Raw genomic sequence first — 57,671 nt, 5'->3', positions numbered from 1 at the left:
TGGCCGGACCGCTGGCGAGCCTGCTGCTGTCCGCGGTGCTGGCGTTCACCGTGTCGATCCTGGTCCCGGCGGGCCAGGACAGCGTGAACTGGGCGATCTCCTCGATGGCCTTCCTGGCCTTCGCCAACATGACCAGCGCGGCGGTCAACCTGCTGCCGCTGCCCGGCCTGGACGGCTACCACGTCCTGGCCGCCTTCCGCGGCACGCGCTGGACCGCGTTCGTGGCGGCCAACGGCCTCTTCTGCTCGATCGCCGTGTTCGCCGTGCTCTGGCTGCCGGTGGTCCGGGACCTCTTCGACGACCTGTTCTACGCGTTGTTCGAGCTGCTCCTGCCCAACCCGGCCATCACCGGGATGATGTTCCACGGCGAGCTGCTGTTGCAGTTCTGGGGCTGAGCGGGCTCAGTCTCCGACGGAGCGGGGCGGATCGGCGGGAGCGTCGATCCGCCCCGCTCCGTTCTCTCCGGTGGTGGGCGCGGGCGGCCACTGGAAGGGCGCCGCGCTGCGCACCACACCGAGGGCCAACGCCACCATCGAGCCGAACAGGAAGACGTAGTTGACGATCGCGTCGGGGAAGATGATGTCCCCGCCGGGCAGATAGCCGATCATTCCCATCAGGGACAGCGCGAAGCCCGCCGAGAATCCCAGTGCCCCGGACTGACGGCGGCTCCCCCAGCCGGCCAGCCGGGTCAGCGCGTACAGCGCCACCAGCAGGAGCAGGACCCCCGCGACGGCCTTGACCTGGGCCAGGCCGCCCAGGGGCCACTCACGGGCGAACCAGGACACCCCGAAGCCGGACAGGACGCCGGTGGCCGCCCCTGTCGCCATCAGGACCAGGAACGACAGCACGGTCACCGTCGGGGACACGAACGAGGGCACGGGACGGCGGCCCTGGGGCTGTGGGGTGGAAACAGGTGTGCTCACGGAAACCGAGGGTAGGCGCTCGGCGGACCGTGGCCGGCCCGAAGCTCACAGACCGGCGAAGAGGTCGGTCTCGTAGCCGTCGGGGCCGGGCTTGGGGGGAGTCCCCATCAGCAGGGTGAAGTACTCGACCGCGTCGATCTCCTGGGCGATGTCGTTGGAGAGGGCGAAGCGCTCCCCCTCGACGGTGATCTGGGTGGCGTGCGCGCGCATCGCCAGGGCCTTGGCCGCCCAGTGGTCGGTGGCGTCGATCCGGGTGGTGACGATCGAGTCCGGGGTGCCTCGGGCGATGTCGGAGACCCGACTCGGCGGGGTGAAGGGCCCCGCCTCCTCGTTGAGGCGGGCGATGGAGGCCTCGATCCGGGAGACCGGCTGCGCGATCGCGTAGAGCCTCTCCACCTTCCAAGGGGCGCCGGGGAGGGTGCGCTCGCCGGCCTTCGCGCAGGCGCGGCGGGTGACCCGGTGGGCCTGGATGTGGTCGGGGTGCCCATAGCCGCCGTGCTCGTCGTAGCTCACGAGCACGTGGGGACGGACCTCACGGATGATCTCGGCGAGCAGGGCGGCCGGCTCTTCGACGTCCACGCCCCAGAAGGCCTTGGGGTGACGGTTCGTGGGGCCGCCCATCATCCCGGAGTCTCGGTAGTGCCCGGGGCCGCCGAGGAAACGGTGGTCCCGCACCCCCAGGGCCCCGCAGGCCTTGTCCAGCTCCCCGATCCGGTACTCGCCGAGTCGGTCATCACGGTCGGAGGTCAGGTGGGCCAGTTCCGGCGGAATGACCTCCCCCTCCTCGCCCAGGGTGCAGGTCACCAGGGTGACCCCGACCCCCTCGGCCGCGTACTTCGCCAGCGTGGCACCGGTGACGATGCTCTCGTCGTCCGGGTGCGCGTGCACCATCATCAGTCGCCTGTCCATCACCCAGCGAACAATACCCCCCGGACCAGGCCTTCCCTGAACAAAGGCCTGAATTCGACCGGTCCGCTCCCCGGGCGTCGAAGCCGCCGCAGCGCCCCGTCCAGGTGATGGGACACAATCGGCCTATGAGCTTTCCTCGTCAACAGGCCCGGACCCAGCGCTTCACGATCGGGGTCCCCCGCAACTTCCAGATCTCCCCGGACGGGGAGAGCGTCACCTTCCTGCGCGGCCGGAACGGCACCGACACGGCGACCTGCCTGTGGCGGTACACCCCGGAGAACGGCGCGGTGACCGTGCTCGCCGACCCCCGAGAGCTCGGCGCGGACGACGAGAACCTCCCCCCGGAGGAGCGCGCCCGCCGTGAGCGGATGCGCGAGCACGGCGGCGGCATCGTCTCCTACACCGTCGACGACGCCTTCACCCGCGCCGTGTTCACCCTGTCCGGTCGCGTGTTCTACGTCGACCTGGTCGGCGACGACACCGCTCCGCGCGAGCTTCCGGTGGCCACCCCGGCCGTGGACCCGAGGATCGACCCGGCCGGCGACCGGGTGGCCTACGTGCACCAGGGCGCGGTCCGGGTCATCGACATCACCGACAACGGCGACGAGGACCGGGACCGGATCCTCGTGGAGCCGGACGGCGAGCACGTCACCTGGGGTCTGGCCGACCTGGTCTCCGCGGAGGAGATGGGCCGGGTCCGCGGCTTCTGGTGGTCGCCCGACGGCGCCTCCCTCGCGGTGAGCCGCGTCGACGAGTCCGAGGTGAACCGCTGGTTCGTCGGAGACCCGAACCGCCCCGATCGGGAACCGCAGCCGCTGCGCTATCCGGCGGCGGGCACCGCCAACCCGGACGTGCGGCTGGCGGTCGTCTCCGTCCCCTCCCCCACCGCCTACCGGGCCGACGGCCGCCCCACCCCCGCCCCGATCGAGTGGGACCGGGAGGCGCTGCCCTACCTGCCCACCGTGGGTTGGACGACCGGCCCCGACGGGAACCCCACCCTGATCTTCACCGCCCAGAGCCGCGACCAGCGGACCCTCACCCTGTTCAGCTCCGACCCCGCCACCGGACTGGTCTCGGCGGTGCGCACCGAGAGCGACGAGGTATGGGTGGAGCTCATGCCGGGTGTTCCGGACTTCACCGCCTCGGGAGCCCCGGTGTGGATCGCCCGTGAGGAGGGCACCGGCGCCCGTCGCGTGTACGTGGGCGAGAACGCCGTGAGCGCCGCCGACGTGTACCTGCGGGGCGTGGTGGACGTGGACGGCGACCGGGTACTGTTCTCCGGCTCGCCCGAGGGCCGCCCCGGCGACCTGGCGCTGTGGCTGGCCGACACCCGCGAGGGCACCTGCCTTCCGGTGGAGGTACCGGGCGGCGGCGAGGGCGGTCTGCTCTCCGGGCGCCTGCGCGGCGACACCCTGGTGCTCCAGCACCGTTCCCTGGACTTCACCGGGGTGCGCACCCACGTGATCCGCGGCGCGAGCACCGAGACCCGCCGCACGCACGGTGAGATCGAGAGCCTCGCCGAGACCCCCGAACTGCCCGAGCCCCGGGTCGAGACCTGGTTCGCCGGCGAACGTCGCGTCCCCACCTCGCTGCTCCTGCCGTCCTGGTGGAAGGAGGGCGAGGGATCCCTGCCGGTGCTGATGGCCCCCTACGGCGGCCCCCACGCCCAGCGGGTGCTCAACGCGCGCGGCGCCTACCTGACGGCCCAGTGGTTCGCCGAGCAGGGCTTCGCCGTCCTCATCGCGGACGGACGCGGCACCCCGGGCGTGAGCGTGGAGTGGGAGCAGGAGGTCCACCACGACCTGGCCGGCCCGGTGCTGGACGACCAGGTGGCCGCCCTGGAGGACGCGCTCGGCCGGTTCGACTTCCTGGACGCGACCCGAGTGGGCATCCACGGCTGGTCGTTCGGCGGCTACTTGTCCGCGTTGGCGGTCCTGCGCCGCCCGGACGTGTTCCACGCGGCGGTGGCGGGCGCCCCGGTCATCGACTGGGCGCTGTACGACACGCACTACACCGAACGCTACCTGGGCACGCCTCAGGAGCAGAAGGAGGTGTACGAGCGTCTGTCGCTGGTCTCGGACGCCGCAGAACTGCGACGTCCGCTGATGCTCGTCCACGGGCTCATCGACGACAACGTCGTGTTCGCGCACACCCAGCGCATGTCGGAGGCCCTTCTCGCCGCCGGCCGTCCGCACACCGTGCTGCCGCTCGCCGGCGTGACGCACAGCCCCGCCGACCCGGTGACCGCGGAGAACCTGCTGCTGCTCCAGGTCGACTTCCTCAAGGAGAACCTGAAGGGCGCCTAGCGCGCACGGGCCCCGGTGCCGTAACGGCGCCGGGGCCCGTCATCTCCGAAGAGGCGGGGGCGCCGCCTGAAGATCACGAAGGTTCGTCCCGGATCTCGTCCGCGGTGGGGACGTAGAGGTCGATCGGTTGATCGAAACCGGCGAACTCGACGCGATACCCGTGTTCGACGGGTCTCCCGGTGTCCGGGTCCGTTCCTCCCGGCGAGACGTTCTGATCGAAGTACAACGGATACCCGGCCTCATCGACCCAGAACTCCAGTGTGGCCTCCACGTCCCCGTAATCCAGGTAATCCTCTTCGATATAGGTGCCCGTATATCGATGCCCCGGCCGCTCCAACACTTGGCCATAGGCGAAGAACTCGTCGGGGAGAAACTCCGTCGGGGTCGTACCGGTGCCCTCGTAGATCAGATCGACCGGTTCCAGATAGGCGAACACCACGTCGAGAAGCTCCTCCCAAAGCTCTCGGGGGTGCTCCGGCGCGCTGGTCCCGTACCCGTCCGACCGGTAGTACTCGCGCTCCGGCGCTTCACCGGGGTCGAAGGACGTGTTGGAAAAGTACACGACATCGTCCAGACCCTCCCCCAGAGCCATGCTCCCGCCGGTGATCATGTAGTTGTTCACGAGGATCGCGGGGACCGGCCCCCCTGTCTGAACGTAGTAGCCGGCGGGTCTGTCACCGAGACCACTCGCGTATACGAAGTCGTAGGTGGTGAAGCTGTCGGCCTCCAACGCCAGAGTGAAGGCCTCGGCGACCACGGCCGTACCGTCCTCCGGGTCCACGTCGATGGCGAGGCCGGCCTCCTCGGGCTCCTCGGCGGCCGCCTCCTCGGCCGGAGCGTCGTTCCCGAGATACCAGACCCCTCCCGCCGCCAACCCGCCGACCAGCGTCAACGTCCCCAGAGCGGCGACGAGGCCCTTGGTCCCGCCCAGGACTCCGAGCAGCCCACCGCCACCGGTCGCGCCCGCGCCGAGCGACCCTCCGCCGGCCGCGGCGCCACCGGCCTTGCCCACGGCTCCTCCCGCCACACCCGCGGCGGACACCCCCGTGGTCGCTCCGGTGCCCGCGCCGGCGCCCAGGGTCCCCGCCCCGGCCACGCCCAGACCCGCCGCGGAGACGGTTCCCAGCGCGGCGGCCCAACGGGCCGGGTCGTGACCGGCCGAGTCCACGCCGTGCCAGTAGTCGGCCAGCATCCCGCGCAGCGCCCGCTGCGTACGGGCGCGGTCGGAGTCCGGCCCGGCCTGAACGTTCGACTCCATCGTGGCGGGCGGCAGCAGAGCGGTCAGGAGGTCGAACGCGGTGGGCCGTTCGGCGGGGAGCACCGACAGCGCCCGCTCCACCAGGGACAGCAGCTCCTCGGGGACCCCTTCGACGTCGTGGTCGCCCGCCTGGACCCGTGCGGCCAACTCCGCCGCGTCCCCTTTCCCGAAGGGGGCGCGGCCGGTGGCGGCCAAGGCCACCAGCCCGCCCCAGGCGAACACGTCCGCCGCCGGATCGGCGACGGCGCCGGTGTAGCGTTCGGGCGCGGACCAGCCCGGGGTCCCGTAGGAGGCCGAGGCGTCCCGCTCCGGGTCGGTGCCGACCTCGACCGCGATACCGAAGTCCACGATCTTGGGCCCGTCCGGGGCCAGGATGACGTTGCCCGGCTTGATGTCGCGATGCGCGATCCCCGCCGAGTGCAGGGTGGCCAGCCCTTCGGCCACGCCCAAGGCGAACGTGCGCAGCATGTCACCGGTCAAAGGGCCGAACTCGCGCACGTGGCGACGCAGATCCCGGCCGGGCACGTAGTCGAAGGCCAGCCACGGCACCGGCGCCGTCGGGTCCGCGCCGTGCACTCGGGCGGTGCTGACCCCGTCGGCGCGGCGCAGCATCTCGACCTCTCGTGCGAACGCCTCCCGATGTCCGGGCCGATCCGCGTACTTCGCGTGGACGGTCTTGAGCGCGACGCAGAGGCCACCGGGGTCCAGCGCCGCGTACACCACGCCCATCCCTCCCGCCCCGATCCGACCCAAGAGCCGGTAGGGGCCGATCAGACGGGGGTCGGTCTCGGAGAGCGGTTCGAGGCCGGGCGGCAGGCCCGGGTTCTCGGTGGGGGATGTGCTCATCGTTTCCCTTCACGATGACGGGGGTGTTCCGAGCTCAGGGTCCGAGCTCCGACTCCTCGGGGACGTGGATCTCGCGGGGCTCGTGGAAGATGTAGTCCCGCTCCTGGTCGAAGGTCGTGTCCGGATGCGCTGGGTTCTCCGGATAGATCACACCGGACGCCTCGATGCGCAGCGGGTGGCCCTGGTCGTCGATCCACAGGTCGAAGTCCACGACGGTCTCGCGGGCCTCCGGCCTCTCGGTCGGGTCGACGTAGGTGCCGCTGTAGTGGTGGCCTTCGGTCGCCTCGAACACCAGACCGTCGCTGATGGTGTCCTCGAAGCTCGTTTCGTGGGGGACCGGACTCAGACCCAGGTACTCGATCTCCGCGCCCGGCTCCAGGATCCATTCGAGCGGCCACTGAGCCTCCTCCCACAGCTCCGTCCCCGTGGCGGACCCTCCTTCGCTCCGGTGATAGTCGATGTTCCCGGTGTCGCCCGTCGCGGGGTCGATGATGCCTTCGACCTCCTCCGCCAGGTCGGTGCCGAAGCGCAGACTCACCGAGGCCCCCATCGGGTGGTAGTTCATGTTCCGGACCGCCCGGACCGGCTCCTCGGTGTACTCCAGGACGGCGACCGACGGACTTCCCCCCTCGTCGATCCTGAAGTGCTCCCGGTACAGGAGGTCCGAGGCCCCTCGAACCAGTTCGAGCGCCTCGGCGACCACGGCCGCGCCGTCCGTGGGATCGCTTTCGACGGCGAGGGTGGTCCCCTCCTCGGCCTCTCCGGTCCCCTCGGATCCTCCGTCCGAGGCCGCGTCCTCCTCTCCTCGTGTGTCCTGTGATCCGGAGCCGGTCGGGCTCAGGGCGCCGAGCGGACCGCCGGAGTCGTCTCCGCTCCACAGCAGGCCGCCCACCAGCGCGCCCACCAGCACGACCGAGGCCGCGCCCACCACCACCGGTGTGCGCGACCGGCGGACCCGACGCGGTTCGGGGGCGCTCACCCCGGTCCACGAGCCGGCCAGAAGGTCGGAGACCGCTCGCCCCAGGTCACCTCCGGATCCGGGCGTGAGCTCCTCCAGCAGCCGGAGCGCGGTGGGCCGTTCTCCGGGTTCCCTCCGCGACGCCTCGCCGATGAGCGAGGCCAGGGGGTCGGAGACGGCGCCCGTAGCGGGATCGTCCGTCATCATTCCGGAGGGTTCCGCGCCGGTGGCCGCGTAGCGCATCAGGAGTCCCCAGGCGAAGACGTCGGCGGATCCGTCGACGGCCCCCTGTTCCGGGGCCGCCCAACGCCCGTCGCCGAGCGGGCGGCCGGTGGCGGAGGAGATCCCCGGATCCACGATCTTCGGGCCCCGTGGGGACAGGACGACCCTGGACGGGTCCAGGGCGAGGTGGAGGCCGCCGAGGGCGTGCCAGGCGGCCAGGGCCTCCGCCGTCCCCGCGGCCAGCGCGGTGAGCGTCTCTCCCCGCAGCGGACCGTGTTCGGTGACGTGTTCTCCCAGGGTCCGCCCGGGAACGTACTCGGTGGCCAGCCAGGGCTCGGCGGCCTGGAGGTCGGCGTCCCGGTACCCGGCCAGGCACAGGGCCCGAGCGCGGGAGAGTCGACCGGCCTCGGCGGCCAGACGGGCCCGCACGTCGGGGCCGTCGGCGACCTCGGCGGGGAGGAGTCGGACCGAGGCGAGGGCGCCGTCGGCGGCCTCCGCCAGCAGGGTCGCGCCCGCCGCGTCACGACGGATCACGCCGAGCGTCCGGTAGGGGCCGACCCTCTCGGGGTCCTTCCTCCCGAGCCCCACGACTCCGGGGGGCAGGTGACCGCGATCGACGCGGGCGGTGGGTGTGGGCGACGTCATGGATCGTCCTGTTCCGTTAGGGGTGAAGGAGGTACGGGTTCTCGATCGCGGTGGGGTCAGAAACCGGGCGAGGGCCGATCGGGCAGGATCTCCGCCTCGTCGGGAACGTAGATCTCGCGGGCCTCGCCGAAGTCGAAGTCGCGGACCTCGGTCATGGCCACGTCCGGATGGTCGGGGTTGTCGGGGACCCAGAGCGTGGAGCCGGCGAAGCGCAGCGGGTAGCCCTCGTCGTCGATCCACAGATCGAAGCTCATGGACTCGCCGTCGGAGTGTTCCAGGCCGGTCCGCTGGGTGACGGTCCCGCTGTAGTGGTGTCCGTCGGTCTCCTCGAAGCCCTCCAGCCACCGGCTGACGCCACCGTCGACGAACTCCTGTTCGTGGGGGACCCGGCTTCGCCCCTGATACTCGATCTCCGCGTCCGGTTCCAGGATCCACGCCAGACCCCAGCCCAGCTCCTCCATGGGGTCCCACTCGCCGGTGGGGTTCCCCTCCTGCCGGTAATAGTCGGGGTCCTCCTCCGATTCGAGTTGGGCCATGGGGACCAGCCCGAACACCTGGTTCTCCAGATCGTCGCCGTAGCGGAGGTTGAGTCCGATCCCGGCCAGGTCGTAGGTCCGCTTCTGGAAGACGCGCACCGGATCCCCGCTGTACTCGACGACGGAGGCCACCGGATGGCCTCGTTCCTGGTCGGCGTGGGAGTCTGACCGGTACAGGAGGTCCGGCGCCCCCTCCATCAGCTCGATCGCCTCGGCGACCACCGCCGTACCGTCCTCGGGGACGCTCTGGACCAGCGGGGCCCCATTCTCCACCGTGCCGGAATCCCCTCCCGAACCGTTCCCGCCATCGTCTTCGTCGGCACCGCTCCCCCAGGGCAGGCCGTCGGTCGAGGAGGAGCCCTCTCCTCCGACGCGATCGACCACGAGCAGACCGCCGATCAGCGCGACCACCAGCGCGGCGGCCCCGGCGGACAGGAGCAGGACACGGCGTGGACCGCGCACCCGGCGGGTCCCCGGATCGCTCACCTCGGTCCATTCGGTGGCCAGCAGTTCGGGCACGATCTCCGTGGGACGCGCGTCCGTCCCCGACTCCCCCGCACCGTCGGGCGGTGGCGCCCCGGCCGGCATGATCCGGGTCGCCGACCAGCCACGGGTCAGCTCCATCAGGGCCTCATCGGCACGAGGGCGACCGCCCGGGTCCTTGGAGAGCGAGCGGCCCACCAGGGACATCAGGTGCTCGGGCACCCCGTCCAGGTCGGGCTCCTCGTACCTGCTGCGATGGATGACCCCGTCCACGGCGCCCTTGCCGAACGGGTCCCTCCCGGTCGCGGCGAGGGCCACCAGACCGCCCCAGGCGAACATGTCGGAGTAACCGGTCGCGTCGGCCCCCTCGTACTGCTCGGGAGAGACCCAGCCCGGTGTCCCGTGCAGGCCGCCGGTGGCGGTGAGCACGGTACCGTCGGCGGCTCGGGCGATCCCGAAGTCCAGCACCTTCGGGCCGTCCGGGGCCAGGATCACGTTGCCCGGTTTCAGGTCACGATGCACCACGCCGGCGGTGTGGATCGCGGTCAGCGCCTCGGCCAGGCCGACCGCGAACGCGGTGAGCATGCCCCCGGTCAACGGACCGTTCCGCTTCACGTGCTGCCGCAGGGTCAGACCCGGGACGTACTCGGTGGCCATCCACGGGGCGGCGGCCTCGGTATCGGCGCCGAGGAAGGCCGGGGCGCAGGTGGCGCGGACCCGGGAGACCAGGCCGACCTCACGGGCGAAGCGGGCCCGGAACTCGGGATCGGCCGCGAACTGTGCGTGGACCACCTTGACCGCGGCGGCCGAACCGGCGTCGGTGACACCGGCGTAGACCGCGCCCATGCCGCCCGCGCCGATCCGCCCGACCACCCGGTAGTCGCCGAGCCGTTCGGGGTCGCCTCGCCCGGGCGGGTCCACACCGGGCGGCAGGCGGTCGTGCGAGAAGGGGGCGTTGGGGGGCATCTGCGTTTCCTGTCGAGGTCGGGGATATCGAGGTGGGGCGGGGTCAGCCGTTCGAGAGAAGGTCCTTGTTGGGGCCGTAGACACAACCGTTCGTCGGCGAGCCCCCCGAGAGGGTCGCGTCGAAGGGGGTGGGCTCCTCCGGATCGGGGACGCCGTAGGATTCGCTCATTCCGGCGCCGCGCCAGAGGTAGCAGAGCCCTCCCGGGTACCCGACCTCCGGCCGGGTACCGCCGTGGGCCACTTCGCCGGGGACGTAGTAGACGGCGAAGACGTCGTCCCTCTCCGAGGCGTTGCCGCCGGTCACGAAGACGAGTGAGAACTCGGCGGTCGGTTCCTCCGGGGAGAGGACGGCCAGGGTTCCGCCGCTGTTCGCCGGCACGGTCGTCAGATGCGTGTCCTCGGGTTCGATCCGTTCGACCATCGCGAAGTCGTTGCTGTGGATCCGGAGTTCCCCGAAGTCCAGGAGGTACTCGGCCGTGACGGTGATGGTCGGGCTCATGTTGTACGACCAGGTGTGCTCGCTCATGTCGAGCCGGACCTGGTCCAGAGCATCCCCGCCCCCGTCCGACCCGATCGTGCGGACGAGCGTGTCACCGGCGTTCTCGTCCGGGGCCACGGTCACGATCCCGTTCTCGTACAGGTCGCGGTACTCCTCGGGGACGTCGGCGGGTATCGATCCGCCTCCGCCGGCCCCACCCACCGGTTCCCCCTCGGCCCCGGTCCCACCGGCGACATTCCCGGTCGCGCCGTCACCGGCGAGACGCCCCTCGGCCAGGGCCCACAGTCCGACCCCCGCCACCAGGGCGAGCGTCAGCCCCGCCGCCCCCAGGGACAGCGCCCTCCGGTGGCGGCGCGGCCAGGAGCGACGGGGCGGGGCGTACCCGCTCCACGCCTCGGCGCTCTCCGCCAAGGCCCGGGGCGCACCGGTGAACGTCCCCCCAACGGGTTCGATCGCGGCCACGGCCTCGGCGGCGGTGGGGCGCCGGCCGGGATCCTTGTCCAGGGCCCGCTCCAGAAGACCGCGCAGGGGTTCCGCGACCCCGACCAGGGAGGGCGGCTCCGACAGGACCCGGGCGGCCACCACATCGGAGGTCCCCTCCCCGAAGGGCCCGTTGCCGGTCGCCGCGTAGGCGACCAGCCCGGCCCAGGCGAACACGTCGGAGCGTTCGGTGGCCTCAGCGCCTCCGTACTGTTCCGGGGAGATCCAGCCCGGGGTCCCCACCAGACCGCCGGTCCGGGTCAGGGCGCTCTCCTCCGCCGCCCGGGCGATCCCGAAGTCCAGCACCTTCGGCCCCTCCGGAGACAGGATCACGTTGCCCGGCTTCAGGTCACGGTGCACCACCCCCGCCGCGTGGACGGCGACCAGCGCCTCGGCCACGCCCCGCGCGAAGACGCTCACGTCCATGCCCCGGAGCGGCCCGTGCTCGCGTACATGATGATCGAGGGTGGGACCGGGGACGTACTCGGTGGCCATCCAGGGCAGGTCGGCCCTGGTGTCGGCGCCCAGGAAGGCCGGAACGCTCTTCGCCCGGACCCGGCGCACCAGCCGCACCTCCCGGGCGAACCGCGCGCGGAACTCCCGATCGGCCGCGTGGGAACGGTGGACGCACTTGACGGCCGCCCGACGGTCGTTCCCGTCCACCGCCGCGTACACCACCCCCATGCCGCCCGAGCCGAGTCGGCCGAACAGCCGGAAGGGGCCCAGGTGGGAGGGGTCTCCTGGGACGAGGGGCAGGACACCGCTCGGGAGGGGGGACGTCGAAGTCATGGAAGGGGGCGTTCCCGGATCTGAGGGGGAAGGGCTGAGAAGGGCTACGGGGTTCCGAGGCCCGTCCTCTGGGACGCCCTTTCCCCCTGTACGGTTCTCTCTCGGACGGCGGCCGGGCCCGCGCCCGGACCCCCGCCCCTCCTTCAGGGGTACGGGAGACGGGTCTAGCCTGGGACTATGCGTTCGTATGCGGTGCCGCTCGCCTTGGCGGCCGACCTGGTCTGCGTGCTCGTCTTCGTCGTGGTGGGCAAGGCCGACCACGAGACCGGCCTGACGCCGACCGCCGTGCTCGGGACGGCGTGGCCGTTCCTGGTCGCGCTCGCCCTCGGGTGGGCGGCCACCCTCGCCTGGCGCTCCCCCGCCCGGCTCTGGCCGACCGGGGTGCTCGTGTGGGCGGTGACCGTCGTGGGCGCGATGCCGCTGCGGCTGCTCTCCGGGGAGGGCGCCCCGTTCTCCTTCGTCCTGGTGACCTCGCTGTTCCTGGCCGCGACGATGCTCGGTTGGCGGGCCATCGCCCTCCTGGTGTCGCGAAAGGGGCGACGGACCCCGGCCTGAGGGGAAGACTGGGGACGACAGAACCCCACGAACAAGGAGCCCCCCCCATGTCGGACCCCGTCATCCTCTCCATCGCCACCGCCGTCGCCACCGGAGTCGCCACCAAGCTCGGTGAGGGGGCCAACGCCCTTCTCGGAAAGCTCGCCCAGGCGCTGACCCGGCGCTTCGTCCAGGACCCCGAGGCCCAGAGCGCGCTTGTGAGCGCCCGCTTCGAGGGGCCCGAACGGCCACAGGCCATCGAGGTCGTGGCCGAACGTCTGGAGCGGGCCGAGGAGGAGGACCCCGAGATCCGCGAGCTCGTGGGTCGGCTTCGCGCGGAGGCGACCCGAGAGAGCGATGATTCCGTCGGCAACGTGATCGAGGGGAACGTGTCCGGTGACGCCAGGGTCATCATGGGCCGGGACTTCAACGGGGACATCCGGCTCTGAGCCGGCCGGGGCCCGTGCGCCGACGCGGGCCCCGGACCGTCCGGGGAATCCGGTGGGGGGCCGTTCATAAGCTGGAGTCGATGAACGAGCACCCCGCCGCCGAGGCCGCACCGACAGTGATCCCCGTCGAGTCCACCGAGGGAATGGACGAGGCACGTGAGGTGGGTGTGGGCCCCTGGTCCGGCCCTTGGCCCGAAGGCGACCACTACGATCCCGAACTGCTCGCCGGAGGCGACCGGCGCAACGTGGTCGACCGGTACCGCTACTGGCGACGTGAGGCGATCATCGCCGACCTGGACACGGTCCGGCACGATTTCCACGTGGCGGTGGAGAACTGGTCGCACGATTTCAACATCGGATCGGTCGTGCGCACCGCCAACGCCTTCGGGTGCTCGGCGGTGCACATCGTGGGCAAGCGCCGGTGGAACCGTCGAGGCGCGATGGTGACCGACCGCTACCAACACGTGCACCACCACCCGGACACCGGTTCCCTGGTGGCCTGGGCGGCCGAACGGGATCTGGTGCTGATCGGGGTGGACAACCTTCCGGGCGCCGTCCCGTTGGAGACCTATCCCCTCCCCCGCAACGCCGTGCTGGTGTTCGGTCAGGAGGGCCCGGGGCTCTCCGAGGAGGTGCGCGAGGTGTGCGCGGCGGTGTTGTCGATCGCACAGTTCGGTTCGACACGGTCGATCAACGCAGGGGCGGCCGCGGCGGTGGCGATGCACGCCTGGGTGCGGGCCCACGTCTTCGCCCAGCCCGTTCCCGACGCGAGCACCACGTGAACACCGTGACCGCTTCGTGATCTACCATGAACGGAACCCACCTACCAGGAAGTAGCAAGCGATGAGTCCGACCGCCACCTCAGTTGCTCGCGCCGCCACGCTCGACGACGTCCCCGGCATCGCCCGGGTCCTCTCCCTCGCCCTCCACGACGACCCGCTCTTCCTGTGGCTCTTCCCCGACGAGGAGACCCGCATGGCCAAGGTGCGCCGTTTCTTCGCGCTGACCTCCGGGTTCGGCTACGTGCCCGCCGGGGACACCCGCGTGACCGAGCTCGCCGAGACCGAGGACTCCGCCCCGACCGTGCGCGCGGCCGCGCTCTGGGCCCCGCCCACCTCCAACCCGGAGGGTCCCCTGGTGTCGATGCGCACCTGGCCGCACTGGGGCGCCCTGATCGACCGGGCCAGGCTCACCGCCTTCATCCGCCTGTTCGCCGAATGGAAGATGGCCACCCCGCAGGAGCCGCACCTGTACCTGGCCGCTCTGGGCGTCGACCCGAGCGCCACCGACCTCGGACTGGGCCGTTCCCTGCTCGCCTCCGGGCTGGAGGAGGCCGACGCGCAGCGCCTCCCCGTGTTCACCCAGACCCTCGACGTCAAGAGCGTCGGCTTCTACGAGCGCTTCGGCTTCGAGGTCGTCCGCGAGGTCGAGCACGAGGGCGCCGGCACCAGCCACTTCCTCTTCCGCCCGGCCGCCTGACCCTTCCCGAGGCCGCCGCCCCTCGGCGGGAACGCCCGTTATGACGTTCCCGAACCCTAGTGTGGGCGGCGATGCCACCGAGAGAAGGAAACGGTTCGATGCACCCCACGGACACCCGGGAACGCTCGATACACGACGCCGGTATGGACGACGTCCCCGCGATCGCGCGCGTCCTGGGCAGGGCCTTCTACGACGACCCCCTGTACCGCTGGTTCTTCCCCGACGACGAGACCCGCATGGCCCGCTCGATCCGGATCAACGCCCTGCTGGCCGGTTTCGTCCACGTGCCCGCCGGGCAGGCCGAGGTGCTCCGGGTACGCGAGGGGGACCGGAGCGTGGTGCGCGGAGCGGCCCTGTGGACCCCTCCGGGCGCCGATGCCCAAGGGGTCGCCTCTCTGCTGCGGTCCCTGCCGCACTGGGCCGATCTCGTGGGCCCGAGGCGGGTCCCCCGGATCATGCGCTACTTCGCGCAGCTGAACCCGCCGGCCCCGAAGGAACCGCACTGGCACCTGGCGGTCCTGGGAACCGACCCCTCGGTCCAGGGCACCGGTGTGGGGACCCGCCTGCTGAGGTCGGGTCTCGACCGCGCCGACGCCGAGGGGGTCCCGGTCTCCCTGGAGACGATGAACCCGGCCAACATCGGCTACTACGAGCGGCACGGCTTCCACGTGTTCCACGTCCTGGAGGGCCCCGAGATCCCGACCACCCACTTCATGCTCCGTCCCGCCTCCTGAGAACGCGGAAGGGGCCGCCCCCCGATGGGAGGCGGCCCCTTCGTCGCGATCGGGCCCGGTACTAGCCGATGCCCTTGCTGAGGGAGCCCAGCAGGTCGCGGTTGAGCTGGGAGATCGTGTCCAGCGGGATGCCCTTGGGGCAGACCGCCGCGCACTCACCGATGTTCGTGCAGCCGCCGAAGTCCTCTTCGTCGTGCTGGTTGATCATCTTCACCACGCGCGAGGCCCGCTCCGGCTGCCCCTGCGGGAGCATGCCGAGGTGGGTGACCTTCGCGGCGGTGAACAGCATGCCGGAGGCGTTCGGGCAGGCCGCCACGCAGGCGCCACAGCCGATGCAGGTCGCGGCGTCGAACGCGCGGTCGGCGTCCGGCTTCGGGATCGGGTTGGCGTGGGCGTCCGGGGCGGTGCCCGTGGGCGCGCTGATGAAACCGCCGGACTGGATGATCCGGTCGAACGAGCCCCGGTCCACGACCAGGTCCTTCACGACGGGGAAGGCCTTGGCCCGCCACGGCTCCACCGTGATGGTGTCGCCGTCCTTGAAGCTGCGCATGTGCAGCTGGCAGGTGGTGGTGCGCTCGGGACCGTGGGCCTCACCATCGATCACGACACCACAGGCACCACAGATGCCCTCACGACAGTCGTGGTCGAAGGCGACCGGGTCCTCGTTCTCCAGAGTGAGCTTCTCGTTGAGAACGTCGAGCATCTCGAGGAAGGACATGTCCGGCGAGACGTCCGTGAGCTTGTACGTGACCATCCGGCCCTCGTCGTCACGGCCCTTCTGACGCCAAACGCGCAGGGTGATGTTCACTTGTAGCTCCGCTGCTTCATCTCGACGTACTCGTACTCCAAGGCTTCCTTGTGGAGCACGGGCTTGCTGTCAGTGCCACCGAACTCCCAGGCCGCGACGTAGGCGAACTCGTCGTCGTGACGCAGAGCCTCGCCGTCCTCGGTCTGGCTCTCGGCGCGGAAGTGACCACCGCAGGACTCACGGCGGTGCAGGGCGTCGATGCACATGAGCTCACCGAGCTCCAGGAAGTCGGCCACGCGGTTGGCCTTCTCCAGAGCCTGGTTGAACTCCTCGTTGGTGCCGAGGACCTTGACGTCGCGCCAGAACTCGGCCCGCAGCTCGCGGATGAGTCCGATGGCCTTGCGCAGGCCCTCCTCGTTGCGCTCCATGCCGCAGTAGTCCCACATGATGTGGCCGAGCTCCTTGTGGAAGGAGTCGACGGTGCGGGAACCGTTGATGGAGAGCAGCTTGTCGATACGAGAGGTGACCTGCTCCTTGGCCGCGGCGGCCTCGGGGTGGCTCTCGTCGACCTTCTCGAACGGACCGGCCGCCAGGTAGTCGTTGATGGTGTTCGGGAGGACGAAGTAGCCGTCCGCCAGACCCTGCATCAGCGCGCTGGCGCCCAGGCGGTTGGCGCCGTGGTCGGAGAAGTTGGCCTCACCGGTCACGAACAGACCCGGGATGGTGCTCTGGAGGTCGTAGTCGACCCACAGGCCGCCCATGGTGTAGTGCACGGCGGGGTAGATGCGCATCGGAACCTCGTACGGGTTCTCACCGGTGATGCGCTGGTACATGTCGAACAGGTTGCCGTACTTGGCCTCTACGGCGTCCCGTCCCATGCGCTCGATCGCGTCGGCGAAGTCGAGGTAGACGCCCAGACCGCCGGGACCGACACCGCGGCCCTCGTCACAGACGTTCTTCGCGGCGCGGGAGGCGATGTCACGCGGCACGAGGTTACCGAAGGACGGGTAGATGCGCTCCAGGTAGTAGTCGCGCTCGTCCTCGGGGATCTGACGCGGGTCGCGGTCGTCGCCACCCTGCTTGGGCACCCAGATACGACCGTCGTTGCGGAGCGACTCGCTCATCAGGGTCAGCTTGGACTGGTAGTCGCCGCTGACCGGGATGCAGGTCGGGTGGATCTGCGTGTAGCAGGGGTTGGCGAAGTAGGCGCCCTTGCGGTGCGCGCGCCAGGCGGCGGTGACGTTCGAGCCCATCGCGTTGGTCGACAGGAAGAACACGTTGCCGTAACCGCCGGTCGCCAGGACCACGGCGTCGGCGAAGTGCGTCTCGATCTCACCGGTGACCATGTCACGGGCGATGATGCCGCGCGCCTTGCCGTCGACGATGACCAGCTCGAGCATCTCGTGCCGGGTGTACATCTTGACGGTGCCGGCCGCGATCTGACGCTCCTGCGCCTGGTAGGCACCGATCAGCAGCTGCTGACCCGTCTGGCCCCGGGCGTAGAAGGTGCGGGAGACCTGCACGCCACCGAAGGAGCGGTTGTCGAGCAGACCGCCGTACTCACGGGCGAAGGGCACGCCCTGGGCGACGCACTGGTCGATGATCTCGACACTGGTCTGCGCGAGACGGTAGACGTTCGACTCGCGGGAGCGGAAGTCACCGCCCTTGACCGTGTCGTAGAACAGACGGTGGATGCTGTCGCCGTCGTTGCGGTAGTTCTTCGCGGCGTTGATGCCACCCTGCGCGGCGATGGAGTGCGCGCGACGCGGGCTGTCCTGGTAGCAGAACGAGGAGACCTGGTAGCCGGCCTCGCCCAGGGTCGCCGCGGCGGAGGCGCCGGCCAGGCCGGTGCCGACGATGATCACGGAGAGCTTGCGCCGGTTCGCGGGGTTGACCAGCTTGGCCGAGAAACGGCGCTCGTCCCAGCGCTCGTTGATCGGCCCCTCGGGGGCCTTCTCGTCCCGGATCGGGGCGCCCTCGGTGTAAAGGTCGATGTCAGACAATTAACTCACCAGTCCAAAGGTGACCGCCAGGGGCGGAAGCAGGAATCCGACGGTCACGACCAGCGCGATCGCCACGGCGACCGCGTTGATCCTGCCCTGGCGGGCGGCCGTGTTGAAGCCCAGGGTCGCCATGCCGCTCCAGATGCCGTGACGCAGGTGGAAGCCGACCGCGATGACCGCGGCGATGTAGAACAGGGTCACGTACCAGAACTCGGGCTGGAACCCGTTCACGAGCCGCTCGAACGGGCTGTCGGACTTGCCGCCGGGCGCGATGACGTTCACCGTCAGGTGCAGGATGTGGAAGATCACGAAGAGCGCGATCAGCACGCCGCCGTAACGCATGGTGTAGGAGGCGTAGGTGCGCTGCACCCGCTTCTTCACCACGTAACGCTGCTCGCGGGCGTTGCGCGCGCGGATGGTCAGAACCGCGGCGGAGTAGATGTGGATCAGGATGCTCGCCAGCAGGACGATCCGGAACACCCACAGGAAGCCGCTCTCCGGCAGGAGCGGGTAGCCGATCTCGCGGAGACCGTGAGCATAGCCGTCGAAGGCCTCCTGGCCCGCGAAGACTTTCAGGTTGCCGTACATGTGCGCGATCAAATACAGCACGAGGATCGCACCGGAGGCAGCCATTGCTGACTTGAGCGCCACCGTGGTCCCGTAGGCCGTAGACCGCTTCTTGGTCAAGGTACTGTTCGCCACAGCCTGCCACCCTAAATTCGAGGTAAGCCCGACGTCCAAGTCATCGGGCCCCTGGTGTCGATAGCCATAGGCTATGGATCATGCAGTTCCAACAGCTCGCGTACTTCGTGGCCGTGGCCCGTACGCGCCATTTCACCCGCGCAGCCGAGCTTTCACGCGTCGCGCAGCCGAGCTTGAGCAAACAGATCCGGAGCCTTGAGCGCGAGTTGGGCGCCCCGTTATTCAGTCGTGCCCGGGGGAACATCACACTCACACCGGCCGGTGAGGCGCTCCTTCCGCTCGCCCAACGCATCCTCACCGACCTGGAGACGGCCAGACGCGAGGTGGCCGAACTGGCCGGCGTACGGCGCGGCCGCGTCCGGTTGGGGGCCACCCCCTCCCTGTGCGCCGGACTGCTCGCCGACGTCCTCGCCGACTTCCATCAACGGTTCCCGGGGATCGAACTGCATGTGGAGGAGAGCGGCTCACGCGACCTCATCCGGAACCTGGGCCGGGGCGAACTGGACCTGGCCCTGATCATCCTGCCGCTGCACAGCAGCGACCCCGACTTCTCGACCACGCCGATACTGCGGGAGAACCTGGTGGTGGCGAGCTCGGCCACCCGCCCCTCCCCCAACCGGCGGGCCTCGATCAGGATCACCGAACTCCAGGGACGCCCGCTGGTGATGTTCCGTCGCGGATACGACGTCCGTGAGGCCACCATCCGCGCCTGCCGCGCGGCGGGCTTCGAACCGCAACTCGCCGTGGAGGGCGGCGAGATGGACGCCGTGCTGCGGTTCGTGGAGGCCGGCCTGGGGCTGGCCGTGGTCCCCAGCATGGTCCTGCGCAACCGCCCCGGCCTGCGCGGCACCCCGCTGTCCCGCCCCCGCCTCCTGCGCACCGTGGCCCTGGCACGACGCAAGGACGTGGAACCCTCCCACGCGGCGGACGCCTTCCGCCGCCACCTGAACGACTACCTTCTGGCGATGTCCCCGGAGGACCTGGGCCCCGACCTGGAGGTACTGCTCACCTCCGTCGACAGGCCGCGGCCGGACGATCGGCCCACCCTTTCCTGAGGTGCCCCTCTCGCCCGGAAAGCGGGGAACCTCCTTCGAACACCACCTCCCGACCCCGAACCCTTCCATGGGTGAATCTGGGCCCAACGTTCACCGTCCATAGAAGAACTCAGGGGCCGTCCATGGGAGTCTCAGCGATTCCACATAAGTACGTCGCGGTGGTGGCCGTCGGGATCGCCGCCCTCGCCATCGCCTTCAGCCCGCCCCGGATCGGCCTGGTCGTCGCCTTCATCGCTCTGTCCGGTGTCGTCCTCGCCGTCGGAGCCCTGCTGGAGCGTTCCCGCCGCGAATCCACCGCGCCGCTGCACGATCTGGGCGAGGCCGTCGAGCAGGTCGCCGCCACCCAGCACGAGGAGCGTCTGGCCGCCCGACACCGGGCCACCACGCTGGACGAGAGGCTCCAGGAGTACCGCGAGGCGATCGAACGCCCCGCCCCTCCGGTCCCGCCGCCGCCCGGGACCGTCCGGCTGCGCCGCGCCCAGGACCTGCTGTGGTGCGGATTCTCCAGCGAGGGCCTGGAGCGTCTGCGTTCGCTGGGCTCCGACATGGACGTCACCGAGTCGGTGCGCTCCGAATCCCACCGTTCGCTGGCCAACTGGTACACCGCCGCCGGGGAGGGCGCCCGCGCCCGCGAGCACGCCCACCTGGCCGACCTCGCCGCGCCCAGGATCTCCCGAGAGGCCACCGGCGTTCCCCGCCGTGTCGCCATGGGCCGCGATCGCACCCGACGCGACCGCCACTTCGACGTGGTCGTCCTCTCCGACTTCCGGCTGCCCGGAGGCAGTACGGGCAGCAACCTCCAGGAGATCACCGCCCAGCGCAGGGCCGGACTGCGCACCGGCCTGGTGCACCACCCGGTACGCTCACGCGGTCTCTCCGGAGGGGTGAACCCCAAGGTCCTCGCCGCCGTCGACGGAGACCTGGTCAGGTTCGTCGCCCCCGACGAGAGGATCACCTGTGACCTGCTCGTGGTCCGTGTCCCCAGGATCGGGGAGCGGATCATGGACGAGATGCCTCAGATCGAGGCGGAGCGCTCGATCGTCGTCCTCAACCAGACCCCGAACCGCTGCTACGGGGTCCCGGACTTCCGGGGCAACGAGGCCTGGAACGTGGCCCGGTGCGCGGCGGGGTTCGGGGAGATGCTCGGCGAGCACCGCTGGTACCCGATCAGTTCTCGCGTCCGTGAGGCCATGGAGGTCGAACACGCGGCGGAGATGGCCGAGGCGGCCTCGTGGGGGATCACCCTCGCCGACGAGGACTGGACCAACATCATCGACGCACCCGCCTGGCGGCGCGGCACCCGACGTTCCCCGGACGGCCGGGTCCTGCTGGGGCGCCACTCCCGCGATGACAAGGACAAGTGGCCCGACGACCCGAGGACGCTCCAGAGCGCCTATCCCGAGGAGCCGGGTTGGCAGACCCGGGTGCTGGGCGGGGCCTCCGTCCCTGAGCGGATGCTCGGCGATCTCCCGTCGAACTGGCAGGTGCACCCCTTCGACTCGGTCCCGGTCCGCGAGTTCCTGCACGGCCTGGACGTGTACGTGTACTTCACACGCAAGGGCCACCTGGAGCCGTTCGGGCGTTCTCCTCTGGAGGCCATCGCGGCGGGGGTCCCGACCCTGCTGCCGGAGTCGTTCCGTCCGGTCTTCGGTGACGCGGCCATCTACACCGACCCCGCGGGGGTGCGTGCCGAGGTGGACGCCCTGATGGCCGACGAGGCGCGCTACGCCCGCCAGGTCGCCCGCGGTCACGAGGTGGTCGAGCGGATGTTCGGCCACGACGCGCACCTGCGCCGTCTGGCGGAGATGGGCGTGCGGACGCCGGAGACGAGCGTGAGACCGTCACCGGTCGTACCCGTGTCCTGACCGCCGGGACGCACCGACCCCCTGGGGCGCACGGGAGAACCTCTCCCCCACCCCAGGGGGTCGGTGCACGCGGTCTCCTACCTCGCCCCGGGGGTCGAGGTAGGAGATCGTGTCACCCTTACACCCTGCCGGGGCTGAGGCCCGAAAGTGTTTGCTTTGCGCCTCCGCTTCGCTTCGGCGCGTGTTCGGGCGCCAAGGGAGGGAGCGTTCTTCATCCTCGTCCACGCCTACGCTCGTACCTCGCGGGCGGCTCGACTCGTCTTGCAGAACACTCCCGGCGCCCGAACCACACCCCCCGCTCAAAAACCTCGGCGGGACCAGCTCTCCAGGTGGGCGGCGGCCTCGGCGATGGTGGTGGACTCTCCGTGGCCCGGGTGCACGACGGTGTCTCCGGGGAGGGAGACCAGGTGGTCGCGGATGGAGGCGATGATGGTCGGGAAGTCCGACGACGGCTGGCCGGTGGCTCCGGGGCCGTCGGGGAAGAGCGTGTCGCCGCTGAACACCACGCCGAGTTCGGGGGCGTGGAGGCTGACCCCTCCCGGGGTATGGCCCGGGGTGTGCAGGACGTGGAGTTCGATGCCGCCGGCGCTCAACACCTCACCGTGCAGCAACGGGGCGTCCGGTTCCCGGTAGGGGTACACCTGGTTCCAGAGCTCGGAGTCGTCGGGGTGGATGAGGATCGGCGAGTCGGTGAGGTCCGCCAGGGCCACGGCCGCGTCGATGTGGTCGGGGTGGCCGTGGGTGCACACGATGGCCATGAGTTCACGGTCGCCCAGCCCCCTGGCTATGCGCTCGTGGTCGTGGGCGGCGTCGATGACCACGGCCGTCTCGTCGTCGCCGACGATCCACACGTTGTTCTCGACGTCGGACTCGGCACCCTCCAGGCTGAGGATTCCCGAGGTGCGTAGCCGCTGAACGGGGGACAGGGCACTCACAGGCTCACCACCTGAACTCTTCGCGGGGCAGGAGCCTCGAGCCTATCCCGCCACCCACCCTCGTACACGTGGTTCGGCCCGTTCTCCCCGTGTGTCAGGGGTTACCCGCGTCGAAGTCGCGGCGCAGCGTGTAGGGCTGGATGAGTCCGAGACCGTGCGCGTGCCTGGCCCGTACCTGGACCACCTGGAGCCCCTCCTCGTCGGTGAGGCTCTCGGCGAGCGTCTCGTCGATGAGGACGGTCCCCGGCCGGGCGAAGGAGGTCAGTCTGCTGGCCCGATTGACGGTGGTGCCGAAGACGTCTCCGTGCATGGTCAGGACGGGCCCGTAGGCCACACCCACCCGCACGTCGGGGACCTCCACGTGGGTCTTGACGCCCGAGGCGAGGCGCAACGCGATGTCGGCGGCCTGGTGGGGCGAGTCGGCCACGTAGAGGACCTCGTCGCCGAGGGTCTTGACCACCCGTCCGCCCCCGGCGGCCACCAGGTCGGCGGCGGTGGACTCGAAGCCCTCCACGACCCCGGCCAGTTCCACCTCGTCGAGTTCGCGGCTGAGGGTGGTGAAGGAGACCAGGTCGGCGAAGCCCACGATCAGCGGGTAGTAGTTGGGCACGATGTCGTTGCCGTTGGACATCACCGCGAGGGTGCGCCCGGTGGAGGCGGCGAGTTGGCGGCGCCAGATGTGCAGCAGCAACCGTTCGACGTCCGGCAACAGCCCCTTGACCTGCTGCATGAGGGAGCTGGTCGTGGGGTCCTCGTGGCCGTCCTTGAAGATGAGGGTGCTGAGGATGCTGGTCTGCCAGTCGGCCAGACGCGCCATGGTCTGGCCCATCGCGCGGGCGAAGCGGACCACGCCCTCCTCGTCGAGGATGCCCTCCTCCAGGAGGGAGTTGGCGATGCGCAGGGCCTCGACGTCGCTCTCGGTGAAGGTCACCGAGTCGTCGCCCAGGGTCGGGAACCCCAGGGCTCGCCAGACGCGACCGGCGAGTTCCGGATCGGCTCCGGAGAGCTCGACCGCCTGTTCCCTGGTGTAGACCGCCTCACCACCGAGCAGGGCGGACTCGATCGCTTTCGGGTCAGGACGCGACGGCATACGTTCTCTTTCACGGGAGCGTCCCCGGCGCACGGGGAGCGGTCACTACGGCACCGGCCCCTGGGGGCGCGGCCTTGGCTCCGGTTCCAGCCTACGCCCGTCCCCTCGCGGAGACCGGCGGCCCGGAACCGCTGGTCACATCTGTGGGCCGGGCGGATACTCCGGCCGCTGGGCCACGTTGACCTGGCGGTAGATCTCCGACTGGAACCACTGGGGCTTGGGGACTCTCTGGAGGACCATGCCCTCCTGTTCGGACGCCGACTGAACGGACAACGTTCCGTACCGCATGATCCGTTCCCAGAGGGTGATGTTGAAGGAGACGTCGTTCACCCTGGTGAGCGGCATGTCGCGCCCTTGCTTGGAGATGACGCCGTCCCGCATCATCAGCCGCCGGTTGGTGAGGATGTAGACGGTCGTCGCCCACTTGAGCATGGGCACGAACCAGAAGGCCAGAGCGGCGACGATCCCGATCGCCACCACGACCCCTCCGGCGATGAGGCTCCAGTCCTCGCTCCAGGGGATGAAGAAGAGCGCGACGGCCACGACCGCGATGATGAGGAGCAGCGCGACGAACTCGCCCACGAGGACGGTCCAGTGCTGCCGGGCGACGTGGACGAGCTCCTCGTCGTCGGAGAGATAACGATCCGCTATAGCCATAACGGTGATCATGGCACAAGCCTCCCCTTCGTGGGAGAGGTCGGATTCGGCCTGTGGACGAACTTCTCGTCTCAGGGAGCGGACAGGGGTCTCAGGAGCCGGGACGAACGTGCACGACGTCGCCCACGTTGAGCGCCCGCTCCCCCGCCGGCCCGGACAACAGCAATCGCGCCTGGTCGTCCACACCGGAGACGGTGCCCTCGACGGCCCGATCACCGGGGAGGTGGACCCGGACCCGGCGGCCGATCGTCACGCACATCTCCCGGTACTCGTCGGCCAGTCCGCAGGCCTCCGCGTCCCCGGAGGTCGCGAGCCAGGCCTCGTAGCGCTCCTCGAACTCGGCCAGGACGGCGAGCAGCAGCTCCTCGCGTCCCACACCGGTGACGCCCTCGGCCCGCAGCGAGGTGGCGGTCTCGACCGGCAGGCCGTCCCTCCCCTGGGACACGTTGAGCCCCATGCCCACGACCACTCCGACGGCGTCGGGAGAGGAGAAGTCGGCCTCGGCGAGGATCCCGGCGAGCTTGCCGTCGGCCTGCCCGGGTTCCGAGCGCAGCTCTCCCGGAACGAGGACGTCGTTGGGCCACTTCAGCGCGGCCTTGACCCCGGCCCTTCCGCGCACCGCGGCGACCGCGGCCACTCCCAGCATCGGGGAGATCCAGCCCAGCCGGTCCGTCGGCACCTTCGGTCGGACGAGGAGGGAGAAGGTGAGCGCGACCCGCGGCGGGGTGGTGAACCCGCGTCCGAGCCTGCCCCGACCGGCGGTCTGATGTTCGGTGGCCAGCACGGTGCCCTCCGGGGCGCCCTCCCTCGAGCGCTCCGCCAGGTCGCTGTTGGTGGACCCGGCCTCGGGCACCACGTCCACGCTCCGCCACAGTCCGCCCGGACGTACCACGGCCGCTTCGATCGCGGCGCGGTCCAGGGGAGGGATCATCGGAGTGTGTTCGCTGGTCATACCCCCATTACAGCAGCACATGGGGCGGTGGGAGAACCCGGGCGGCCGGGCCCGAGCGCGAAACGGCGAGGGGCCCGCGTACGGACGACGCGGGCCCCTCCGGGGAAGGCGGTGGATCAACCGGTGTTCTGAAGACCGGCGGCCACTCCGTTGACGGAGAGCAGGAGCAGACGCTCCAGGTGTCGTCCGTCCTCCTCCGACAGCGTGTCCGCCTCCTCGCCGCGCAGGGCCTCCAGGGCCCGGAGCTGGAGGTGGCTGAGCGCGTCCACGTACGGGTTGCGCAGATCGACGGCCCGGGAGAGCACCGCGCGGTTCTCCAGCAGCCGTTCGTGCCCGGTCACCCGCAGGACGAGACGACGGGTCAGGTCGTACTCGTCGAGCACCTTCTCGGTCAGTTCGGGGCGGCCGCCCAGTGCCAGGTAGCGCTCGGCGATGGTCCGGTCGGTCTTGGCCAGGCTCATCTCCGCGTTGTCCAGCAACGAGGCGAACATCGGCCATTCCCGGTAGGCGGCCTGGAGCGCGGGCAGGTCCGCGACGGCGGCCAGGCCGGTGCCCAGACCGAACCAGCCGGGCAGGTTGACGCGGGTCTGCGTCCAGGCGAACACCCACGGGATGGCCCGGAGGTCGCCCAGGCCCCGGGCGGCCCCGCGCCTGGAGGGCCGCGACCCCAGCCGCAGCTCGCCCAGTTCCTCCAGAGGGCTGATCCGGGAGAACCACACCGCGAAGTCCTCGGTGCCGATCAGGTCGAGGTAGGTCTCCTGGGCGGCGCCGGCGATCGTGTCGGCGTAGGGGCGGAACCGTTCGGCGGCTGCGCGTTCGCGTTCCAGAACCTCGTCGGTGGAGGCCATGAGGACGGCGTGCCCGACCTGTTCGATGTGGCGCCGGGCGATGGCGGACTGGCCGTAGCGGGCGAAGATGACCTCGCCCTGCTCGGTGACCTTGAACCGTCCGTCGACCGATCCGGGCGCCTGGGCCAGCAGGGCCCTGCTGGCCGGGCCTCCGCCTCGGCCGAGGGAGCCGCCGCGGCCGTGGAAGAGGGTGAGTCGGACGTCGTGCTCCCGTGCCCACGCGGACAGCCGGGCCTGGGCGTCGTACAGGCGCAGGGTGGCGCTGACCGGCCCCACGTCCTTGGCGGAGTCGCTGTAGCCGAGCATGACCTCCAGTCGGCGGTCGTTGTCGTCCAGGCGGCGTCGCACCTGCGGAAGCTCCAGCATTCCGGCCAGGACCCGGGGCGAGGCCTCCAGGTCGGCGCCGGTCTCGAACAGCGGGATGACGTCCAGGACCGGGACCCGCTTGGGAGGCAGCGCGTAGGTGGCCAGCTTGTGCACGGCCTCGATGTCCTCGGCCGAGCGGGTGAAGCTGACGATGTACCGGTTGCAGGCCTCCACCCCGAAGCGCTCCTGGATCCAGGAGACGGTGCGCAGGGTGGCGAGGACCTCCTCGGTGCGGTCGCTCAGGGGCCCACCCGACTCCAGTTCGGCGAGCGCGGCGGCGTGCACCTCGCTGTGCTGTCGGATCTCCAGTTCTGCCAGGTGGAAGCCGAAGGTCTCGGCCTGCCAGATCAGGTGCTGGAGTTCGCCGTAGGCCTGGCGCGCGGCGCCCGCCGCGGCGAGGGAGTCCTGGACCAGGCGCAGGTCCGAGAGGAAGGCGTCGGCCCCCGGGTAGGCGAGGTCGGCGTCGCGTTCGCGGGTGGCGCTCAGCCGCGCGGTGGCCAACAGCAGGAGTCGACGGTGCGGCTCGTTCGGGGAACGCTTGCCGATCTCGGCCATCAACGTCGGATAGGCGGCCTCGGCCTCGGTGAGGGTGTCGATCAGCGCGCGGCTCGCCGGGGTGAGGTTGGCGTAGACGGTGAGCGTGCGCCCCACCCGCCCACAGGCGTTCTCCAAGGCGCGCAGGACGTGCTCGGACTGGATGGTGACGGCCTCCCTGGTCACCTCGTGGGTGACGAAGGGGTTGCCGTCGCGGTCGCCGCCGATCCAGCTCCCGTAGCGGACGAAGGGCGTGGCGCGCGGAGGCCGCGTCCCGCTTCCCTCGGGGTCGATGGCCGTGTCCAGGGTCCGGTACACCTTCGGCAGCGTGGCGAAGATGGTCTCGTCGAAGGCGGAGAGCGCCGTGCGCACCTCGTCGAGCGGGTCGAGCTTGGTGTAGCGCAGCTGGGAGGTGCGCCAGAGCAGGTCGATCTCCTCGAGGAGACGACGATGGGCCTCGGCGGCCGCGGCGCTGCCCTCGTGGGCGGCGTGCCAGGCGTCGAGTTGGGCGCTGATCCTCAGGATCGAGGTGGACACGGCGCGGCGTCGGGCCTCGGTGGGGTGGGCCGTGAGCACCGGGTGGAATTTCATGCCCGCGACGAGTTCGTTCAGCCGTTCCTCGCCGCCGTCCTCCTCGCGGATGGCGCGCACGGCGGCGGCCAGGGACTCCCGAGGCGGGTTGGCGGCGTCGTCGCGCTCGCGCAGGGCGCGCATGCGCTGGTGTTCCTCGGCCAGATTGGCGAGGTGGAAGTAGACCGTGAAGGCGCGCGCCACCTGCTTGGCCCGTTCCAGGGGCCAGGCGCCCACGAGGGCGGTGATCTCCTCGGTGGTGACGGCACCCTCCCGGGCACCGATCACCTTGTGCCGGAGTTCTTCGACATCGGCGAGCAGATCCTCGCCACCGCTTTCCGCGAGGATCGTTCCGAGCATCTCCCCGAGGAGTTTGACGTCATTCCTGAGTTGTTCGGGGACTTCCTGGCGGGCACTGTCGCGTTCTGCGCTAACCGCTGTCATGAGGGGGACGATACCGAGATCGCTTCCAGGCGGGAACGAGCGGGGGGCGTTTTCGGACGTTTTACCAAGGCGTTAATCATTGTTCCCTCCAAGGGGAAATTCACATTCGATCACGAATTCCCGGATGTTCCGGGCGCCTTTTCCGTCGACTCGGCCGGGAGGCGGCGAACCTCGCGAACCACCACGTAAGCGAGGGGCACTCGTGGGCCCGGGACCCCCTCGGAGCTAGGCTGGGTTGCTATGGCCACCGAAGCCCCAGAACCGCTGTCCGCGGCCGAGATCGACATCCACACGACCGCGGGCAAGCTCGCCGACCTGCGACGACGCAGGTACGAAGCCGTACACGCCGGCTCCGAGCGAGCCGTGGAGAAACAACACGCCAAGGGCAAGATGACCGCGCGGGAGAGGATCGACGCACTCGTCGACCCCGGCTCCTTCGTGGAGTTCGACGCCCTGGCCCGCCACCGTTCGACCAACTTCGGTCTGGACGCCAACCGCCCCTACGGCGACGGCGTCGTGACCGGCTATGGGACCGTCGACGGACGACCGATCGCCGTGTTCAGCCAGGACGTCACCGTCTTCGGCGGCTCCCTCGGCGAGGTCTACGGTGAGAAGATCTGTAAGGTCCTCGACCACGCCCTCACCAACGGGTGTCCCGTGGTGGGCATCAACGAGGGCGGCGGCGCGCGGATCCAGGAGGGCGTGGTCGCCCTCGGTCTGTACGCCGAGATCTTCAAGCGCAACACCCACGCCTCCGGGGTGATCCCCCAGATCTCCCTGATCATGGGCGCCACCGCGGGCGGGCACGTCTACTCTCCGGCCCTGACCGACTTCGTGGTCATGGTCGACGAGACCTCGCAGATGTTCATCACCGGACCCGACGTCATCAAGACCGTCACCGGCGAGGACGTCTCCATGGAGGAGCTGGGCGGCGCCGCCGCGCACTCCTCGAAGTCGGGGGTCGCCCATTACATGGGCTCCGACGAGCAGGACGCCATCGACTACGTCAAGAGTCTGCTGTCGCACCTGCCCGACAACAACCTGGAGGACGCCCCGAGGCTCGCCCCCGAGGACGACCCGGGCGAGGAGACCACCGCCGAGGACCTGGCGTTGGACACGTTCGTGCCGGATTCGGCCAACCAGCCGTACGACATGAAGCGGGTCATCGAGACGGTCCTGGACGACGGCGAATTCCTCGAGGTGCACGAACGCTTCGCCACCAACATCGTCGTGGGGTACGGGCGTGTGGACGGCCGTTCCGTCGGCATCGTCGCCAACCAGCCGATGAGCCTGGCGGGCTGTCTGGACATCGACGCCTCCGAGAAGGCCGCCCGTTTCGTCCGCACCTGCGACGCCTTCAACATCCCGGTGCTGACCTTCGTCGACGTCCCCGGCTTCCTGCCCGGTACCGACCAGGAGTGGGACGGCATCATCCGCCGCGGCGCCAAGCTGCTGTACGCCTACGCCGAGGCCACGGTCCCGCTGATCACCGTGATCACCCGCAAGGCGTTCGGCGGCGCCTACGACGTGATGGGCTCCAAGCACCTGGGCGCCGACATCAACCTGGCCTGGCCCACCGCGCAGATCGCGGTCATGGGCGCCCAGGGCGCGGTGAACATCCTGCACCGACGCACCCTGGCCGCGGCCGACGACGTCGAGGCCGAGCGCGCCCGTCTGGTCGGCGAGTACGAGGACACCCTGCTCAACCCCTATTCGGCGGCCGAGCGGGGCTACGTCGACGGCGTCATCCTGCCGTCGGAGACCCGGGTCCAGGTGGCCAAGGCGCTGCGGGCCCTGAACAACAAACGCGAGCAGCTGCCGCCCAAGAAGCACGGGAACATCCCGCTGTGAGCGCGCCGCAGAACCCGCCGCACCTGGTCGTGGTGCGCGGCGAACCCTCCCCCGAGGAGCTCGCCGCGCTCACGGCCGTACTCGCCGCCCGAGCGGCGGCCGCCCGCGCCGTACCGACGTCGGAACCACGGCGGACCGTCTCCGGATGGCGCGACCGCTCACGCGGCATGCAGGCCCCGCCGCGTCCGGGCCCCGGGGCCTGGCGTATGAGCACGAGGTGACCCCTGACGTGCTCCTTCGTTCCCTAGACTCTTCGTCGAGCGGTCGGCGCGTGACCCGCTCCACGCTCCTGCTGGAGGTTTTCCCACCGTGCGTAAAGTTCTGATCGCCAACCGCGGCGAGATCGCCGTGCGCATCGCCCGCGCCTGCCGCGACGCCGGGCTGGCCAGTGTCGCCGTCTACGCCGAACCCGATCTGGACGCCCTGCACGTCAAGGTCTCCGACGAGGCCCACGCCCTGGGCGGCTCCACCCCCGCCGACTCCTACCTGGACATCGCCAGACTCCTGGCCGTCGCCGCCTCCTCCGGCGCCGACGCCGTCCACCCCGGCTACGGGTTCCTCGCCGAGAACGCCGACTTCGCCCGGGCCGTCATCGACGCCGGGCTGACCTGGATCGGTCCGCCCCCGTCCGCGATCACCGCTCTGGGCGACAAGGTCCAGGCCCGCCACATCGCGCAGAAGGTCGGTGCCCCGCTGGTCGCGGGCACCCCCGACCCGGTCGAGTCGGCCGAGGAGGTCGTGGCCTTCGCCGAGGAGCACGGTCTGCCGATCGCGATCAAGGCCGCCTTCGGCGGTGGCGGCCGCGGCCTGAAGGTCGCCCACACCCTGGACGAGGTCACCGACGCCTACGAGTCGGCCGTGCGCGAGGCCGTCACCGCGTTCGGTCGCGGCGAGTGCTTCGTGGAGCGCTACCTGGACCGGCCCCGGCACGTGGAGACCCAGTGCCTGGCCGACACCCACGGCAACGTCGTGGTCGTCTCCACCCGTGACTGCTCGCTCCAGCGCCGTCACCAGAAGCTGGTGGAGGAGGCCCCGGCCCCGTTCCTGTCCACCGACCAGATGGAGCGTCTCTACAGCGCCTCCAAGGCCATCCTCGCCGAGGCGGGCTACGTGGGCGCGGGCACCTGCGAGTTCCTCGTCGGCACCGACGGCACCATCTCCTTCCTGGAGGTCAACACCCGTCTTCAGGTCGAGCACCCCGTGACCGAGGAGGTCACCGGGATCGACCTGGTCCGTGAGATGTTCCGGATCGCCGACGGCGAGGAGTTGGGCTACGGAGACCCCGAGGTCCGCGGCCACTCCTTCGAGTTCCGGATCAACGCCGAGGACCCGGGGCGGGGTTTCATGCCGGCCCCGGGCACCATCACCACCTTCGATCTGCCCGGCGGGCCCGGCGTGCGGGTGGACACCGGCTGCGAATCCGGGTTCACCGTGCCGCAGGCCTTCGACTCGATGGTCGCCAAGCTGATCGTGACCGGCCGCACGCGCGCGGAGGCGCTGGCCCGTTCCCGGCGGGCGTTGGCCGAGTTCACCGTGGGCGGCATGCCCACGGTGATCCCCTTCCATCGGACCGTGGTCGAGGACCCCGCGTTCGCGCCCGCCGACCCGGATCAGGCGTTCGGCGTGTACACGCGTTGGATCGAGACCGAGTTCGACAACACGATCGCCCCCTGGGACGGCGCGCCGGGCGAGGCCGAGGAGAGCGCCCGCGAGACCGTGACCGTCGAGGTGGGCGGTCGACGCGTCGAGGTCGTCCTGCCCGCCTCCCTGGGCGTGGCCGCGGTCCCGGCCGCCGGTGACGGCGGTGGGAAGAGGAAGCGTTCCTCCCGCAAGGGCGGGGCCGGTGCCGCCGTGAGCGGTGACGCGCTGGTCTCTCCGATGCAGGGCACCGTGGTCAAGGTCGTGGCCGAGGAGGGCGCGAGCGTGGCCGAGGGCGACACCGTCGTGGTGATCGAGGCGATGAAGATGGAACAGCCGCTGACCGCGCACCGGGCCGGAACGATCACCGGTCTGAAGGTCTCCCCCGGCGAGACCGTGAGCGGCGGCGCCGTGGTCTGCGACATCAAGGACGCCTGACCCGGTTCCGTTCCGTCCGAAGGGGCGGCGCCGATCCTCGGCGCCGCCCCTTCGTCGTTCCTCGGTCCGTGAGGCGGGGAACAGGGTGATCCTCATCGCGTCCGAGGGTGGGAAGAGCCTGCGCAATAGGCGCTCCGAGCCGGCCGGGGAAGATAGCCGATCGACTGTGTATGGAAAAGCCGGGCAAATCGGGTTATCGTCTTGCATCGTGACGAACATTTGGGGACTGACACGAAGGTGGCACATCGACCTGTGCCGCTTCGCCAGTCAAGCGTGTAGCTAGGTCCACGCGCCGCCCGTAACGGGCCGCGCGCCGCCACGCCCTGCCCTTGGTCCCCGCGTCACCCCTCTTTCCGGTGGCGCCGACTCATCTTTCCCCCAGCCGGAGAACCCTCGCGTTCCGCCGATCGTCGACGCGTGCCCGAACTCCGGCCCTCACACGCTTGGAGTCACTTTCGTGTCCGCACAGACCGCAGAGGTCAAGCCGAAACGGCGTATCCCACTGCCCTCCTTCGGCGTCCAGGTCGTCCTCGGTCTCTTCCTTGGACTCCTCCTGGGTTTCGTCGCCCTACAGATCGGTCCGGTCGGCGACGGTGAGCCGAACTGGCTGGCCGTCACCCTCCAGACCATCGGCAGCACCTTCGTCACCCTGCTGCGCGCGATCGTTCCGCCGCTGATCGTCCTGGCCGTCATCTCGTCCATCGCCAACCTGCGCAACGTCACCAACGCCGCGCGTCTGGCCTGGAAGACCCTGCTCTGGTTCGCCATCACCGCCCTGATCGCGGTGGGCATCGGCGTCGCCCTGGGCCTGGGCGTCCGCCCCGGGGTCAACAGCGCCGTGGACGCCGCCACCGTCGCCGAGCCCTCCAGCCACGGCTCCTGGCTGGCCTTCATCGAGAGCATCGTCCCGGCCAACTTCCTGGGCCTGGCCGCCGACACCTACGCGGGCGACGACGGCTCCCTGACCACCTCGCTCAGCTTCAACGCCCTCCAGCTGATCGTCATCGCGATCGTCCTGGGCATCGCCGCCGTCAAGGTCGGCAAGCCGGCCGAGCCGTTCATCAAGTTCACCGAGTCGACCCTTCAGGTCGTGCTCAAGGCCCTCTGGTGGGTCATCCGTCTGGCCCCGATCGGCACCGTGGGTCTGCTGGGCAACGCCGTCTACAGCTACGGCTGGGACACCATCGGCTCCCTCGGCAAGTTCACGCTCACGATCTACATCGGCCTGGCGCTGGTGCTGTTCGTCGTCTACCCGATCCTCTCCTTCGCCAACGGCCTGTCCCCGGCGAAGTACTTCTCCGGTGTGTGGCCCGCGCTCCAGCTCGGCTTCGTCTCCCGCTCGTCGATGGGCACGATGCCGGTCACCCAGCGGGTCACCGAGCAGAACCTGGGCGTGCCGCGCTACTACTCCGCGTTCGCGGTGCCCTTCGGCGCGACCACCAAGATGGACGGCTGCGCCGCGATCTACCCGGCGATCTCGGCGATCTTCGTCGCCCAGTTCTTCAACATCGACCTGTCGATCACCGACTACCTGCTGATCGTCTTCGTGTCGGTCATCGGTTCGGCCGCCACCGCGGGTACCACCGGTGCCATCGTCATGCTGACCCTGACCCTGTCCACGGTCGGTCTGCCCCTGGAGGGCGTGGGCCTGCTGCTGGCCGTCGACCCGATCCTGGACATGGGCCGTACCGCCGTGAACGTCGCCGGTCAGGCGCTGGTCCCGGCGATCGTCGCCAAGCGCGAGGGCATCCTCGACCTGGTCCGCTTCAACGCCCGTCGCGGCCCGAGCGGCTTCGTCCCGGTGGACGAGCCGGGCACCCTGAGCGCCGAGGAGGCGGCCGCCGAGGCCGCCACCGAGGACGCCGAGGAGAACGCCCCCGAGGGCGAACGCGTCACCGTGGGAACGGCCTCCAAGAGCTGACCGTTTCCTCGCCACCGATGAGGGCCCGCCGGGAGATCCCCCGGCGGGTCCTCGTCGTTCCGGAGGTGGGAGAGGTCGGCCACAAGGGGTTCCGTGTCCGGGCCGGCGGGAACTGTCCGGCCCTCCCGTTCGTCCTGTGGACAAGGGAGGCGAGAGGAACGACATGTTGCGCCGCTTGGTAACACCCACAGTGCTGACCGCCGGGCTCGTGATGGCGATGGGCGCCGTCGCGGCCCCCGCCGCAGCCGACACCGTCGAGGCACCCACCACGCAGGAGATCGTCGAGGAGCTGGAGAACGACGGGGTCTTCATCGACCCCTCCATCGACCAGATCTCCACCGCCGACGAGGGGGCTCTGGAGGCCGCGGCCGCGGGAGCCGACACCCCCGTCTACTACGTGATCCTGCCCGGGGAGGTCGCTACCTCCGAGGCCGGGATCAACACGCTCATGGCACCCGTCATGTCCGAGGTCGGCGACGGGGCCTACGGTGTCCTGGGTGGAAGCGACCACTTCTACGTCACCTCCCCCGACCTGGACGACACGGCGATCATCAGGGAGACCGCGCTCAACGAGGGCGGCAACCCGATCGACACCCTCGCCGCGCTGCCGCAGGCGGTCGAGACCACGCAGACCCAGAACGAGGCCCCCTCGGGCGGCGGCGGTTCGGGCCTGGTCCTGCTGGCGATCCTGGTGCTGATCGCGGCCGCGGGCGGCTGGTACGTCTACAACAGCCGCAAGAGGCGCGAGGCCGAGAAGGCCAAGCAGATGGAGGAGATCCGGCAGATGGCCACCGAGGACGTCGTGCGCCTCGGCGAGGACGTCGCCCGGCTGGAGATCGACCTGTCCAAGGTGGACGACGCGACCCGGAGCGACTACTCCCGGGCCATGGACTCCTACGACCAGGCCAAGTCGCTGCTGGACACCATCCGGGAGCCGGAGGAGGTCAAGCAGGTGACCAGCGCCCTGGAGGACGGTCGGTACTACATGACCGCCACCCGGGCCCGGATGAACGGCGAGCCGGTGCCCGCGCGGCGCGGCCCCTGTTTCTTCAACCCGCAGCACGGCCCCTCGTCCGAGGACGTCACCTGGGCCCCGCCCGGCGGTTCTCCCCGATCGGTCACCGCGTGCGCGGTGTGCGCCCAGGCGGTGCGCACCGGCGGTCAGCCCGACGTGCGCATGGTCGAGGTCGACGGTGAGCGTCGTCCCTACTACGACGCCGGCCCCGCCTACTCCCCCTACGCGGGAGGCTACTTCGGCATGAACATGATGATGGGCATGTTCACCGGCATGATGATGGGCTCCATGATGGGGTCGATGATGGGCGCCGGGATGATGGGCGCCGGGGCCGAGGACGCCGGTGGTGACTTCGACGGCGGCGATTTCGACGGCGGAGGCGACTTCGGGGACTTCGGCGGCTTCGACTTCTAGGCCGTGTCCACGTGGAGGGCCTCGGGATCTCCCGGGGCCCTCTCCCTTGTCCGGGGTCGGCCCTCGCCGGAGGGCCCCGACAGGCGTGCGTCGACCCAGCGGAGCACGGCCTCGGTGGTCTCGGAGAGGGGCCGTCCCGTGGTCTCCAGCAGGGACACGGGCGGGTGGAGCCGGTCGGCCTCGGCCAGCAGCCAGTCCTGGTACTCCAGGGTCTCGATGATCCGCTCCTCGTCCCAGCCCCGCCAGGCCGGGCGGGCCCGCAGCCGTTCCGCGAGGACCTCCGGCTCGCAGGTGAGCGCCAGGTAGTGGACCCCGTCGAACAGGGCCCTCTCGGGCAGATGTTCCAGTTCCGGAGGGACCACCGTCCCGCAGAGCACGACGGGACGCCCGCTCTGCTGCACCATGGCTGCGGTGCGCAACCACGTGGAGCGGAAGAGGCGGTGGTCGTCGGCCGGGTCGCGCAGACCGCCCACCCAGAGCAGGTCCTGTTCGAGCACGACGCACCGTTCCCGAAGCCCTTCCAGGAGGGCTCGCGCCACCGTGGACTTCCCGGTCCCGCTGGGTCCGGTCACGCACAGCAGTGGCAGCCGCAGGAAGGGCCGGGTCAGTCCGCAGAAGGAGCAGCGCAGCAGCCGGGCCCCGGCCCCGGTGTCGGGTTCGGGGTCCCATTCTCCACAGTGCGCGCAGATCAGAGGGTGCACGATCGGATCAGTCGAAGAGTTGTTCCAGGAAGCCCTTGCGCCGACGGCGGTAGGGGCGGGGGGAATCGTCGTACCCGCGGTAGGGGCGGGGGGAGTCGCCGTACCCGCGGTAGCCGCGCGGGGAGTCCGGGTAGGGGCGGCGGCCGCCCTGAGGGGCGTAGGGGTCCGCGGGCGGGGGCATGTGGGGGTCGGTGGGCGCCATGCCGTAGTGGCGCTGTTCGGCGGTGACGATACGCTCCAGCTCGCCTCGGTCGAGGAAGATCCCCTGGCAGCCGTCGCAACGGTCGATGTGGACGCCCTGACGGTCGAAGGTACGCATCGGGCTCTGGCATTTCGGACAGATCACGACGAAAAAGTAAGACCTCGACCGTCAAGGCGGGGTAAGCGCCGGCCCGAAACCCGCCGTGTGCCCTGCACTGATCCACACGGCGGGTGGTTCCGGCACCCGTGACCGGGCTCCGTCTACTCCGGCGAGGCCAGCATGAGGGAACGGGCGGCCTCGGTGACGCTGCCCGACAGCGACGGGTACACCGAGAAGGTGTGCGCGAGGTCGTCGACGGTCAGTCGCTGCTGGACGGCGATCGAGACGCCGAGGATGAGTTCGCTGGCGCGCGGGCCGACGATGACGCCGCCCAGGACGATGCCGGTGTGCTGACGGCAGATGAGCTTGACGAAGCCGTCCCGGACCTCGTTCATCTTGGCGCGCGGGTTGGTGTTGAGCGGAAGGGTGACGACCCGACCGTCCACACGGCCGCTCCGGATGTCGTCCTCGCTGACGCCGACCGCGGCCAGCTCGGGGTGGGTGAACACCGTGGAGGCGACGGTGGAGAGCTGGAGCGGGGCCACGGCCTCGCCCAGGGCGTGCCACATCGCGATGCGGCCCTGCATGGCGGCCACGGAGGCGAGCATGTTCACGCCGGTGCAGTCGCCGGCGGCGTAGACGCCGGGGACGGTCGTCCGGGAGACCCGGTCGACCTCGACGAATCCCCCGTCTCCGAGGCGGACGCCGGCCTCTTCCAGACCCAGCCCGTCCGTGTTGGGGATCATGCCGACGGTCATCAGACAGTGGCTTCCGTCGACCGTGCGCCCGTCGGAGAGGGTGACGCGGACGCCGTCCTCGGTGCGCACGACCGACTCGGCGCGGGTCTGGCTGAGCACGGTCATGCCGCGGCGGGCGAAGACGTCCTCCAGCACCTCGGCCGCGTCGGAGTCCTGCGTGGGCATGACCAGCTTGCGGGAGGACACCAGGGTGACGTCCGAGCCCAGGGCCTGGTAGGCGCCGGCGAACTCGGCGCCGGTGACGCCCGAGCCGACCACGATGAGCCGCTCCGGGAGCTCCTCCAGGTCGTAGAGGTGGCGCCAGGTGAGGATGCGCTCTCCGTCGGGCTTGGCGGTGGGCAGCTCACGGGGGTGGGCGCCCGTGGCCAGAAGGACCACGTCGGCGTGGACACGGCGTTCGCCGACGGCGACGATGTGCGGGTCGACCAGGCGGGCCTCGCCGCTGACGACCTCGACGCCCTCCTTGATCAGACGGGCCCGGGTGTCGTCGGACTGGGCACGGGCCAGGCGTTTGATCCGACCGTTCACCTGATGGATGTCGACCTCGACGGCCGGAACGCAGCCCTCGGCCTCGGCCTCGGGGATGTGGATGCCCAGTTCCGCGGACTCACGTACGTAGGTGGTCCGGGTGGAGGTGGCGATGAGGCTCTTGGAGGGAACGCAGTCGGTGAGGACGCAGGAACCGCCGATACCGTCGCGCTCCACCACCGTCACGTCCGCGCCGAGCTGTGCGGCGACCAGAGCCGCCTCATAGCCCCCGGGTCCGCCACCGATGATCACGACCTTCGTCACGCTGCTTCACTCCCTCTGCGGGGCGATGCGGCCCGCCCGTTCCCGGTCCGGGGTGACCGTGGGCATGGCTGGGCACCACCTGATTTTCTCGCTTACCTCCATTGTCGACCATCCCGACCATCGGAATCCGCAAGGCACCCCCCGCCCGGAGAACGGATCGCCGGCAATGGGGAGGGAAGCACACAAGAGCGTTGCGTTACGGAGTCATGTGATGACACAGAGGTAGCATCCGAATTGTGAGTGAATCAGAGCAGCCACCCCGAAGCACCCGTGAGGCCAGGACGCTGGCGGAGGAGGCGGCCAAGGAGCTGCTGACCCGCGCGGGCGCCGACAGTTTCGACGCCCTCGTGGTGCTCGGCTCCGGCTGGGAGGCCGCGGCGGACACCCTGGGCACGGACGACATCGAGTTCGACGCGGTCGACCTGCCCGGCTTCGTACAGCCCACGGCCGAAGGACACAGCGGTCGCATCCGCAGCATGTGGGTCGGCGACAAACGCGTGGTCGTCTTCATGGGCCGCGTGCACCTCTATGAGGGACACGGCCCCATGGCGGCCGTGCACGCCGTCCGCACCGGGATCGCCGCGGGCGCCCGCACAGCCGTACTCACGGGCTCCGCGGGCTCTCTGCGCGCCGACTTCTCCCCCGGACAGCCGGTGCTGTTGCGCGACCACGTCAACCTCACCGCCGCCTCGCCCCTGGCGGGGGCCGACTTCGTGGATCTGAGCGAGGCCTACAGTCCGCGCCTACGGGAGATCACCCGGCAGGTGGACGGCGCGCTCGCCGAGGGTGTGTACGTGACGACCTCGGGCCCCCAGTTGCAGACCCCGGCCGAACTCCAGCTGCTCCGGCAGGCGGGGGCGGACGTGGTCGGTCGGTCGATCGCCCTGGAGACCATCGCCGCCGTGGAGATGGGGGCCGAGGTCCTGGGGTTGGCGATCGTGAGCAACGACGCGTTGGGGGCGATGATCGAGCCGTTCCGGAAGGAGCGGGCACTGGAGGTCGTCACTCGACGCTCCCGTGAGCTCGGAGAACTGATCCAACGGGTGCTCGGCGACGCCTGAGACCACGAGGACGTGACGAAGGCCCGGTGTCCACCGGGCCCTCACCTGTGTCGGAAGGATGGGGCGCCCTCGACCGGAACGACGTGGCCGGTACCGGCGTGGCGAGCGTACATCCCGAGGCCTTGGGATGGACGGTACCGACCGTGGTTCCGATCGAGGGCGGTGCTTTCCCCGGTGCGCCCGTCACGCGGAATCCCCGCAGATCCCGTTGGACTCGCGACGTACGACACCTTTTCTTCCCGTTATTCGGTTGAACCGCGCGCGTGCCTTCGAGAGGGATCCGGGTGGGTGGCCATCCGCGCGAAGCCCGCCCACCCGGAACACTCTCCCTTAGGCATGCCTAACCTAACCAGAAGCCCGGGGTGCGCGTCAACCCCGGCTCGGAAACGAGAAGGACCCGGTCACCCGTGTTCACGGGGCCGGGTCCGAGAGGGGGGAGAACCCTCGAGGAGGAGGCTCAGGTCAGCAGCAGCACCGCGACGAGCTGCACCACGGCCGCCACGGAGACGACGATGACCTCCAACGGCACCATCGTCTGGGGCCGCTCCTCGGCACCCAGCGCGGCCGGACCCGCCTCGTCGATCTCCTTGATCGGACCGCTCAGCGGACGCGTCTTGTACCGCTCGGCGTCCCGCCTCAGCTCACGGGCGACCAGCTCCATCGGACGCATCGTGGTCGGATCGTCGTTGTCGTCGGGGTCCACGTATCCGGAGTCCCGACGCAGGTTCTCCCGGACCTTGGCCCGCTTGGTCTCCCTCAGCGGCCAGGAACGGAAGGTCCCCTGCGGGGTGTGCACCCGCACCACGTCCACCACGTCCACCCACACCACGGCGGCCCACGGCACGAAGGTCTCGCGCAGGGGGTTGACCATCCGGATGCCGCGCGGAGTGGAGATCACGCGGGGACGCAGCCAGGCCAGGTACACGGCGGCGACGCTCAGGACCAGCACCGACCCGGCGATCCAGGCGGTGCGATCCGTCCCGCGCAGCACCAGGTCCAGCAGCAACAGGACCGCGATGACGATCCACGCGACCGCCATCACCCGGGAGGAGGTCGAGGCGTGGGTGGTCCCCCGGGCGGACCCCCCTCTGTCATCGGCGGTCATCAGCTCGTCGCCCACTTCAGCTGCGCGAACCCGGGCTTGATGATCCCGTTGATCAGCGCGAGACGCTCGTCGAAGGGCAGGAAGGCCGACTTCATCGCGTTGACCGTGAACCACTGGAGGTCGTCCCAGTCGTAGCCGAAGGCCTCGCTCAACTTGGCGAACTCCTCGGACAGGCTCACCCCGCTCTGAAGCCGGTTGTCGGTGTTGACCGTGACCCGGAAGCGCAGGTCGCGCAGGAGGGAGATCGGGTGCTCGGCGATGGACTCCGCGGCCCCGGTCTGCACGTTGGAGCTGGGGCACATCTCCAGGGGCACGCGCTTGTCGCGCACGTACTGGGCGAGACGGCCCAGCTCGGGCGCGCCGTTCCCGTCGGTGGTGATGTCGTCGATGATGCGCACACCGTGCCCCAGACGGTCGCAGCCGCACCACTGAAGGGCCTCCCAGATGGAGGGCAGACCGAACGCCTCACCGGCGTGGATGGTGAAGTGGAAGTTCTCCCGCCTCAGGTACTCGAAGGCGTCCAGGTGACGGGTGGGCGGGTTGCCCGCCTCGGCGCCCGCGATGTCGAAGCCGGACACCCCGGCGTCGCGGTAGCGCACCGCCAGCTCGGCGATCTCGGAGGAGCGCGCCGCGTGACGCATCGCCGTCACGAGCTGTCCGGTACGGATGCTCCGACCGGCGTCGGCGGCCCGCTTCTCCCCCAGCTCGAGCCCCTCCTGGACGGCCTCGACGACCTCCTCCAGGGTGAGTCCGCCCTCCAGGTGCTGCTCGGGCGCGTAACGCTGTTCGGCGTAGACCACACCGTCGGCGGCCAGGTCCTCCGCCGCCTCGGCGGCCACCCTGACCAGGGCCTCACGGGTCTGCATGACCGCCGTGGTGTGGGCGAAGGTCTCCAGGTAGCGCTCCAGGGAACCGGAGTCGGAGGCGTCCCGGAACCAACGACCCAGTTCCTCCGGGTCATAGGTGGGAAGGCCGGTGTAGCCCACCTCTCGGGCCAGTTCGACGACCGTGGACGGGCGGAGGCCGCCGTCGAGGTGGTCGTGGAGGAGCACCTTGGGCGCTCGCCGGATCTGTTCGACAGTGAGTGGCTGGTTCATCCACTCAGGATGCCATCGGCGCATGAGCGGCCCCGACACGGCGCAACGAGGGCACCGGGAAACCGATGGAGGCGCCTGTCGGGTCGTGGAGGGGGCCGGTCAGGCCATCGCCTCACGATCCGTGGTCTCCCCCTGGCGGGAGATGTCCCACAGGGCGGTCAGGGCGGTGGTCACCATGAAGCGGGCCCCCACGCCGATCGCCCTCTCGTCCACGTCGAAGGTGCCCCGGTGCAGGTCGAGCATGGGCCCGTCCCAGTCCGGGGAATGCGTGCCCAGCCGGGCCAACGCGCCGGGCGCGTGCTCCAGGTACCAGGCGAAGTCCTCGCCGCCCAGGCTCTGCGGGGTGGGCGAGACCGCGTCGGCGCCCAGGGCGAGGGTGACCGCGTCGCGCATGATGTCGACGCTGGTCGCCTCGTTGATGGTCGGGGGAACGCCACGACGGTAGGTCACCTCGGCCTCGGCTCCGTAGGCTCCGACGACCGACTCCACCATCCCCTTGAGGATGTCGGGGGCCCGGTGCCAGGCCTCGTCGTCCAGGCAGCGCACGGTGCCCTCGGCCACCGCGTCGTCGGGGATGACGTTGGGGGCCGAACCGGCGCTGATCCTCCCCCAGACCAGGCTGAAGCCGGCCCTGGGGTCGACCCGGCGGGAGAGCGCGGCGGGCAGTTCGGTCACGATCTTGCCCAGCGCGTAGACCAGGTCGGAGGTCAGGTGGGGGCGGGCCGTGTGCCCGCCGGGCCCGGACAGACGGACCATGATCTGGTCGCAGGCGGCGGTGATCCCACCGGTGCGCAGCCCCACCCTGCCGACCATCAGTCGGGGATCGCAGTGCAGTGCGAAGACGCGTTCCACGTCCTCCATGCCGCCGGCGTTGATCACCTCCACCGCGCCGCCCGGAAGCTCCTCGGCCGGCTGGAACAGCAGCCGGACCCGGCCGGGGAGCGCACCCTCACGGGCCTGCCGGGCGAGGAACATCCCCGTCGCCAGCAGGACCGTGGTGTGCACGTCGTGTCCGCAGGCGTGCGCCGCGCCCGGGACGGTCGAACGGTAGGGGACGTCCTTCTCGTCGGTGAGGGGGAGCGCGTCGATGTCGGCGCGCAGGGCGACCAGGGGACCCGGACCCTCGCCCACGTCACAGATCAGACCCGTGCCCTGGGGGAGCACCCGGGGTTCGAGTCCGACCGCGCGCAGACGCTCGGCCAGCCGGCCGGTGGTGCGGTGCTCGGCGAAGGCGAGCTCCGGGTGCATGTGCAGGTCCCGGCGGAAGCCCGTGAGCTCCCGTTCATGCCGCGCCAGAAAAGCGGTCAACTGTTCCGGCAGGTCATGTCCCCGCATTGGAGGGTCCCCTCTATAAACTTCGCGTCGTTATCGCACACCGGCTCCGTCGCCGACGCCGACCGTGGCGCGGGTGAGGTCCCCGACGAACTCGGCGGAGAGCATGTCCACGACGTCCTGGAGCGAGCCTCCCTGGGCCACGACCGCCCGTTGGCGTTCGTAGGAGGCGCCCTTGTCCAGGATCTCGGAGATCAGGTCCAGGTCCTCCGCGCAGCCCAGGCGGGCGGCGACCGGTGTCAGCTCGCGGACCAACTCGTAGAGATCGTCACGGATCGGAACGGTGGTGCCGTGCGAATCCGTGATGACACGAGCGTCGAGTCCGTAGCGGGTGGCCCGCCACTTGTTGTCCTTCACCACCCAGGACGGCGGGCTGGGCAAGCTGTACCCGCGGTCGAGCTGGTGATCGAACAGCTCCACCAGGCTCTGGGAGAGAGCGGCGGCCATTCCCACCTCGCGCAAGGTGGGAATCCCGTCGAACATCCGGATCTCGATGGTGCCGAAATCAGGGTGCGGACGGACGTCCCACCACACTTCCTTGATAGAGGCGATGGTACCCGCCTTCAGAAGGGTTTCGAGGTATTCCTCGAAAGCGGGCCACCCGGACAGGTTCGGAGGTGGGCCGGAGGTGGGGAGGGCGCCGAAGACAATGGACCGCGCGGAGGCGAGACCGGTGTCATGACCGCTCCAAAAAGGGGACGAAGCACTCAAAGCAAGAAAATGAGGTATATACTTCGCGAGCGCGTTCACGATCGGAATGGCCTTCTCCCGATCCCGCACTCCGACGTGGACGTGGACCCCGCAGGTCAGGATTCGCCGGGCGAGCCACTGCATCTGCTCGACCAGTTCCCCGTAGCGCTCGCCGGGACTGAGGGTCTGATCCCGCCAGTGATCGATCGGATGGGTCCCCGTGCAGGTCAGGACGGTTCCCCGAGGTTCGAGCACCTCCCGCATCCGAGTGACGCTGCGTTCGAGATCGCGCTTGGCCTCGTCCACCGTCTCGCAGATCCCCGTCACCACCTCGACCTGGGACTGCATCAGTTCGTGGCGCAGCGGGGGGACCGCCGCGTCGCCACTCAGGTCCGGGAGATCCGCGAGGAGTTGTGCCGCCTCCTGCCGCAGGTGACGGCTGTTCCGATCGACGAGTTGGAGTTCCCACTCGACTCCTAACGTCGCGCGCTCGGACGACTTGAATGCGATTCCCATCTGCCCTCCGCAAGGTGTGGACGACCGTTCGGTCGGCGCAGCACGGCAAGCCCCGGAGAACCGGTCAACCGGGACAGGAGAGGACTACCCGCCGTACACGTCGCGCATACGGAGGAGACACCCAATAAACGAAGGAATTGCCCCTCCGGCAATTTCCCCTAATCCCGCCGGAAGGCCTCGCGACCGAGTGCGGAAGCGGCACCCAGGGCAGCGATCACCGCCGCCACCAGCGACAACAACAGGGCGAGGGTCTTCTGGGCCCATCGTCGTTCGGCCAGGTCCCGCTCCGAAGGCCGTAGCACCGTGATCGGACGCCGCCAGTCCACCCCGCTCTCCTCCGGCAACGGCAGCGAACCCGTGTAGGGCGGCGGAAGCGTCAGGCCCGTCGCCGTCCAGGCGGCGCTGAACATGACCACGCGCATCACCAGGTTGATCCAGACCAACAGCCCGACCAGGACCGCGAAGGAGGCGTAGATCGGGTTGCCCAGCGTGCTCGCCAGCAACGTCGTCGCCAGGTTCTTGAGCACCTCGAACGCGACCGCGCCCAACAGCGCGCCCCGCCACATCACCGGCGTCGGCCTCCCCTCCCCCGAGAGCAGGGAGAAGATCAGCACGAACAGGCACATGTTCACACCGATCGCGATGACCAGGCCCAGAGCGCGCAACGCCAGGCCGGCCGGCAGGGAGCCGTCCAACCCGACCAGTGAGAGCACGAACATCGTGGAGCTCTGCGCGAAACCGGTGAAGGCCACCGTGAACACCAGCGCCGCCCCGAGCCCCAGCATGACCACCAGGTCGAGCAGCTTGCGCACCAGGAAGTTCGGCCCCTGGCCGGGCTTGCGCAACCAGATCGTGTGCAGGGCCTCCCGCAGCGACCAGATCGAGTTCAGACCCGCGTAGAGGAGACCCAGGGCGCCGATCACCCCGGCGCCCACACGCGCCTCGGCGATCTGGTCCATCGGCAACTGTTGCGACAGCCCGGGAAGGACGTCGTCCAGCGCCTTCTCCAGGTACGTGGAGAGCTCCACCTGGAGCGACGCCAGATAGCCGACCACGGCGAAGGCCAACGCCAGCAGGGGGAAGAAGGACAGGAACGCGAAATAGGTGACCGCCCCCGCCAGCTGACTGCCGCCCCGGTCGGAATAGCGACCGTACGCCCGCACCAGGTGATCCGCCCACGCGTGGCGCCGCCGCAGCTCCCAGTGACCGTCCATCACCAGGTGCCGGTAGCGCGCGGCCGTCCCCTTGGCCCGCTCCAGGATCGTGGGCATGTTCCTCCAGGCTGTGTTGGTTCGGCTCCCCGACCTCCCACGCCCCCGCGGCGAGGTGGGAGGCCGTGTACCGGTGGAGGCGCCGGAAGCCACAGTTCGGGATCAACCTAGACCCGTCGGTGCGCTCCGGAGAAAACCCCACGCCCGGACACTCCCGAACCCACGGCAGACTGAAGAGTGGCGAGAGACCGACGGCGGAGGGCTGAACATGGGCGTCACCGGGGCACGGCTGCGGGCGGTGCTGGGGGCGGGACACGCGCGCCCCGTGGGGGTGTGGCCGGAGGCCTCCCCCGGTCCCTCCGCCCTGACCGCGGGGTTCACCCGCTGGTTCGGTACGCCCCCTTCCGGTCTGTGGCACGCTCCCGGGCGTCTGGCGCTGATGGGCGAGCACACGGCCGCCTCCGAGGGGCCCGCCCTGTACGTCTGTCTTCCGTGGGGCGTGACGGCCGCCGTCGGCACCGCCGAGGACCCCGGGGTCCGGGTGGCGACGGTCAACGGCCCGCTGAGCGAGCGGCACCGGGCCGTACGCGAGGTGGCGTCGGTGGTGGCGTCCGCGCGCGACGCGGGCCTGCTGAAGGCCGATCACGGCGTGCGGGTGGTCCTCGGCTCCGACCTGCCCGAACACTCCTCCCTCGGCCACTCCGTCGCGGTGGGCGCCGCCGTGGCCCTGGCCCTGTCCGACCTGGCCGGGACCACACCGCCCGACGGGCTTCCCGTGGAGTTGAAGGTCGGCCTGGAGGCCCGCTCCGGCCATCTGGTGCGGGTGAACCGGCGGGGTGGCCACACCGCGCTGTTCCCCTTCGACCTGGAGGGCTCCGACCTGCGGCTGGTGGTGGTGGACACCGGCGCGCTCCCCCGGCGGAACCTCCGACCGATCCGGGCCGCCGAACTGGCCCGCGCCCAGGAGGCGTTGGGTCCGCTGCGCGCCGTTCAGGACCTCCCCGCCGCGCTGCGCCGGATCCAGAACCCGGCCCTGCGCGACCGTGTGGAGTTCGCGGTCACCGAGACCCATCGGCTCAACGCCGCGGTCGGCCTGCTGCGCGAGGGACGGTTCGGGGAGGTCGGACCGATCCTGTCCGCCTCGCACCTGTCCCTGCGCCGGTTCGACCTGCCGCTGCCGGCGGTGGAGACCGCGGTGGAGTCGGCCGCGCGTTCGGGCGCGCGCGGCGCCCGAATGTCGGGTTGGGCCGGAACCTCCTACGCCCTGGTGCCGTCCGAACGGGTGGAGAACGTCGTCTCGGGTATCCGTGAGGCCTTCCGCGTCCGGGGTCGCCCCGAACCGCGGGTACGGGTCGCACTGCCTTCCGAGGGCGCTCGCAGAGTGGACTGATCCCCCGACCCTCCCGGGTCCCGGTTCGCTCGCCGACGGCCGCCGGCGGCGAACGATTCGAACCGGACTACCCTGTCAGCGATCACAAGGGACAAAGGACACACCGAGCGGCATACGGCGCCGAGCAGATAGGCGAAGACCCATGGCTGACCGACGACACCGGGACGATCCCGGCTCGACCGGCGAGCACGACAGAGGCGGCGTGTTCCGGCGCGCCGGCGACCCGGGAAAGCCGGACGAGTTCGAGAGGCTCTACCGCTCCCGTGAGTCCGAGCAGCGCGTGGTGGGAGAGACCCGCCGCCTCCCCCCGGCGGACCGGGTCCCCCCGCACCGGCCGCCCCGGCGTCGTACCCACGCCGAGGGACGCGAGTACGACGGGCGCGGGATCAAGCGCAGGGCCAGGGAGCAGCGCAAACGACGGTTCCGCACCACCGCGATCATCCTGTTGGTGGTGCTCTTGGTCGCGCCGACCTCGTTCTACCTGTGGGCGAACTCCCGTCTGGAGCGCGTGGACGCGCTCCAGGACTACGACGGCCGTCCCGACCGGGCCCGCGGCACCACCTACATGATCGTGGGCTCCGACAGTCGTGACGGGCTGGACGACGACCAGATCCGTGAGCTGTCCACCGGTCGCGCCGAGGGACGTCGCACCGACACGATCATGGTCCTGTACATGCCCCGCGACGGTGACCCCACCATCGTCAGCGTGCCGCGCGACTCCTACGTGCCGATGCCCATCCCCGGATACGCCGACAACAAGATCAACACGGCCTTCGCGGACTCGGTGTGCGGCACCGACGAGGAGGGCGAGGAGATCTGTGGCGGCCCCGCTCCCCTGGTGGAGGCGTTCGAGCGCGCCTCGGGCGTGCGGATCGACCACTACGTGGAGATCGGCATGGGCGGCTTCGTCGACCTGGTCGACGCGGTCGGCGGCGTGGAGATGTGCCCCGAGGAGCCCATGGAGGACCCCAAGGCCGGTCTCGACATCGAGGCGGGCTGTCAGGAGATGGACGGCGGCACCGCGCTGGGCTACGTCCGTACACGAGCCACCCCCCGGGCCGACCTGGACCGGATCCAGCGTCAGCGCGAGTTCTTCTCGGCGCTGATCCAGAAGGCCAGTGCCCCCTCCACCATGTTCAACCCCTTCCGCGCGGTGCCGCTGGTGACGGCGGGCACCGACACCTTCATGGTCGACGAGGGCGACAAGCTGCGGCATCTGGCGAGCATGCTGATGGCGATGCGCGGCGGCACGCAGACGACCGCGGTTCCGGTCGGCGAGACCCCCACCCTGGACGGCGTGGGCTCGGTCGTGCTGTGGGACCAGGCCAGGTCGGAGATGATGTTCGACGCGATGCGCGAGGGCGAGCCCATCCCCGAGGAGGCCATGCAGGATTGATCCCCCTCCGGGCGGGCGGAGGTCCGCCCGGAAAGGACGAAGGGCCCGTCACCGAGGTGACGGGCCCTTCTTCATGACGTTCCGTACTGTGCGCGCCTACCCCCCAGCGGGCGCACGGCCGGCACGTCGGTCATGGTGGCTCGGGGGCCGCGAGGCCGCCCTGGCCTGCCGGTTCTCACCGGCGTGACTCCACAATAAGTCAAAGTTCATGAAAGGCGCGAATCGGATCCACGTGTCCTACGTCGCATTGGCACCATGAGTCCCACGCCGACCCCGTCATCCTCCCACCTCGAGGACCTCCGTGTCGCCCGAACACGGGAAACACGCCGAGGAAGTCCGTCACTTCCGCGGTCGCGAACCCCCGCGAACACGGCGTTCCGCGCGTCTCACCCGCTGAGATCCGGGAACGACGACGCCCGGGCGCCCCCTCACCGGGACACCCGGGCGTGACCGGTGTCTCACTCGGGTCGTCGGCTCACGACGACCGTGGTGGGACCTAGGCGAGACGCTTGCTCAGGTTCTCGTCCAGAGCGGCGAGGAACTGCTCGGTGGTCAGCCACTCCTGCTCGGAGCCGACCAGCAGCGCCAGGTCCTTGGTCATCTGGCCGCCCTCGACGGTCTTGATGACGACGTCCTCGAGGGTGTTCGCGAACTCGATCACCTTCGGGGTGTTGTCCAGCTTGCCCCGGTGCTCCAGACCGCGGGTCCACGCGAAGATGGAGGCGATCGGGTTGGTCGAGGTGGGCTTGCCCTGCTGGTGCTGGCGGTAGTGACGGGTCACGGTGCCGTGGGCGGCCTCGGCCTCGACGGTGCGGCCGTCGGCGGTGCGCAGCACGGAGGTCATCAGGCCCAGGGAGCCGAAGCCCTGCGCGACGGTGTCGGACTGGACGTCACCGTCGTAGTTCTTGCAGGCCCAGACGTAGCCGCCCTCCCACTTGAGCGCGGCGGCGACCATGTCGTCGATGAGACGGTGCTCGTAGGTGAGGCCCGCGGCGGCGAACTTCTCCTTGAACTCGGCCTCGAAGATCTCCTCGAACACGTCCTTGAACATGCCGTCGTAGGCCTTGAGGATGGTGTTCTTGGTCGACATGTAGACCGGGTAGTTCCGGTCCAGGCCGTAGTTGAGGCTGGCCCGGGCGAAGTCCTCGATGGACTTGCGGTAGTTGTACATGCCCATGGCGACGCCGCCCGCCTCGGGGAACTCGGCGACGTCGAACTCGACCGGCTGGCTGCCGTCGGCCGGGGTGTAGGTCATGGTGACCGTGCCGGGGCCGGGGACCTTGAAGTCGGTGGCCTTGTACTGGTCGCCGTGGGCGTGACGGCCGATGATGACCGGCTTGGTCCAGCCCGGCACCAGCCGCGGCACGTTCTCACAGATGATGGGCTCGCGGAAGACGACGCCACCGAGGATGTTGCGGATGGTGCCGTTGGGCGACCGCCACATCTTCTTGAGGCCGAACTCCTCGACCCGGGCCTCGTCCGGCGTGATGGTGGCGCACTTGACGCCGACGCCGTGCTCCTTGATGGCGTTGGCCGCGTCGACGGTGATCTGGTCGTCGGTACGGTCGCGCTCCTCGATGCCCAGGTCGTAGTACTTCAGGTCGACGTCGAGGTAGGGCAGGATCAGACGGTCCTTGATGAAGGACCAGATGATCCGGGTCATCTCGTCGCCGTCGAGCTCGACTACGGGGTTTTCGACCTTGATCTTGGCCATGGCTGTGCGGCTGTCCCTTCAGTCTTCGCCGCCTCGTGCGGCGGAGCGGCGGCGCCGGTTCGTGACCGGTGCCGCTCCGCGCGCGGCGATCCCTGATCCCGCCCGGTGTCCGTGTCATCCGGGGAGGCGGCGCTTATCGGTGTCGCGGTATCTCGACATCAAGCTTATTAGACGCTCATGAGGAGAGTTGCGGCGCCACCCATGCCAGGACGATCAGAAGGACCGCGAGGGTCACCAGTGTGAGCAGATCGACCCATCGGCGCCGCACCGCCAGCAGTCCGATCCAGTCCTTGGGCAGCACCAGACGGAAGGTCGCGGCGAGCAGCAGCGCCCCCGCGATGATCGCCGGTCCCCGTTTGAAGTAGGCGGCGGCCACGACCACGATCCCCGCCGCCAGGGTGGACAGCACCAGCGCGTAGGGGACCTGGGAGAGCCAGTACGGCACCGCCCTCCGGACCGGGGCCTTCCTCTCGCCCGCGCCGTCGTCGGGGATGTTCCCGTCCGACCCCGCCACCTCAGCCTGCTCCGCGTCGTTCACCGCGTCCCGACCTGTTCGCTTCCGAGTTGCCTGGCCGCCTCGCGGCTCGTTCTCACGGTCTCTCCCGGGCCGCCGGCCCGGATCGGCCATCCTTCGTCCGGGACTCTGTCCGAAACCGAACGGCGCTCGACCACGGCTCACGTTCGGGAGGCTCCGGCCGATCCCCTCTGAGATCGCGTTCCGCCCTGGGAGGGACCGCGCCCATTGTAGTGTCCGGCCCCGGTGACACCTCAGGTCTCACCGAAACGGACCCACTTCCCTAGTGAGGCTCCGGCGACCGTTTCCCGCTTCCGGTTCGGCCACAAGACCGTAATCCCGGGCCTTATCCCCCTAACTGCGGGGTAAGCGCGTAGAACACGTACCAGCCGGGTAACCCAGCTGGAGATTGAGTGCACCGGTGAGCGAGGACCTACCCCCATGAAGCCCACGCGTCGTATCGATCGGACCGCCACCCCACGTCAACCCGCCCTCCCCCACCGCCGCTCCTACCCGCACCGACCGCACACCGGCGGTTCGGGGGGATCCGCCGTGGAGGGCCCCTACCTTCGTGTCGAGGAGACCGGAGAGGTCCGCCCCCTCGCGGACGAGGTCACCACCGTCGGCCGCGGCGAGGGGACCGACATCCGTCTGGACGACCAGAGCGTCTCCCAGCTGCACGCCGAACTGATCCGCCGCGGACCCTACGTCTACGTGGTGGACCTGGGTCTGTCCCGTAACGGCACTCGTGTCAACGGCCGCCCGATCGCCCGGCGGGTCCTGGAGGAGGGCGACGTCGTCAGCTTCGGCACCGCCCGTTGTCGGATCGGCGGGCTGCCCAAGGAACAGTTGAGCCCCGACAAGGTGCTGCGTCGCGGTGCCACCCCCGAGCTGACCCGACGCGAGCTGGACGTGCTCACCGCCCTGTGCCGCCCGGCCCTGTCCGAGGAGGCCTTCGTCGCCCCCGCCACCGCCCGCGACATCGCCGAGGCCCTGGTGGTCACCGAGGCGGCCGTCAAACAGCATCTCCTGCGGCTCTACCAGAAGTTCCGCATCCCGGAGGGGCAGAACCGGCGTACCCGTCTGGCCAACGAGGTGGTCGCCCTGGGGTTGGTCCGGCCGATGCCGGTGGGAGACCACTCGCGTCGCGCCGTCTGAGCCCGTGCCCGGCACACCGAAGGGGCGACCCCATGCGGGACCGCCCCTCGCCGTGGACCGGTGCGCTCAGGACCGGGCCGCGGCCTGACGCTCGGCGGCCTCGACCACGTTGACCAGCAGCATCGCCCGGGTCATCGGGCCCACTCCCCCGGGGTTGGGGGAAAGGTGCCCGGCGACGCCCTCCACGCCCGGGGCCACGTCTCCGACGAGACCGGCCTCGGTGCGCGAGACGCCCACGTCCAGCACGGCCGCCCCCGGCTTGACCATGTCGGGGGTGATCAGCCCGGGCACCCCGGCTCCGGCGACGATGACGTCGGCCTTACGGGTGTGCTCGGCCAGGTCACGGGTGCCGGTGTGGCACAGGGTGACGGTGGCGTTCTCCGAACGGCGGGTGAGCAGCAGCCCCAGGGGGCGGCCCACGGTGACGCCGCGTCCGACCACGACGACCTCCGCGCCCTTGAGCGGCACGTCGTAGCGGCGGAGCAGCTCCACGATGCCGCGCGGTGTGCAGGGCAACGGGGCCTCCTCCATGAGGACGAGCCTGCCCAGGTTGACCGGCTGGAGACCGTCGGCGTCCTTGACCGGGTCGATCAGGTCCAGCACGCGCCCCTCGTCCAGCCCCTTGGGCAGGGGGAGCTGCACGATGTAACCCGTGCACGCCGGGTCCTCGTTGAGCTCGTGGACGGCCCGCTCCACGTCCGCCTGGGTGGCGTCCGCGGGCAGGTCGCGACGGATGCTGGCGATGCCCACCTGGGCACAGTCCCGGTGCTTGCCGCGCACGTAGGAGTGGCTGCCGGGGTCGTCCCCCACCAGTACGGTCCCCAGCCCGGGGGTGATCCCCTGGGCGTGCAACCGCGCCACCCGCCCGGCCAGATCCTCCTTGATGGCCTTGGCGACGGCCTTTCCGTCCAGAACGATCGCGCTCATGCGTTGCTCCTGCTCGGTTAGTGGAAGAAGTGGCGGGTGCCGGTGAGGTACATCGTGACCCCGGCGGCCTCGGCGGCGGCGATCACCTCGGCGTCGCGGACCGAACCGCCCGGCTGGACGACGGCGCGGACGCCGGCCTCGGTGAGGATCTCCAGACCGTCCGGGAAGGGGAAGAAGGCGTCGCTGGCGGCCACGGCGCCCTTGACCCGGTCTCCCGCTCGGGAGACCGCGAGCCGGGCCGAGTCGACCCGGTTGACCTGGCCCATGCCGACACCGACGGTGGCGCCGTCGGCGGCGAGCAGGATCGCGTTGGACTTGACCGCGCGCACGGCGGTCCAGGCGAAGGCCAGGTCGGCGAGCGTGGCCTCGTCGGCGGGGGTGCCGGTGGCCAGGGTCCAGGTGGCGGGGTCGTCGCCCTCGGCGTCGACGACGTCGGTGTCCTGGACCAGCAGACCGCCACTGACCTGACGGAACTCGCGGCGCGGCCCCTTGGCCGGGTCGGCGACCACCAGCAGGCGGATGTTCTTCTTCGCCGACAGGGTCCGGACCGCCTCGTCCGAGAAGCCCGGAGCGACGACGACCTCGGTGAAGATCTCGGCGATCTGCGCGGCCACCTCGGCGTCGACCTCGCGGTTGGCGGCGATCACCCCGCCGAACGCGGAGACCGGGTCGCCCGCGTGCGCCTTGCGGTGGGCCTCGGCGAGGTCGGTGCCCACGGCGATACCGCACGGGTTGGCGTGCTTGATGATGGCCACGCACGGCTCGTCGAAGTCGTAGGCGGCGCGCAGGGCGGCGTCGGCGTCGACGTAGTTGTTGTACGACATGGCCTTGCCGTGCAGCTGCTCGGCGCCGGCGAGACCGCCGGAGGCGCCGACCTCGGTGTAGAGGGCGGCCTTCTGGTGCGGGTTCTCGCCGTAGCGCAGACCGCTCTCACGGGTGTACACCGAGGCGCGGAAGGCGGGCAGGCCGCCCTCGTCCGTCTCCGTGTCGGGGGCGTAGGCGGTCGCGAACCACTCGGCGACCGCCGCGTCGTAGGCGGCGGTGTGCTGGAAGGCCAGCCCGGCCAGGGCCTTGCGCCGGTCCAGGGTGAAGCCGCCGGCCCGGACCGCCTCCAGTACGGAGTCGTAGGCGGCGGGGTCGACCACGATCGCGACGCTGCCGTGGTTCTTGGCGGAGGCGCGCACCATGGCCGGACCGCCGATGTCGATCTTCTCGATGCAGTCGGCCTCGGAGGCACCCGAGGCGACGGTGTCGGAGAAGGGGTAGAGGTTGACCACGACCAGATCGAAGGGGGCGATGCCCAACTCGTCGATCTTGGCGACGTGGTCGGGGTTGTTCCGGTCGGCGAGCAGGCCCGCGTGCACGGAGGGGTGGAGGGTCTTGACCCGGCCCTCCATGATCTCGGGGAAGCCCGTGACGTCCTCGACCGGGGTGACGGGCACGCCCGCCGCGGTGAGGGTGGCGGCGGTGGAGCCGGTGGAGACGATCTCCACCCCGGCCTCGGCCAGACCCGCGCCCAGGTCGGTCAGACCGGTCTTGTCGTACACACTGATCAACGCACGCCTGATGGCCTGCTGGGTCACCGGTTCTCCTTCGTGTCGGTGCGGCCGAACCGCACGTGCCTGCCGTCGACGGTCCAGCCTTCACGGGCGAGCCGGCCGACCGTGTCGACCAGCATCCGCCGTTCCACGACCTTGATCCGTTCGTGGAGGCCGGACTCGTCGTCTCCGTCCTCGACGGGCACCGCGACCTGGTCGATGATCGGCCCGGAATCGACGCCCTCGTCGAGGAAGTGGATGGTGGTGCCGGTGATGCGGACACCGTGGGCGAGCGCGTCGCGTACCGCGTGCGCGCCGGGGAAGGAGGGGAGCAGGGCCGGGTGGATGTTGACCGCCTGGTGCCGGCCGACGACGGCGGGCCCCAGGATGCGCATGAAGCCGGCGGAGACGACCAGATCGGGTGTGTACTCGGCGATCCGGTCGGACATGGCCGTATCCCATTCGGCACGGTCGGCGTAGGCGCGGAAGGGGACCACGAAGGTGGGCACCCCCGCCTCCCGGGCGACCTCGATACCGCGTGTTCCCTCGCGATCCGTACCGACTGCGACGATCTCGACCCCGTAGTCGGGGTCCTTCGCGGCCTCCATCAGAGCGGCCATGTTGCTGCCCGCCCCGGATATGAGAACCACCACTCGCGCGGACAAAGCGTGCTTCTCCCTCACGTGTAGAAGAACGATGCGGAGAGGCCCGAGGCCCTCCGCTCCCGGGGGCGCCGGGGGACGGCGCGGCATCCGGAATGCGCGTACGTCCGGCGCACACGCCGGACCTGGGCCTACTCGGCCCGTCCGCGTTCCCACCCTATCGGTCCGGGTAGCGTCTACCCCACGCGGACCTCAGTTCCATTCGCGTCCAAGACGACCCCGCGCCGCTCCGGCGCCGCGGACCACGGCGCCCCGCCCCGCACGGTGCCATCGAAGGAGTGAACCTGTGACCGACCACAGCCCGGAGCCCCGGACCGACGGCCAGCCACCGAAGGTGGAGCGAGGCGGCTTCTGGGGGCTGTTCCTCGGGTTGGCGGGTTTTCTGTTCCCGCCCTACAGCGGAGTCCTGTCCGCCTTCGGCCTGGTGCAGGGGCTACGCGCCCGCCGAGCGGCCAGAGCCCACGGCTCCGAGGCCCCCGGCGCCCTGGCGAGTATGGCCGTGGGCATGGTGGGCGTGGTCCTCTCCGCGTCGATGATCGCCGTGCTGTTCGTCTACAACGGGCCGGCCACCGAGTACCGGGACTGTTCGGCACGGGCCCAGACGGTCTCCAGCCAGAAGGAGTGCGACCAGGCCTGGGAGTCCGAGACCGGGCTGCCCACGGCGATCGCCGGAGGGTAGGTCCGCGGGCGCGTGCGCGCGGGGCGTCGGGAGATCCCGGCGCCCTTTTTCATGCTCGAAGAAGCTTGATGTCCGCTTTATCCGATCGATTCTCCCCCTCGACCCTCGGTTTCCGGACAGTTTCGGAAGGGAAAAGGCCGTTTCTCAAACCGTCGGGCAGACCCAAAGGGATTACACTTAGTATGCAATCACTTACTAAAAGTGCTGCCATGTCTGTGTGGAGAGGACCCGATGGCCACCGACGTCCCCGGCCCGTCCGGACCGGAACTGAAGGAGTACACCGCACTCTTGAGGCGCCGCCGGCGGCTCGTGGTCGCGGGTGTGCTGGGCGGACTGGTCCTGGCCACCGCGGGGGCGTTCGCCGTGCCCTCCACCTACACCTCCGTCACCGCCGTCCAAGTGCACCCGACCGGCATGGCCGAGTTCACCGGGGAGCGCTCCGGCCGCCTGACCGGCGACGTCAACCTCGACAGCGAGGCCCAGGTCGTCCTCTCCGACCGGGTCGCCGGCGCCGCCGCCGAGGAGATCCCCGGCTCCCCCTCGGCCGAGGACGTACGCGAACACGTCGACGTGACCGTCCCGCCCAACAGCAACATCATGGAACTGCACTACTCCGCCCGCTCCCCGGAGACCGCGCGCACGGGTGCCGCCGCCCTCGCCGACGCCTACCTGGAACAGCGTGGAACGCAGGTCCGGAACCTCATCGACGGCCATCTGGAGACCCTGCGGGCCGAACAGCAGGAGCGTTACGACGCGCTGTCCGAAACCGCCCCCGGCGACTCGAACGCCGGTGAGAGCGCCCGCGCCGACGCCCTCCGGCAGGAGATCGGCGACCTCGGCAACATGATCGGCCCGCTCGGCGCCCTGCGGGAGACGGTCTCCCCCGGTCAGGTCCTCACCCCGGCCGACCTGCCCGCCTCGGCCTCCTCCCCGATCCCGGCACTGTGGATCGTCGCGGGCGCGGCCCTCGGGCTCCTGGCCGGGCTCCTGACGGCCGTCGTGCGCGACCGGCTGGACCCGCGCCTGCGCGACACCGAGGACACCGCCCGGATCGCCGGCCTGCCCGTCCTGTTGGACCTGTCCACTCCCGGCACGGACCCCGACCGGACCCCGGGGCTGCTCACCGAGGCCGACCCCGACGGGCGGCGCGCCGACGAACTCGCCCACCTGATCCGTGCCCGCGCGTCCGTCGGAGGGGCCTCCGTGGTCGACGGAGTGTCCGCTTCCGGCCAGGTGATCGTGGTCACGGGCACCACTCCCGGGCGTTCGGGGATCGCCGCCGCCGTGAACCTGGCCGCCGCCCTGGCCCGGGGTGGCTCCGACACCCTGTTGGTGTGCGCCGACCCGCGCGCCGACTCCATGAACGCCCTCCTCGGGCTCGACGAGGGCCCCGGTCTGGCCGAGATCCTCGTCGACGGCGAGAACCCCGACGACCTGGTGGTCCGCCCCTCCGGGCTCCCCCGTCTGCGCGCGCTGCGGTACGGCCGTCCGGGCGTCACGGCCCCGTTCCAGGGCGGCGCCGCCGAGCTCGTCGACCTGCTCCGTCCCCGCGCCGAGTTCGTGGTCATCGTGACCGCCTCCGCCGGAGAGCGCGCCGACGCCCACGCGCTGGCCGCCCACGCCGACCTGCTGCTCCCGGTGGTGGAGCTGGGCCGGAGCCGCCGCGAGGTCCTGAACGAGCTGATCACCGCCGGCTCCCGCTTCGGGGTGGCCGTGCCCGGCTCGATCACGGTCCCCCGTCAGCCCGCGCCCGCCCCCCTGCCCGAGTCCGTCCCGTCCGCGCCCCCGCGGCCCGCCGAGGCCGACACGTCCGAGGCCGAGAAGGACGAGGAGACGAACGGATCCGACTCGACCCCCTCCGTCGGCGCCGGGGCCGCCTCCGCGGGATCCCGACGTTGACGGCCCGGGGCCGGGCCGTCCGAGGGACGCGTCCGAAAGGGGTGGCCTGGGAGGTCGCGCCCGCGCGCGGCCTCGCCCCGGTCACCGGACGACCTCTGATCTGGCTGCTCGCCGGCTATCCCCTGTGGTGGGCTCTGGGCATGGGCCAGTTCGCCTACTGGCTGTTCGCCGTACCGATGTTCGCCGAGCTGGTCCGGCGGCACCGGACGGTGGGCCTGCGGGTCCCCCCGTGGTTCTGGGTGTGGGGCCTGTTCCTGGTGTGGACCCTGCTCGGTCTGGCCCTGGTGCCCCTGACGATGCCGGGGACCGTCCCCGAGAGCGGGGGCTTTCCGGGGGCGATCCTCAGAGCGGTCAACTACCTCGTGCTGACCGTGGTGATGCTCTACATCGGCAACCTCACCGAGCGTGAACTGCCGGTGCGCCGCGTCGTGTGGGCCCTGGCCGTGCTGTGCCTGGTCACCGTGGCCGGCGGCTACCTGGGGATGCTCGCGCCGCGGTTCGAGTTCACCGCGCCGCTGGAGTACCTGATGCCCGGATCCCTGGTCTCCGACCCCTACATGCAGACGTTGATCCATCCGGCCTCCGCCCAGGTCATGGACATCTTCGGCTACGAATCGGCCCGGCCGAAGGCCCCCTGGGAGTACACCAACATCTGGGGCTACATGCTGTCCCTGCTCCTGGTGTGGCTCGTACTGGGGTGGATCCTCCAACGGACCGGGCCGGTCCGCTGGGCCGCGCTGATCGTCGTCGTGGCCTCGGTGGCCCCGGTCGTCCACTCGCTGAACCGCGCGCTGTGGGCCGGCCTGGTCCTCTCGGTGCTCTTCGTCGCCGTGCAGGCGCTCCGCCGGGGTCGGGTGGTCCCGGTCCTGGCCGGCACGGTCGCGATGCTCTTCCTGATGGCGGGCCTGTTCCTGTCCCCCCTCGCCGACGTCGTGCGCGCGCGGGCGGACAACCCCCACAGCGACGACGGCCGCGCCGCCACCAACTCCGCCTCCGTCGAGGCCGCCGACCTCTCCCCCATCGTGGGGTGGGGCACCACGCGGGAGTCGTTGGGCAGTTCCGACTCGATCGCGGTCGGCCCCACCGCCGAGTGCCCCGGCTGCGGTCAACACGTGATCGGCAACGCCGGTCAACTGTGGATGACGCTCATCGCCGGTGGTTGGGTCGG

General features: G+C 70.4%; 48 protein-coding genes (2 of these 48 only partly in view). 21 read left to right on the top strand and 27 right to left on the bottom strand.

The features are described from left to right. A protein-coding gene (locus tag U9J66_RS10675; RefSeq protein ID WP_326337611.1) for a site-2 protease family protein crosses the window boundary here: on the top strand, positions 1–395 show its end. Its footprint begins 649 nt before the window's first position; 395 of the gene's 1,044 nt are visible here — the last part of the coding sequence; the start codon falls outside the window, past its left edge; its stop codon occupies positions 393–395. A gap of 6 nt (positions 396–401) precedes the next feature. On the opposite strand, the gene U9J66_RS10670 is transcribed toward U9J66_RS10675, so the two are convergent. Then, positions 402–923, bottom strand: coding sequence for a hypothetical protein (locus tag U9J66_RS10670; RefSeq protein WP_241463279.1), 522 nt, complete (start codon positions 921–923; stop codon positions 402–404). 45 nt (positions 924–968) lie between these two features. Continuing rightward, positions 969–1,835, bottom strand: coding sequence for an N-acetyl-1-D-myo-inositol-2-amino-2-deoxy-alpha-D-glucopyranoside deacetylase (gene mshB, locus U9J66_RS10665; protein ID WP_193789587.1), 867 nt, complete (start codon positions 1,833–1,835; stop codon positions 969–971). 122 nt (positions 1,836–1,957) lie between these two features. Here mshB and U9J66_RS10660 point away from each other — a divergent pair, with 122 nt between their 5' ends. Further along, on the top strand, positions 1,958–4,138 hold the full coding sequence (locus U9J66_RS10660; RefSeq protein WP_326337610.1) for a S9 family peptidase: 2,181 nt from the start codon (positions 1,958–1,960) through the stop codon (positions 4,136–4,138). Between the two features lie 73 nt (positions 4,139–4,211). On the opposite strand, the gene U9J66_RS10655 is transcribed toward U9J66_RS10660, so the two are convergent. From U9J66_RS10655 to U9J66_RS10640, 4 genes are read right to left on the bottom strand one after another with little or no spacing between them, the layout of a single operon-like run. Then, positions 4,212–6,242: a serine/threonine-protein kinase gene (locus U9J66_RS10655; RefSeq protein ID WP_326337609.1), complete on the bottom strand. Its 2,031-nt coding sequence runs from the start codon at positions 6,240–6,242 to the stop codon at positions 4,212–4,214. Between the two features lie 34 nt (positions 6,243–6,276). Continuing rightward, the gene (locus tag U9J66_RS10650; protein WP_326337608.1) at positions 6,277–8,067 is read right to left on the bottom strand and encodes a kinase; all 1,791 of its coding nucleotides are present in this window, start codon (positions 8,065–8,067) and stop codon (positions 6,277–6,279) included. Between the two features lie 56 nt (positions 8,068–8,123). Then, positions 8,124–10,052, bottom strand: coding sequence for a serine/threonine protein kinase (locus U9J66_RS10645; protein WP_326337607.1), 1,929 nt, complete (start codon positions 10,050–10,052; stop codon positions 8,124–8,126). Between the two features lie 43 nt (positions 10,053–10,095). Continuing rightward, the gene (locus tag U9J66_RS10640; RefSeq protein WP_326337606.1) at positions 10,096–11,820 is read right to left on the bottom strand and encodes a serine/threonine-protein kinase; all 1,725 of its coding nucleotides are present in this window, start codon (positions 11,818–11,820) and stop codon (positions 10,096–10,098) included. A gap of 177 nt (positions 11,821–11,997) precedes the next feature. Between U9J66_RS10640 and U9J66_RS10635 the strand changes: the two genes are divergently transcribed. From U9J66_RS10635 to U9J66_RS10615, 5 genes are all read left to right on the top strand, one after another. Continuing rightward, entirely contained in the window at positions 11,998–12,375 is a 378-nt protein-coding gene (locus U9J66_RS10635) for a DUF3054 domain-containing protein (protein WP_014910708.1), read from the top strand. A 47-nt stretch (positions 12,376–12,422) separates the two neighbouring features. Beyond that, positions 12,423–12,803: a hypothetical protein gene (locus tag U9J66_RS10630; RefSeq protein WP_017533421.1), complete on the top strand. Its 381-nt coding sequence runs from the start codon at positions 12,423–12,425 to the stop codon at positions 12,801–12,803. 80 nt (positions 12,804–12,883) lie between these two features. Continuing rightward, positions 12,884–13,585, top strand: coding sequence for a TrmH family RNA methyltransferase (locus U9J66_RS10625; RefSeq protein WP_017533420.1), 702 nt, complete (start codon positions 12,884–12,886; stop codon positions 13,583–13,585). A gap of 61 nt (positions 13,586–13,646) precedes the next feature. Then, positions 13,647–14,282, top strand: coding sequence for a GNAT family N-acetyltransferase (locus U9J66_RS10620; RefSeq protein WP_326337605.1), 636 nt, complete (start codon positions 13,647–13,649; stop codon positions 14,280–14,282). A gap of 98 nt (positions 14,283–14,380) precedes the next feature. After that, positions 14,381–15,016 (top strand): GNAT family N-acetyltransferase, encoded by a 636-nt coding sequence (locus tag U9J66_RS10615; protein ID WP_326337604.1) that lies wholly within the window; start codon positions 14,381–14,383, stop codon positions 15,014–15,016. A 61-nt stretch (positions 15,017–15,077) separates the two neighbouring features. Here the strand turns inward: U9J66_RS10615 and U9J66_RS10610 are convergent, their stop codons facing one another. Genes U9J66_RS10610 through U9J66_RS10600 form a run of 3 tightly spaced genes read right to left on the bottom strand, consistent with a single transcriptional unit; the run spans position 15,078 to position 18,418 of the window. Then, the gene (locus U9J66_RS10610; RefSeq protein WP_326337603.1) at positions 15,078–15,824 is read right to left on the bottom strand and encodes a succinate dehydrogenase/fumarate reductase iron-sulfur subunit; all 747 of its coding nucleotides are present in this window, start codon (positions 15,822–15,824) and stop codon (positions 15,078–15,080) included. Further along, on the bottom strand, positions 15,821–17,767 hold the full coding sequence (locus U9J66_RS10605; RefSeq protein WP_014913164.1) for a fumarate reductase/succinate dehydrogenase flavoprotein subunit: 1,947 nt from the start codon (positions 17,765–17,767) through the stop codon (positions 15,821–15,823). The genes U9J66_RS10610 and U9J66_RS10605 overlap by 4 nt, the downstream gene beginning before the upstream one ends. Further along, on the bottom strand, positions 17,768–18,418 hold the full coding sequence (locus U9J66_RS10600) for a succinate dehydrogenase cytochrome b subunit (RefSeq protein ID WP_161112347.1): 651 nt from the start codon (positions 18,416–18,418) through the stop codon (positions 17,768–17,770). A 131-nt stretch (positions 18,419–18,549) separates the two neighbouring features. Here U9J66_RS10600 and U9J66_RS10595 point away from each other — a divergent pair, with 131 nt between their 5' ends. Both U9J66_RS10595 and U9J66_RS10590 read left to right on the top strand, forming a co-directional pair. Beyond that, positions 18,550–19,524: a LysR substrate-binding domain-containing protein gene (locus U9J66_RS10595; protein ID WP_014913455.1), complete on the top strand. Its 975-nt coding sequence runs from the start codon at positions 18,550–18,552 to the stop codon at positions 19,522–19,524. A 122-nt stretch (positions 19,525–19,646) separates the two neighbouring features. After that, positions 19,647–21,389 (top strand): glycosyl transferase group 1 family protein, encoded by a 1,743-nt coding sequence (locus U9J66_RS10590; RefSeq protein WP_014908669.1) that lies wholly within the window; start codon positions 19,647–19,649, stop codon positions 21,387–21,389. 299 nt (positions 21,390–21,688) lie between these two features. Here U9J66_RS10590 and U9J66_RS10585 read toward each other — a convergent pair whose 3' ends face one another. The 5 genes from U9J66_RS10585 to U9J66_RS10565 form a co-directional block, all read right to left on the bottom strand. Then, positions 21,689–22,324: an MBL fold metallo-hydrolase gene (locus U9J66_RS10585; protein WP_017533415.1), complete on the bottom strand. Its 636-nt coding sequence runs from the start codon at positions 22,322–22,324 to the stop codon at positions 21,689–21,691. A 94-nt stretch (positions 22,325–22,418) separates the two neighbouring features. Then, the gene (locus tag U9J66_RS10580) at positions 22,419–23,414 is read right to left on the bottom strand and encodes an adenylate/guanylate cyclase domain-containing protein (protein ID WP_017533414.1); all 996 of its coding nucleotides are present in this window, start codon (positions 23,412–23,414) and stop codon (positions 22,419–22,421) included. A 135-nt stretch (positions 23,415–23,549) separates the two neighbouring features. Further along, entirely contained in the window at positions 23,550–24,071 is a 522-nt protein-coding gene (locus U9J66_RS10575) for a PH domain-containing protein (RefSeq protein WP_026124788.1), read from the bottom strand. A 91-nt stretch (positions 24,072–24,162) separates the two neighbouring features. Next, entirely contained in the window at positions 24,163–25,002 is an 840-nt protein-coding gene (locus U9J66_RS10570) for a biotin--[acetyl-CoA-carboxylase] ligase (protein ID WP_161112348.1), read from the bottom strand. A gap of 137 nt (positions 25,003–25,139) precedes the next feature. Then, positions 25,140–27,701, bottom strand: a complete 2,562-nt coding sequence (locus U9J66_RS10565; RefSeq protein WP_017533412.1) for a phosphoenolpyruvate carboxylase — start codon at positions 27,699–27,701, stop codon at positions 25,140–25,142. 324 nt (positions 27,702–28,025) lie between these two features. Here U9J66_RS10565 and U9J66_RS10560 point away from each other — a divergent pair, with 324 nt between their 5' ends. From U9J66_RS10560 to U9J66_RS10540, 5 genes are all read left to right on the top strand, one after another. Then, complete coding sequence (locus U9J66_RS10560) at positions 28,026–29,636, top strand: acyl-CoA carboxylase subunit beta (protein WP_017533411.1); 1,611 nt, start codon at positions 28,026–28,028, stop codon at positions 29,634–29,636. Further along, entirely contained in the window at positions 29,633–29,857 is a 225-nt protein-coding gene (locus U9J66_RS10555; protein WP_161110608.1) for an acyl-CoA carboxylase subunit epsilon, read from the top strand. Before U9J66_RS10560 ends, U9J66_RS10555 begins: the two co-directional genes overlap by 4 nt. A gap of 88 nt (positions 29,858–29,945) precedes the next feature. Beyond that, positions 29,946–31,712, top strand: coding sequence for an acetyl/propionyl/methylcrotonyl-CoA carboxylase subunit alpha (locus tag U9J66_RS10550; protein WP_326337602.1), 1,767 nt, complete (start codon positions 29,946–29,948; stop codon positions 31,710–31,712). A gap of 457 nt (positions 31,713–32,169) precedes the next feature. After that, entirely contained in the window at positions 32,170–33,633 is a 1,464-nt protein-coding gene (locus tag U9J66_RS10545) for a dicarboxylate/amino acid:cation symporter (RefSeq protein WP_014909129.1), read from the top strand. Positions 33,634–33,823: 190 nt separating this feature from the next. After that, entirely contained in the window at positions 33,824–35,062 is a 1,239-nt protein-coding gene (locus tag U9J66_RS10540) for a hypothetical protein (RefSeq protein WP_014911671.1), read from the top strand. Here the strand turns inward: U9J66_RS10540 and U9J66_RS10535 are convergent. The 3 genes from U9J66_RS10535 to U9J66_RS10525 form a co-directional block, all read right to left on the bottom strand. Beyond that, positions 35,059–35,763, bottom strand: coding sequence for an AAA family ATPase (locus U9J66_RS10535; RefSeq protein WP_161110610.1), 705 nt, complete (start codon positions 35,761–35,763; stop codon positions 35,059–35,061). The two genes, U9J66_RS10540 and U9J66_RS10535, sit on opposite strands and share 4 nt — an antisense overlap. A gap of 7 nt (positions 35,764–35,770) precedes the next feature. After that, the gene (locus U9J66_RS10530) at positions 35,771–36,082 is read right to left on the bottom strand and encodes a TFIIB-type zinc ribbon-containing protein (RefSeq protein ID WP_202422675.1); all 312 of its coding nucleotides are present in this window, start codon (positions 36,080–36,082) and stop codon (positions 35,771–35,773) included. Between the two features lie 143 nt (positions 36,083–36,225). After that, the gene (locus U9J66_RS10525; protein ID WP_017533408.1) at positions 36,226–37,614 is read right to left on the bottom strand and encodes an NAD(P)H-quinone dehydrogenase; all 1,389 of its coding nucleotides are present in this window, start codon (positions 37,612–37,614) and stop codon (positions 36,226–36,228) included. A 236-nt stretch (positions 37,615–37,850) separates the two neighbouring features. On the opposite strand from U9J66_RS10525, the gene U9J66_RS10520 reads away from it, so the two are divergent. Continuing rightward, positions 37,851–38,675, top strand: coding sequence for a purine-nucleoside phosphorylase (locus tag U9J66_RS10520; RefSeq protein ID WP_017533407.1), 825 nt, complete (start codon positions 37,851–37,853; stop codon positions 38,673–38,675). Positions 38,676–39,132: 457 nt separating this feature from the next. Here U9J66_RS10520 and U9J66_RS10515 read toward each other — a convergent pair whose 3' ends face one another. The 5 genes from U9J66_RS10515 to U9J66_RS10495 all read right to left on the bottom strand — a co-directional run bounded on the left by U9J66_RS10515 (position 39,133) and on the right by U9J66_RS10495 (position 44,686). Continuing rightward, a complete protein-coding gene (locus tag U9J66_RS10515) occupies positions 39,133–39,780 on the bottom strand; it encodes a PH domain-containing protein (RefSeq protein WP_014913315.1) in 648 nt (215 codons plus the stop codon). After that, the gene (locus U9J66_RS10510; RefSeq protein WP_026124786.1) at positions 39,780–40,877 is read right to left on the bottom strand and encodes an adenosine deaminase; all 1,098 of its coding nucleotides are present in this window, start codon (positions 40,875–40,877) and stop codon (positions 39,780–39,782) included. The genes U9J66_RS10515 and U9J66_RS10510 overlap by 1 nt, the downstream gene beginning before the upstream one ends. A gap of 99 nt (positions 40,878–40,976) precedes the next feature. Next, positions 40,977–42,212 carry a M20 family metallopeptidase gene (locus tag U9J66_RS10505; RefSeq protein WP_017533405.1) on the bottom strand — a complete coding sequence of 412 codons (1,236 nt, stop codon included), beginning with the start codon at positions 42,210–42,212 and terminating at the stop codon, positions 40,977–40,979. A 30-nt stretch (positions 42,213–42,242) separates the two neighbouring features. Beyond that, positions 42,243–43,415, bottom strand: coding sequence for a glutamate--cysteine ligase (locus U9J66_RS10500; RefSeq protein ID WP_017533404.1), 1,173 nt, complete (start codon positions 43,413–43,415; stop codon positions 42,243–42,245). Between the two features lie 158 nt (positions 43,416–43,573). Next, positions 43,574–44,686, bottom strand: a complete 1,113-nt coding sequence (locus tag U9J66_RS10495; RefSeq protein ID WP_026124785.1) for a YihY/virulence factor BrkB family protein — start codon at positions 44,684–44,686, stop codon at positions 43,574–43,576. A gap of 208 nt (positions 44,687–44,894) precedes the next feature. Between U9J66_RS10495 and U9J66_RS10490 the strand changes: the two genes are divergently transcribed. Beyond that, positions 44,895–46,016, top strand: coding sequence for a galactokinase family protein (locus U9J66_RS10490; RefSeq protein ID WP_326337601.1), 1,122 nt, complete (start codon positions 44,895–44,897; stop codon positions 46,014–46,016). 142 nt (positions 46,017–46,158) lie between these two features. Further along, complete coding sequence (locus U9J66_RS10485; RefSeq protein WP_014910162.1) at positions 46,159–47,412, top strand: LCP family protein; 1,254 nt, start codon at positions 46,159–46,161, stop codon at positions 47,410–47,412. A gap of 496 nt (positions 47,413–47,908) precedes the next feature. On the opposite strand, the gene U9J66_RS10480 is transcribed toward U9J66_RS10485, so the two are convergent. Next, a complete protein-coding gene (locus tag U9J66_RS10480; RefSeq protein WP_014908604.1) occupies positions 47,909–49,126 on the bottom strand; it encodes an NADP-dependent isocitrate dehydrogenase in 1,218 nt (405 codons plus the stop codon). 175 nt (positions 49,127–49,301) lie between these two features. Next, positions 49,302–49,664, bottom strand: a complete 363-nt coding sequence (locus U9J66_RS10475) for a DUF3017 domain-containing protein (protein ID WP_017533403.1) — start codon at positions 49,662–49,664, stop codon at positions 49,302–49,304. Between the two features lie 528 nt (positions 49,665–50,192). On the opposite strand from U9J66_RS10475, the gene U9J66_RS10470 reads away from it, so the two are divergent. Beyond that, entirely contained in the window at positions 50,193–50,798 is a 606-nt protein-coding gene (locus U9J66_RS10470) for an FHA domain-containing protein (protein WP_014909505.1), read from the top strand. A 66-nt stretch (positions 50,799–50,864) separates the two neighbouring features. Here the strand turns inward: U9J66_RS10470 and U9J66_RS10465 are convergent, their stop codons facing one another. Genes U9J66_RS10465 through purN form a run of 3 tightly spaced genes read right to left on the bottom strand, consistent with a single transcriptional unit; the run spans position 50,865 to position 53,916 of the window. Next, the gene (locus U9J66_RS10465) at positions 50,865–51,725 is read right to left on the bottom strand and encodes a bifunctional methylenetetrahydrofolate dehydrogenase/methenyltetrahydrofolate cyclohydrolase (protein ID WP_014909936.1); all 861 of its coding nucleotides are present in this window, start codon (positions 51,723–51,725) and stop codon (positions 50,865–50,867) included. Between the two features lie 17 nt (positions 51,726–51,742). After that, positions 51,743–53,308: a bifunctional phosphoribosylaminoimidazolecarboxamide formyltransferase/IMP cyclohydrolase gene (gene purH / locus U9J66_RS10460; RefSeq protein ID WP_014909912.1), complete on the bottom strand. Its 1,566-nt coding sequence runs from the start codon at positions 53,306–53,308 to the stop codon at positions 51,743–51,745. Beyond that, complete coding sequence (purN, locus tag U9J66_RS10455) at positions 53,305–53,916, bottom strand: phosphoribosylglycinamide formyltransferase (protein ID WP_026124784.1); 612 nt, start codon at positions 53,914–53,916, stop codon at positions 53,305–53,307. Before purN ends, purH begins: the two co-directional genes overlap by 4 nt. A 295-nt stretch (positions 53,917–54,211) precedes the next feature. On the opposite strand from purN, the gene U9J66_RS10450 reads away from it, so the two are divergent. From U9J66_RS10450 to U9J66_RS10440, 3 genes are all read left to right on the top strand, one after another. Next, complete coding sequence (locus tag U9J66_RS10450) at positions 54,212–54,604, top strand: DUF4190 domain-containing protein (RefSeq protein ID WP_161110614.1); 393 nt, start codon at positions 54,212–54,214, stop codon at positions 54,602–54,604. Between the two features lie 231 nt (positions 54,605–54,835). Continuing rightward, the gene (locus tag U9J66_RS10445; protein WP_161110615.1) at positions 54,836–56,503 is read left to right on the top strand and encodes a YveK family protein; all 1,668 of its coding nucleotides are present in this window, start codon (positions 54,836–54,838) and stop codon (positions 56,501–56,503) included. Between the two features lie 41 nt (positions 56,504–56,544). After that, positions 56,545–57,671, top strand: the 5' portion of a protein-coding gene (locus U9J66_RS10440; RefSeq protein ID WP_161110616.1) for a ligase. 241 nt of this gene lie beyond the right edge of the window; 1,127 of the gene's 1,368 nt are visible here — the first part of the coding sequence; the start codon lies at positions 56,545–56,547; the stop codon falls past the right edge of the window.

It is taken from the genome of Nocardiopsis sp. LDBS1602 (assembly GCF_035818715.1).
Taxonomy (GTDB): Bacteria; Actinomycetota; Actinomycetes; order Streptosporangiales; family Streptosporangiaceae; genus Nocardiopsis; species Nocardiopsis alba.
This window is presented reverse-complemented; position numbering and strand designations above follow the sequence as displayed.

Coding starts and splice junctions, on each gene's coding strand:
- U9J66_RS10595 (WP_014913455.1), top strand. CDS start 18,550: ATGCAGTTCCAACAGCTCGCGTACTTCGTGGCCGTGGCCCGTACGCGC.
- U9J66_RS10465 (WP_014909936.1), bottom strand. CDS start 51,725: ATGAGCGCGATCGTTCTGGACGGAAAGGCCGTCGCCAAGGCCATCAAG.
- U9J66_RS10640 (WP_326337606.1), bottom strand. CDS start 11,820: ATGACTTCGACGTCCCCCCTCCCGAGCGGTGTCCTGCCCCTCGTCCCA.
- U9J66_RS10635 (WP_014910708.1), top strand. CDS start 11,998: ATGCGTTCGTATGCGGTGCCGCTCGCCTTGGCGGCCGACCTGGTCTGC.
- U9J66_RS10615 (WP_326337604.1), top strand. CDS start 14,381: ATGCACCCCACGGACACCCGGGAACGCTCGATACACGACGCCGGTATG.
- U9J66_RS10625 (WP_017533420.1), top strand. CDS start 12,884: ATGAACGAGCACCCCGCCGCCGAGGCCGCACCGACAGTGATCCCCGTC.
- U9J66_RS10500 (WP_017533404.1), bottom strand. CDS start 43,415: ATGGGAATCGCATTCAAGTCGTCCGAGCGCGCGACGTTAGGAGTCGAG.
- U9J66_RS10655 (WP_326337609.1), bottom strand. CDS start 6,242: ATGAGCACATCCCCCACCGAGAACCCGGGCCTGCCGCCCGGCCTCGAA.
- U9J66_RS10620 (WP_326337605.1), top strand. CDS start 13,647: ATGAGTCCGACCGCCACCTCAGTTGCTCGCGCCGCCACGCTCGACGAC.
- U9J66_RS10515 (WP_014913315.1), bottom strand. CDS start 39,780: ATGACCGCCGATGACAGAGGGGGGTCCGCCCGGGGGACCACCCACGCC.
- U9J66_RS10510 (WP_026124786.1), bottom strand. CDS start 40,877: ATGAACCAGCCACTCACTGTCGAACAGATCCGGCGAGCGCCCAAGGTG.
- U9J66_RS10575 (WP_026124788.1), bottom strand. CDS start 24,071: ATGGCTATAGCGGATCGTTATCTCTCCGACGACGAGGAGCTCGTCCAC.
- U9J66_RS10485 (WP_014910162.1), top strand. CDS start 46,159: ATGGCTGACCGACGACACCGGGACGATCCCGGCTCGACCGGCGAGCAC.
- U9J66_RS10480 (WP_014908604.1), bottom strand. CDS start 49,126: ATGGCCAAGATCAAGGTCGAAAACCCCGTAGTCGAGCTCGACGGCGAC.
- U9J66_RS10660 (WP_326337610.1), top strand. CDS start 1,958: ATGAGCTTTCCTCGTCAACAGGCCCGGACCCAGCGCTTCACGATCGGG.
- U9J66_RS10645 (WP_326337607.1), bottom strand. CDS start 10,052: ATGCCCCCCAACGCCCCCTTCTCGCACGACCGCCTGCCGCCCGGTGTG.
- U9J66_RS10565 (WP_017533412.1), bottom strand. CDS start 27,701: ATGCTCGGAACGATCCTCGCGGAAAGCGGTGGCGAGGATCTGCTCGCC.
- U9J66_RS10650 (WP_326337608.1), bottom strand. CDS start 8,067: ATGACGTCGCCCACACCCACCGCCCGCGTCGATCGCGGTCACCTGCCC.
- U9J66_RS10570 (WP_161112348.1), bottom strand. CDS start 25,002: ATGATCCCTCCCCTGGACCGCGCCGCGATCGAAGCGGCCGTGGTACGT.
- U9J66_RS10505 (WP_017533405.1), bottom strand. CDS start 42,212: ATGCGGGGACATGACCTGCCGGAACAGTTGACCGCTTTTCTGGCGCGG.
- U9J66_RS10490 (WP_326337601.1), top strand. CDS start 44,895: ATGGGCGTCACCGGGGCACGGCTGCGGGCGGTGCTGGGGGCGGGACAC.
- U9J66_RS10560 (WP_017533411.1), top strand. CDS start 28,026: ATGGCCACCGAAGCCCCAGAACCGCTGTCCGCGGCCGAGATCGACATC.
- U9J66_RS10580 (WP_017533414.1), bottom strand. CDS start 23,414: ATGCCGTCGCGTCCTGACCCGAAAGCGATCGAGTCCGCCCTGCTCGGT.
- U9J66_RS10445 (WP_161110615.1), top strand. CDS start 54,836: ATGGCCACCGACGTCCCCGGCCCGTCCGGACCGGAACTGAAGGAGTAC.
- U9J66_RS10530 (WP_202422675.1), bottom strand. CDS start 36,082: ATGCGTACCTTCGACCGTCAGGGCGTCCACATCGACCGTTGCGACGGC.
- U9J66_RS10630 (WP_017533421.1), top strand. CDS start 12,423: ATGTCGGACCCCGTCATCCTCTCCATCGCCACCGCCGTCGCCACCGGA.
- U9J66_RS10590 (WP_014908669.1), top strand. CDS start 19,647: ATGGGAGTCTCAGCGATTCCACATAAGTACGTCGCGGTGGTGGCCGTC.
- U9J66_RS10495 (WP_026124785.1), bottom strand. CDS start 44,686: ATGCCCACGATCCTGGAGCGGGCCAAGGGGACGGCCGCGCGCTACCGG.